The organism is Stenotrophomonas genospecies 5 (assembly GCF_054473825.1).
Genome location: NZ_JBTMUW010000004.1, coordinates 276,236 through 326,688, shown reverse-complemented (window position 1 = coordinate 326,688; position 50,453 = coordinate 276,236). Strand labels below are relative to the sequence as shown.

Here is a 50,453-nt window from a genome sequence, read left to right as displayed (position 1 = left end):
AAAAAGCCCCGACCAGGGCCGGGGCTTTTCATCAAACATGGTGCCGGAAACAGGAGTCGAACCTGCGACCTACGCATTACGAACCCAGCCGACTGAACTTGGCGAGCGATCTAAGCAGCTCGCGACTGACCGGATGATCCCGACTCCGGACGAGCGAACCGGCATGGACCGTTGCCGCCGGGACGATGGGGGCGCTCTCGGGGGCTCAGCTGTGAGAACGATGCGCTTGGTGAGGGGGGATGACATTGGGCGGAGCGTCCGCAAATGGCGATAGAACCAACTTAGGACAGGATGCAAGGCGGTGTTTGGATGAGGATCGTCCACAGTGCACAGCCCCGCCCCATGTAGCCGCCAATTAAGTCACTACTTAATTTGAAAACCGATGAAATTCGAACAGACCTTCAGGTTCTACGGCACGCATACCAAAATCACCTCGTATCGATACCCATCACCAACTTCGTACACGTGAGCCTGAAGCACTAGGTCACTCCTCCCCTCTTCTTCTGTGTAAAGATCAACCAGAACATTCCAAAAATCTCCATACCAGATGCAGACGGAAGAGTTCCAGGACTCATCTGGCAGCCTTTTCAAGTGTGCGCCATACGCGCGAATGTTCTCTAGCGCGCTTGCCCACACATCTGGGGCCTGAAGGGTTACCTGCGGTAGCGATGGTTCGCCACCTTGAATCAGAGCATCAACGATGGCTGCGAGCGTGGGCCGCCAAGCTTGCGGCACCGCAGTCTCGTTCTCACCATCTTTAGCTATGGTCGTCTCATTCATTGCTAATCTCTCCCGTGCAATTGCTTGTGGCAGTCCAAACGTACTCAGCAACGGCTTGCCGGGCTTGGTCGCGGGCCTGATCAAGTGTCAGAAGCTCAACGACCCCAAGGTACGACGCTTACCGTGCGCCCAGGTCACGATCCAAGCTTTGTGGCCCGAGGGTTGCACTCGCAGAATCAGGCCGCGAACCTGAGCGTCCCTGAGCTCGTAGGGGCGATCTCGGGGTTCTGCTGTGAGAACGATGCGCTTGGTGAGGGCGGATGACATTGGGCGGAGCGTCCGTAAGTGGCGATAGCGCCAAATTAGGACAGGATGCCAGGCGTTGATTGGATGAGGATCGTCCTCATCTAGGCATCTGCAGGCATCAGAGAAGGCACGACACGCGAGAGAACTTCAACGCAGACATCGTCGGAGAAGACCGCATAATGCGCCATATTTCCCGAAGAATGAACGCCACCGCTCGAATTCTCCAACCACGTCAACAACGATGAGCTGGTTGCACGCATCAGGTTATGCCCGGCCACCACTACGCCTGACTCCCAGTATTCCTGGAGACTTCCCTCCTGAGTAATTCGAACGGCCAAGGGCGTTGCGAAAATCAGAATCCACGCCTTCCTTCCCGTGTTCTCGAACAAATCTATAGCCATAGATCCGTCAATCGAATATCTAACTTCCCCGACATCCCACGAGTGATCCCCGTCCATTCCGTCAGGTCGCCACTCTTCAAAATCTGCAGAACGCTGTCCAATCATGGGTTCTTCCCATATCTAAACTCATCAGTGGTTCGACCGTCCTGGCGCCGAATCTCCAGCGTCGGCCGTCCATCCTTGGAGTAGTTCCTGTCAATCACTCGACTTCCATCCTCCAATTGCCCAACACGAGTTCCGTTTGCCTTTGTGTCGACATCCTTGGGACCCAGCGCGTCAAAATCCTTTGCTTTCTGATCTGATTCGGCTCCTCTATCCCATACCCGGGTGCCTCGGGTAGTGACATTTTCAATAGTCGATTCACCACGTAGTCCAGCTACGCTATCGGGCGCCTGCTTTCCCCCTTCCCCCTCCGTGGAGTCGGTCGGATCAGCCCCTTCACTCCGCTGGGTGGAATCAATTGCATTTGAGACTAATCTCCCCCCGTACGCTATCGTCAGAATTGCAGGAAGCGCCAGAGCATCAGCGATGGTGTTCACCTCACCAGAACATCAATTCTCGTTACAAGTGACTGCACGTCCATCCGGATCTGTGAACTTGTACGGATTGCCGTTCGCATACCGATAGCGATTGACCGGAATTCTTCGATGCGGGCATCGGCTATGAGGTTGCCCCACCCCTTCTTGATGTCCGTCACGTCGAAGACCTTGCCCGCACGGCGCTCGCCCGCTTGTCTAGCCCAACGCTGCAGGACTTCCATGGCTTCGACGTTTAGCGGGATGTGACGCTGCCTACCGGACTTGGCGTTCTCGGCTCGAATGGTCAGCATCTTGGCTTCCCAGTTGATGTCCGCCCATGTCATCGATAGCAGTTCACCCCGCCGCATGCCGGTATTGATGGCTGTAAGGACCACCGGAGTCAGGTGATCGACATAGCCGTCCATCGGCAAGTCAGGCAGAACCGCTTGCCGGTACTTACGTCGGGCCGCATTCGCGTTCGCCCTCCCCTCAACCCCAGCTAGATCGCGCGCTGCCAGCGAGGCCCGGAGCATCGCCTCCTCATCAGGGGACAGGAACCGAACCACCTTGCGGCTAGCTGCTGATCGCTGACGCATGCCCATGAGGGGGTTAGTCTCGATCAGCTTCCACTCAACGGCCCGAGACAAGGCAGACCGCAGGCAAGCAAAGTCGCGCGCTGCGGTAGCCTTGGTGACTGCATCGGGGCCAGTGACACGACCGCGCCACCATCGCTCCATTGTGGGCACGTCAATTTCGATGATCTGACGACGCAGCAGCCACGGGAACACTGATCGGATGCGGTCCGGGTACTGACGACCACCCTTGAGCTCAGCTATCGCCCAAGGCTCGAAATGCTCGTTGAGCAGTGTTTCGAGCGTGCAGCTAGTGGGCTTGGACTTTGCGAGTGCCGGCAATCCGGACTGAACGTATTCAGCGACCGCTTGCCGGGCTTGGTCGCGGGCCTGGTCGAGCGTCAAGTGCTCGACCGAACCTAAGGTACGACGTTTACCGTGCGCCCAGGTCACGATCCAAGCCTTATGCCCTGAAGGCTGCACACGCAGGATCAGGCCGCGAACCTGAGCGTCCCTGACCTCGCAGGGGCGATCCCGGGGTTCAGCCCTGAGAACGATGCGTTTGGTGAGGGCGGATGACATCGGGCGGGTTGTCCGTGAGTGGCGATAGAGCCAACTTAGGACAGGATGCGAGGGGATGTTTGGATGAGGATCGTCCGCTGACGATGCCTAATGTCTGCGACGACAGAGCACAAACTTGCTCCGAACACTGAACGAAAAAACCTACTGCCCTACGCCGTCGGTTCGCGCATCCTGACTGTCGACGCGGGGACCCTCGGCGAAGTTCAAAAACTGAAGCACGATCTCCTCCAGGTTGAGCACTCCACCGCAAGCGATATAGCGCCCATCCGAAATCTCGGACTGAATCCAATCTACTTCCGAACGATCAATGCGCGTTCTGGGCAGCGAATATTCACTCAACTCCGTGTCAACCAGGTCGACAGTGAGAATCCACCCTGGGTTATCCAAAGTGTCTATCTTGATACCGTAGGAATGCTCCCAATCTTCGTCACAGTGATTCGAGTACCATTTTTGCAAAAGCGCAATCGCAGTGTCCATAAATAATCTCAGTTCCGCTTTGGCAGCTCTTCTGGGAGCGCCGGACGCACCCCCTTTTGCCCTGCCTCTTTCACATGAGGTGTGGCAATGATGGATCCATCAGGATTGGTATGAGCCTTTCCGGTTACGTCGACACGCTTTACCTCTTGGAAGCCGGACGGATTGTTCGGATTTGGCTGGTAAGTGGCAGTATTGCTGATATTGCCATCCTCACCACGCTTTAGGACAGAGTGTGCGCCCTCTGCATTGGCGTCCGGTCGCAATTTGTTTGTGTTCCGGCCAGATGGCGCGCCAACTGTAACAGTCCCAGTCCGGGGTGGCTGCATACGCAGGGGCGGCGCTCGAATGCCACCAGCATGGGACTGCCCGCCCTTGACGATACCGGAACCAATGGCATAGCCAGTTTGCTCAGCCCAATTGGCATGCAACGGAAATCCGTGCTCGTATCGGGAGGCGTTAAGTGTTCCGTTCTCAAAGCCGGTCTGGAAGTCACTCCAACTCTGCCTCCCGTCCGGATCAGTGAACTTGTACGGATTGCCGTTTGCATACCGATATCGATTGAACTGCCCCACCGGCTGTTCATAGGCCGTCACCGGATCCACCGACAGGAACACACCCAACTGCGGATCCATGTACCGCTGCTGCATGTAGCTCAGCCCGGTGGCCGAGTCGCTCACATGCCCGGTATACCCCGGGCCATCCGTGACCTGACCACCGACCACAGCACCGTAAGGCTCGTAGTCATAGCGCTTGATCACGTTGCCGTTGGCATCGCTCTCGGCCACGACCGAGCCCAGCGCGTCCGTGTGGATGTACGTCACCGTCGTCTGGGCAATTGCGGCTGGCGACACGCCAAGGCCGAGCAGCAGCACGCAGCACAGCCAGGCGCCCAATGCCCCCGATTTCCGAAATCGCTCTTCAAATCCCCTGAAGCGGGCCGACAGACCGCCTGCAGTTCCTCCGAACCTGCGCATCCTTCCAATCCCTGAAAGAGCCTTGAAGCAAGGCTGGGTATTCATAGCACAGGAATGACCGGCTGCGGTTGCCACGTCAGGAACAGTGCGAGGAGCCAAGCGCTCGGGAAGCCGGAGGGACGAGTAGGCCGCGAGACTCGGAAATCGCGGCTGCCCGCCATGGGTTGGCAATGCCGGGAACTCGCATTCCGCCGGGCATGGCCCGGCGCCACCAGACACAAAAAAGCCCCGACCAGGGCCGGGGCTTTTCATCAAACATGGTGCCGGAAACAGGAGTCGAACCTGCGACCTACGCATTACGAATGCGCCGCTCTACCAACTGAGCTATTCCGGCCGAGCACGCGATTTTACGGGCTCCCCTGCCCGGTGGTCAATCCACCCTCGGTCAGCCTGCCTCCACCCGGTTCGCGCACGCCCGCCCGGCTGCGAAATCCGCCAGGTTGCCCAGCGTGATCGCCGAGATCTCCTGCAGGGCCTCCACGGTGAAGAAGCCCTGATGGCCGGTCACCAGTACGTTGGGGAAGGTCATCAGGCGCTGGAACGCTTCATCGTCGATGATTTCCCCGGAGAGATCCTGGAAGAACAGCGCGCTTTCCTGCTCGTAGACGTCGATGGCCAGGTGGCCCAGCCGGCGTGATTTCAGCGCGCGGATGACCGCATGGGTGTCGACCAGACCGCCACGCGAGGTGTTGACCAGCATGGCACCCGCCTTCATCTGCGCCAGCGACGCATCGTTGATCAGGTGATGGGTATCCGCCGTCAATGGGCAGTGCAGCGACACGATGTCGGCGCGGGACAGCAGCTCGGCCAGAGCCACGTTTTCTCCCAGCCCGGCGAAGGATGCCGATGGATAGGGATCATGGCCCAGCACCGTGCAGCCCAGGCCCTTGAAGATGCGCGCCGTCGCCACACCGATCTTGCCGGTGCCGACGATGCCGACGGTGCGGCCATGCAGGGTGTGCCCAAGCAGGCCATCGAGCATGAAGTTGCCTTCGCGCACGCGGTTGTAGGCGCGATGTGTCTGCCGGTTGAGGGTCATCACCAGGGCCAGTGCATGCTCGGCGACGGCCTCAGGTGAGTAGGCCGGCACGCGCGCGACGAACAGGCCCAGCGACGTCGCAGCGGCGAGATCGACGTTGTTGAAGCCGGCGCACCGCAGCAGCACGGCGCGCACGCCCTGAGCGTGCAGGGCCTGCAGCACAGGGGCATCAAGACGATCATTGACGAACACGCAGACGGCGTCGCAGCCCTGTGCCAGCGTGGCGGTATGCAGGTCGAGCGAGGCATCGAAGTAGACGAACGCGAAATCCTGTTCTGCGGCGCCGCGCTGATTGGCCTCGTCAAGAAAGCGGCGATCATAGGGCCGGGCGCTGAAGACTGCGATCTGCATGGAGGGGCCTGGGTGGAATTCCATGCCGAACCATACCGCAGCAGCGTGCGTCCTGGGATGGCACCGGCGATGCGGGCATCGCCGGTGCCGCCGGCCACTCAGAACCGGTAACCGAGCCCCAGCTGCACACCATTCTGCAGCTGGCCGTCGCGGCGCTCGCCCACATAGTCGACCATCACCGACAGCCGCTCGCTGGCCCGGCTGGTCACACCCAGGTTCCAGCTCAGCACCTGCTCGCCCACCGTCTGGCTGTTGCTGCCGAACACCAGATCCGGCGCCGCCGCAAAGCCGGTGCTGTAGCGGGCCTGCGTATCCCCCAGCTCCTTCTGCCACACCACCCGCGCCCGCGGGGTGATGCGCTCGCCGTTGTTGCCCTCGAAGGTCTTGAACAGCTGCAGGCCCGCACCGACCCGGATGCTCTCCAGGCTGCCGCCACGCCCGGCCAGCGCCGCCACACCCTGCCCTTCGTTGAACCGCGTCGCGGAGGTGCGCGCGTAGTCCACCACCGGCAGCAGCGGCTGGATCACCACGCCCTTGCCGCGGGTGAAGGAGAACGCATGTTCCACCCGCGCAGAGATCGCATCGTTGCGGTACTTCGCACGCAGCGGGTCCTGCAGGCCCTCGATGCCGGCGATGCTGCGCCGGGTGTCGTGGCGCAGGTCGGTGTAGCGCACCGCCGCGGACAGATAACCGCGCGCGTAGATCGCGTCCAGGTAACCGCCCACATCCAGCGCACGCACGTCGCCGGTGAAGCGGGAGGCGCCACGGGCCTTGGTCGACATGTCCGCGGCCGCCACGCTCACGCCCAGGCCGACACGGTCATCGGCCAGGCGCGTATCGGCACCGACCACGATGCCGCCCACGGTATGGCTCATCCCGGCCACGCCGGCATCGGCATCGATGCGGCCATGGCTGGCGAAGCCGCGTGCCCACAGTCCGTGGCCACGCTGGCCATCGCCATTGCCCCCCGCACCTGCTGCCGTCGGCTCGACCAGATGCATTGCCAGCTGGTTGAACAGGGTGCCATGGCGCATGCCCGGCTGTGCCGACATCGACTGCGCGACCTGCGCGGCCAGGCCATCGGCATCGCCACCGGCACTGCGCATCGCCGCCTGATGCTGCTGGACCACGTTGCCGATGCTGCCCAGCAGGGCGTTGTCGGCCAGGCGCAGGGTGGCGTGCGCGTCGCCACGCAGCGCACCGGCGTGCTGCGCGACCACGTCGCGGTCGGCGAACTGCAGTACGCCCAGCAGCGGCTTCAGGCCACTGTCCTGGCGATCGGATGCAGCTCCCAGCACACGCCCCAGGTCATCACCGGACGGGCCGTTGGCGAACAGATCCCACTGGTCGAAGCCCGGGTTGGCGGTCAGCCACAGACCATCGGCCGTCTGCCTGACATTGAAACTCAACAGCGAGTTGTGGCGCGGACGGAACACCTCACCGCCGCTGATGCTGGCGCTGTAGCCAGGGTCGCCCAGCCGCACGACCTCCTGGAAGCCGTCCTGGTAGATCGGGCCTTCAACCAGATCGCGACGGAAGTCCTTGCTGTAATAGCCCTGCGCCACGTTCAGTTCAAGGAAAGCGCCCTTGGAGATCACCAGCGCGCCATCGAGCACTTTGTTGGTGGACGGGTCGAAGAAATTACCCACGCGCACGCGACCACCGGCACTGCCGCCGCTCTCGGTCACGTCGAACAGCACTTTGCCGCCGGGCATGATGTTGACGTAGCCATGGGTGACCAGATCACCTCCGCGCGGCATCAGCGTGCCGAACACGCGCAGGCGGTTGAAGCCATCCTCGCGCCAGGACGGGCCGGTGCCACCCAGCAATGCAGTGCTGTCCATCGCGGTGCCCGCCACGTCGCCGTGGCCGACCAGCATGCCCGCACCGAGCACACGCACTTCCGGGGCACGCAGGGCGCCACCTTCCAGGGCGATGGTGCCATTGTCGACCAGCATGAAGTCCGCACCGGTGGTTGCGGACGAGCGCCAGACAGCGCCATTGGCAATCCGGATCACGCCCATCGAATTGTCCAGCGTGGACGCGTCCAGATCGCCCAGCCGAAGCTTGGACAGCAGCAGGGCCTGCACGCCGGGATCGCTCAGATAATCCTGCACCGAACCAGCGCCGATGCCCTGCGGACCCGTGCTGGAAAGGTTGTAGATGGTCAGTGCGTAGGAAAAGTACGCCGACGGTCGATCGGTGCTCCAGCGCGCGAAATCATCATCGACGAACGTCTGCAGCTGGCGTCCCGTCCGCAGGTAGCCCGGATTGATGTCACCGGTGACGTCCGCAGTGACATTCAACGTATCGCCCGGATCACGATAGCCGGTTGCGGTGATGATCCGGTTGCTGTGAATGTCCTGCCCAGGGAACGACTCCAGCGCGCTGCCGCTGCCATCCGGATCGAACGTGACCGACGTACCGGGGGTGCGCGCAGGATCGCGGAACACCAGCAGGCCGTTGGGCTTGACCACTTCGTACATCGCCTTGTGCAGCAGCCCAGCATCCATGCCGCCGCCATAGTTGCCGGTGTAGATCTGGGTCATGCGCGGCGACGGCTCGTAGATCACATTGCTGCCGTTGTTGGCCGCATGGATCTCCACCGAATCGACAATCGGCAGATCCCCGGCAAGATAACGCTCCACGCCACCGGACTGCATGATCGAGCAGGACGAGATGCAATGGCCCGACACGATGGTGTTCAGGCCGGACGTGCGGATCACCCCCTGCAGCCACTCGCCGGCGATCAGCGCGCCACCGTTGGAGGTACGCAGCACCACCTCCCGGATCGGCCGCCCCTCGGCCTGCGCCTTGGCCAGCAGCGCCGGCAGCGAAACGACGTCGGCGAAGGTGACGCCACCGCTGAGGAAGATGCGGTCTCCCTGCACGTGATAGTTCATTGCCATGGCGTCATCAGCCTTGACCATGACGCCAACACCAATCAGGCCGGCCAGGGCCAGACTCAACTTGGACTGCTTCATACCGTTCTCTCTCCCCCCGCAACACGCGGACGGGAAGCTAAACGTCAGAGCGGGAGGCCCTCCCCCGCTGCATGCCATGGAAAAGAATGAACGGATTCAGATCAAGTTGGCAGTCAAAACTGTGGCTGAGTTCGCGCTCTTGAACGCTTTTACAGGAGAAATACAGCCTCCGGCAAAGTTAAAAACGCAGAAAGGGCGGTAACACCCCCAGTGGCCATCCGAGTGAAAGGTGAACGAATTCATGATCGACACGTGCAGGCCGGCGGCTCTTCCCCATCCGGTCATCGTCGCGTAAAACTCGGTGACGCCCCCCTCATCGTTGCCCGAGGCCAGCCCTGTCCGCTTCGTCCCCCCTGATCCATCGCGCACCGGATCCGCCTGGGCCTCCGGACGCCTTCATCACGTTCGTAAGGGAAGAGCGCGCGCCGTTGTGCACTTTCCTGCGTACCCGTGGGGTGGGCCCGGAGGATGCGGAGGACATCGCCCAGGACTGCATGGAACGGTTGATCCGCTATCGCGCGCACGGCACCGAGGAACTGCGCCTGCTGCTGTATCGTATCGCCCGCAACCGCCTGGCAGACCGCGGCCGCTCGACGCAGGCGAGACCGCATCTGTCGCTGGCCGAGCGCGATGGCAGCGACGAGCCCTCCAGCACGTCAGCCGACCCGCTGCGCCAGGCCGAATCCGGGCAGATGCTCGCCCTGCTCCGGCAGGCCCTGTTCAAACTGCCGGAGCGCGCGCGCGAGGTGTACCTGCTCAACCGGATCACCGGGATGAGCTACACGCAGATCGCGCAGCACTGTGGCATCACCGCCAAGACCGTGGAAAAACACATCGCCCGTGCACTGCAGGGCCTGCGCCAGGAGCTGGGGCCACACCCGCTGCACAACGACAGGGACAACGAATGATCAGCACCCGGCACACGGAAGAGGCGGGAGTGTTCGAGCGCGCCAGCGCCTGGGTGGCGCGCCTGGAGGCACACGACTGCACGCCCGAGGAACGCGAGCGCTTCGAAGACTGGCTGGCGGAGGACACCCGCCACGTCAAGGCGTGGGTACAGGCCGAAACGCTCTATCAGCAGAGTGCGGGCCTGGCCCAGGATCCCTGGCTGCGCACGGCGGCGGCGCGCGCCGCGCATCCGGCCCGGCGCCGCTGGCTGCCCGGCGTCGCTGCTGCGGCGGCGCTCTGTCTGGCCATCGGCATGGGCTGGATGGTCGCCACCGATGGCAATCCCACGCCCCGCATCTATGCCAACGACAGCCTTGCTCCCCGCCAACAGACGCTGGCCGATGGCAGCTCCGCCATCCTGGACGCAGGGACCACGTTGACCGTGCGCATGGGCTGGCGCCATCGGGAACTGGTCCTGGAGCAGGGTCGGCTGCAACTGCAGGTGGCACCGTCGCGCAAGGACCTGCGTGTGCAGGCGGGCAGCAGTTCGATCCGCGATATCGGAACCACCTTCCAGGTGGAGCGCCTGCGCGACGGCCATGTCGAGGTCGCTCTGCTGGAAGGCGCAGTGGAGGTCACCAGCGGCAGCGCGCAGCACACGCTGGCCCCGGGCCAGCAGCTGCAGGTACTGCCCTCCGGACGGATCCAGCCGGGCCCTGCGCTCGCCTCGACCGAAGCGGCTGAGGCCTGGCTGCAGGGACGGCTGGTGTTCGATGCCACTCCCCTGGCGACCGTGGTCGAACGCATGAACCGCTACGGCCGCACGCAGATGGTGATCGCCGATCCGGAGATCGCCAGTCTCGCGGTCAGCGGCACCTTCCGTGCAGGCGACGCAGAGGAACTGCTGTCTGCGCTGGAGCTGGGATGGTCGGTTGCCGGCCAGGCGCGCCCGGATGGCGCGCTGGAACTGCGGCGTACCTACTGAGGAGAAAGGCGGTGATGGCAGGACCGGGCGCGCTGCAGTGGGGGCTGCTCCGGGGGCTGCTGTGGGTCATGTTCGGCGCTGCCAGCGCCGCGCCGGCCTACGCCGGCCAGCAACCCGCCAATGTCGACTACCACATCGCACCCGGCCCGCTGGCATCGGCACTGCAGCAATGGGCACGCCAGAGCGGCATCGCCCTGGTATTCGACGCCCGCGAGCTGACGGGCCTGCACACCCCCGGCGCCGACGGCCGACAGGCACCGGCGATCGCTCTCAAGCAGCTGGTCTCCGGGATGCCGGTGAACATCCTGCGCACACCCTCGGGGGCGTTCGTCATCCGCCGCGTCGCTGCTTCTGCCGCGCCCCCTGCACGTGCCCCGACCGTGACGTCGCCCAAGCCGCCGCCGCCCGTCGCACTGGCCCCCGCGCAGGTGGAACTGGCACCGGTACACGTCACCGGCAGCCGCCTGCCGCGCACCTCCGTGCAGACGACGCTGCCGATGACGATCATCGATCGCGAAGACATCCTGCGCAGTGGTTACGGCAGCCTGTTCGACCTGTTGCGACACCTTCCCGGCATGAACGGCCACCCGGCGATGACCACGTCGCGCGGCGGCGATTCGCAGTATCTGCCGGTGGGCGCTGCAGCCACCACCAGCCTGGATGGCATGGGGCCGCGTGCGACCCTGTTCCTGGTCAACGGCCGGCGGCTGCCACGCTATCCGATGGTGTCGCTGGAACAGGGCGGGCTCACCGATCTGGGCGGCATTCCCCTGAGTTTCATCGAACGCATCGAGCTGGTGCGCGGAGGCGCGTCGGCCATCTATGGTGCCGACGCGATGTCCGGCGTGGTCAACATCATCCTGCGCGAACAGGCCGAAGGCCCGGAGGCGACGGTGCAATCGGGCATCAGCAGCCGCGGCGACGCGCAGCAGAATCGCCTGCAGATCGCCAACGGCGGCGTACGCGAAGGTGGGGACCGCTGGTTCGCCGGCCTGGACCTGCATCGCATCGAGCACGTGGCCGGCGATCGCCGTGCGTGGCATGCGGAAACGTCGTTGTATCCGATCGGCGCGTTCTACGACGGCGCGTACATCCCCGCCGAACTCTGCGAAGGTCCCTTGATGCAGCGTGAGGATGGCTGCTGGTTCGACAGCGCGCGGCCGCGCTCGCTGCAGCCCGCGTCGGATACTGCCTCGGCCTACCTGCGTTACCGGCACGAGCGTGGCGAAGGACGCTACGCCTATCTGGAAGCACGTGGCAGTCACAATCGGCAGCGTTTCGACCTGGGGCCGACCGCCGTTGCCATCGGCCTGTACGGCATCACGTTCAACAGCGTGCTGCGCGAGGCCGGAAGCGTGCGCCCGCACGTGCGCGCCAGCGATGCCGACATCACCCTGGGTATCGGTCGCGAGCAGCAGTCACGCAGTTGGGATGCGGGCATCAGCGCGCAACGCAGCCAGGTCACCCTGGTCACGCCGGGCACCGTGCGCACCGAACCGCTGCTGCACGCCGCCGAGACACTGGACTACCTTCCCGGCTTTACCTCGCTGCGTGCGGACAAAGCGCAACAGCTGTTCCCGTCGATCCGCAATCGTGGACGCACTGACCAGTGGCAGGGCTGGTGGGGCATGCAGCGGCAACTGATGCAGTTGCCTGGAGGGCCGGCCCAGCTGGCCACCGGCGTCGATCTGCGCTACGAAGCATGGGCCTCGTTACCCGATCCGTTGTTGATCCAGGGCGATCTGGCACTGGGCCTGCCCCAGCAGCAGCGACGCCTGTCACGTCGCAGCGGAGCCACCTATGCCGAGGTCGGCCTGCCGCTCAGCCGCTCGCTGCGCATGGACGTGGCCGCACGCTGGGACCGCGATGGCGATTACCTGGCGTTCTCGCCACGCGCGGGACTGCGCTGGAGTCCAACGCCCCACTGGTCGTTCCTGCTGACCAGCGGACAAGGCTACCGTGCGCCCAGCCTGTTCGAGCAGCGACGCCCCCCTGGCTACTTCGGCCTGGTCGCGCTGCCGGCCTCGCCGGGCCTGCCGCCCTGCGCACAGCCCGCGATCGACGGCAGCTGCCTGGTCAACGTGGAGGTCGCCGAGAACGACGCGCTGAAGGCGGAGCGTTCACGCAGCCATTCGCTGGCAGCCACGTGGACGCCCAACGACGTGTTCTCGCTGTCACTGACCCACAACATCGTCGAGCTGCGCAACGAGATCCTTGCCCTGCGGCCCACCGACGCGGCATGGAACCGCAGCACGTGGGAGCTGGATGACGAAGGGCGGCTGAGCAGTCTTCGCCTGTCATTCGACAACATCGGCCGCACGACGTCGCGCAATTGGGTAATGCGCGGCGAATACCGCGTCGACACCGATGACACCGGCCAGTGGCTTTTCTCACTGGACGCGCTGAAACAGCAGGCGCTGCGCCGCGAACGAGGGCAGGATGGCAGCGTGGATCTTCGCGGCCATGCCACGCCGGCAATGGCCGCGATCCTCACCGTGCAATGGCAGAACACGTCATGGGACGTGGCATTGCGCGGCAACCAGGTGGGACGCACGCGCGCCTGGCTGCCCGGTGCGGAATGCCCCGATGACCAGCGCGAGATGAACCATTGCATGAATCCACGGCAGCTGCGCTGGAACCTGCACATGGCGCGCAGGGTGGGGCCGCGGGTGATCGCCGCGCTGGACGTGCACAACGTGCTTGACCGGCAGCCGGTGAACTATCTGGTCGGCAACGGCGGACAGTTGCCGGGTTTGGATGATCCGCTGGGCCGCTATTTCCTGCTGACCCTGCAGTTCCGTTGAGGCCGCTGGCATCCACACGCGGGTGACACGGGCGGCACGCTAGGGTGGGCCCACGCCCACCGTGAGGTACGTCATGCGTCCTTCGATCCGCCCGGTCGTCTGCGTACTGGCTCTGTTGCTCAGTGCCGGCGCGGCATGCGCCGGCTCACCCGCATCGACCCCTGCGCCACCGGACCAGGCCTGGCAGCCGCTTTTCCAGCAGGTCCAGCGCGCGCATCTGTTCCCCGACCAGAAGACCTTTGCCGATGCTGTGCCGCGACAGTCGCCGGCTGCACTGCTGGCTGACTGGCAGCGCGCGCAGCGAGAGCCTGGCTACACGCTGCAGGCCTTCGTCGACAGGGCCTTCGACCTGCCCGGTGGACCTGCGCCCTACGTCTCACCCGCCGGCCAGAGCCTGCGCGCGCATATCGAAAGCCTGTGGCCCGTGCTGACCCGGCAGTCCACGGCGGTCGATCCCCATGGCTCGCTGCTGCCGCTGCCGCACGCGTATGTGGTGCCCGGTGGACGCTTCCGCGAGGTGTATTACTGGGACAGCTACTTCACGATGCTGGGACTGGCCTCCAGTGGCCGCTGGCCCCAGGTCCGCGCGATGGTCGACAACTTCGCGTGGCAGCTCGACCAGTACGGGCACATTCCCAACGGCAACCGCAGTTACTACCTGAGCCGCTCGCAGCCGCCGTTCTTCAGTCTGATGGTGACCCTGCTGGCCGCGCACGAAGGCGATCAGGCGTACCGCCGCTATCTGACACAGCTGCGCACCGAGCACGACTTCTGGATGCGGGGCGCCGATGGCCTTGCGCCCGGCCAGGCACGCGAGCGCGTGGTGCGCATGCCCAATGGCGACCTGCTCAACCGCTACTGGGATGCTCGCGCGGTGCCACGCAGCGAATCGTGGACGGACGATCTGGCGACGGCGGCACAGGCACCGCAGCGGGCACCCTCGCAGGTGTACCGCGACCTTCGCGCCGGCGCCGAATCCGGCTGGGATTTCAGCTCGCGATGGATGGACGACCCCAGTGCACTGTCCAGCATCCAGACCACGTCGATCGTTCCAGTCGACCTGAACAGTCTGCTGTACCACCTCGAGCAGACCATCGCCCGGGCCAGCCGCGTGGCCGGCGACCGCGCATCGGCCCGCGACTACTCGGCCCGGGCCGAGGCCCGACGCAGTGCCATCAATCGCCTGCTGTGGGATGCGGCGCAGGGCTGGTATGCCGATCACGATCTGCGCAGCGGACAGCTGCGCCCTGCCCTGACCGCTGCCGCGCTGTATCCGTTGTGGTTGAAGATCGCCACCGATGAGCAGGCGCGACGCAGCGCCGACGCAGCCGAAGCACAATTGATGCGTGAGGGCGGCCTGCTGACCACCACCCTCGTCAGCGGCCAGCAGTGGGACGCGCCGAACGGGTGGGCACCGCTGCAGTGGGTGGCCGTCGATGGCCTGCAGCACTACGGTCAGGAGCGCCTGGCGCGGCAGCTGGGAGTGCGCTTCCTGCGCACCGTGCAGTCCGTCTACGATCGGCAAGGCAAGCTGGTGGAGAAGTACGTGGTCGATGGCTCCGCGGGCGGAGGGGGTGGCGGCGAGTATCCGCTGCAGGATGGCTTCGGCTGGAGCAACGGGGTGACACTGGCACTGCTGGATCGCCTGTGCCCGCGGCAGCGGACCTGCGAGAACGCGGGCGACGTCGAGTAGCTAGCGCACCGATCGTGCGATCGCGTACTGCGCCGCGTAGTAGGTGGACAGCACCAGCAGGCTTGCCAGCGGCAGGCCACCGGCGAAGCGGTCCCAGGCCAGCAGTGAATCGCTGGCGATGAACAGCAGGGCACCGGCCGCTGCCCAGCGTGCGCTGCCCGCTTCGACAGCGTCCGGTCGCGGGCGGGTCCACTGCCGCGCCAGCGCCAGGATCGCCATGCACGCCAGTACCACCACATAGGCCAGCACAGGGATGCGCATCGGCGCCGGCAGATGCGGCCATAGACCGGACACGTTGAGCGCGGCGAACACACCCAGAAGTCCCCCTGCGGCGACCAGGCCGCGACCCGCGCGCAGACCATCGCGGAAGGCGACGATGTAGCAGAGGTGGGCCAGCAGGAACGCCAGCAGGCCGGGGACGAAGGCATCCATCGGCAGCATCAGCGCGATGTCGCCTGCGCACGAGAGCAGCATGCCCGCCAGCACCGCGCGACGGTACGACGGCGATCCAGCAGGATGCACCTGCCATACCATCGCCGCGATCAGCAGGGTCGCTGCCGGCTTTGCCAGCCAGTGCAGCCAGCGGCCTTCGCCGGGCAGGAATGCACCGACGATGGCCAGCACCGCCAGCAGCAGGACCGCACTGCCGCCCAGGCGTGGTCTCATCGCGGCTTCCACAGCTCGGCCAGCTGATCCGGGCGGCCGGGAATGCGCTCCAGCACCGGATACTGCAGGCCACCGTGATAGTCGATCCGGATCGGCACGATGCGGTCGAACTGCCTGACCAGCAGCGTGATCGGCGCCTTGTTGGTGGCGGCAACGGCAACCGCGTCCTTCAACCGCTCGCTGCTGTACTCGCGGTCACCGATGGCGATCACCTTCATGCCCGGCGCCAGGCCTGCGTTGAAGGCGGGACTGTCCCAGATCACGTCGCCGACCACACCGCTGTCCATCACCGTCGCACCGAGCGAGTACGCCAGCAGCGCCGCCTTGGCGCGTTTTTCCTGTGCCTTGTAGGCATCGTTCGGCGCGTCGCGGTAGACCAGCTTCCAGCCGGCCAGTTCCAGACCGCCGGTCAGCGATCCGTGGCCGTCCAGGCGCTGCCGCAGGAAGCCGGCCCAGTCGTACGGAGCAATGGCGTTCAAGGTCGCCACCACGTCGTCGAACGTATACGGATTGACGTCCCAGTCACCGTTGCCTACGCCAAAGAAGGCACGGGCAAAATCATCCAGGCTGCGCCGGTTTCCGGTCAGCGCGCGCAGCCTGCCATCCACTTCCAGCCACAGCATCTGGCCGCCGGAGTAATAGTCCTCGCTCATCTGGTAATTGCGATACGGCAGTGTGCGCCGCTGGGCGATGGTCGGGTCGTTGGTGGTGTCCTGCAGTGGCCGCCAGGCCAGTCCCGGGCGACCGCGATCATAGGTCGCCGCAACATTGGCCAGCATGTCGCGCGCCTGATCGGTGGACCACAACCCCGAGCGGGCGGCCAGCACCTGGCCCCAGAACTGGGTCTGGCCTTCGTACACCCACAGCAGGCTGTCACCCATCGGAACGTTGAAGTTGTCGGTTGCCAGGTCCGCGCCACGGCGATACTTGCCGTTCCAGGAATGCGTGTACTCGTGCGGCAGCAGGTCACGCATCCATGCCGAGTCATCCCACTCGGTGAAGTAGCCCGGCGCAGCGCTGTTCTCGCTGGAGCGATGATGCTCCAGCCCGATGCCGCCCAGTCGGTCGGTCAATGCCAGCAGGAACTCGTAATGGTCGTAGTGGCGCGCGCCGTACAAGCGGTCAGCCTGCTGCACCAGGGCGCGGTGCGCCTTGATCTGTGCCTCGGTCGGCTTCAGCGATTTCGCTTCATCGGCGAACACGTTCAGGTGCACCGGCGCCTTGGCGCCCGGGTCCAGATCGATGCGCTGGTAATGCTCACCGGCGAACAGCGGCGAATCGACCAGATGGTCGAAAGTGATCGGCTTGAACACCACCGTGTCACCGTCGCGCCGGACTGTTTCGAGCGCGGTGGCATAGCTCCAGCCCTTCGGCAGGGTCACGCTGGCCTGGGCCTGCAGATGGCGGGCATCGACCCCGGCCGGATACAGCGCGTTGGCGTTCCATTGCAGGTTGAGCATTTCCGGCGTCATCACCACGCGGCCCTGGTTGCCGCCCTGCGAGGACAGGAAATCGAACTGCGCCACGATCTCGCTGACGCCCTCCGGCACATCGACCTTGAACGCATAGACGTTGTACTGGTCCCGCTGCCAGGCCAGCGGCCTGCCATTGGCCGTGACGCGCAGGCCAGCGAGCTTGTCGATCGGGCCGGTGGGCGAATGATTGCCGGGAATCCACTGCGGGTACAGCAGGGTCATCGGGCCGGGCTTTGCCGGCACGGTGGCGGTCACCTTGAAGATGCGCCGGGCCAGATCGCGCGCGTCCACGTCGATGCGCAGCAGGCCGTGCGCAGCGGCATCGGCCGGCGGCGGGCTCTGCGCCAGCGCGGGTGTGGCCGCCAGCGCGAACAGCACGGACATCACCAGGGCACGGGTCTTCATCGGGCGGCTTCCAACAGCGGAGAATCCTCCGATGCTAGGCCTGTGTGGTGCGCGGCCCCATGGCCAAAGGTCATGGGCGGGCTGCCCATCCGCGCATGCCCAAAAGCGTGCGAACCAAGGTTCGCACCCACCTTGTGCTGGTTTGCACCCACCAGAGCGGTTTCAGTAGATCCACGCCGTGCGTGGACGAGGCCTTTCCCGGTCAGTCGATCAGGCGCAGGCGCAGTTCCTTCGGCAGCGCGAACACCATCGATTCCGGCTCGCCATCAAGCTCGGACACACTGCCGGCGCCCAGTTCGGCCAGGCGCGCAAGCACGCCATCGACCAGCACCTGCGGTGCCGACGCACCGGCGGTGACGCCGACGTGCTGCTTGCCCTGCACCCAGGCCGGGTTGATCTCATGGGCGCCGTCGATCAGGTAGCTCTCGACGCCTTCGCGCCGTGCCAGCTCGCTCAGCCGGTTGGAATTGGAGCTGTTCGGGGACCCGACCACCAGCACCAGATCGCAGCGCTTGGCCAGGTCACGTACCGCGTCCTGCCGGTTCTGCGTGGCGTAGCAGATATCGTCGTTCTTCGGCCCCTGCATGGCCGGGAAGCGCTCGCGCAGGGCGTCGATGATGCCGCGCGTATCGTCCACGGACAGCGTGGTCTGGGTGGTGTAGGCGAAGTTCTCGGGCTGGTTGATCTGCAGCGTGGCGACCTGCTCCACATCCTCCACCAGGTAGATCTGGCCGGTACCGGCTTCCTGGTTCCACTGCCCCATCGTGCCTTCCACTTCCGGATGGCCCGCGTGGCCGATCAGCACCACGTCGCGGCCCGCACGGCAATGGCGCGCCACTTCGAAGTGGACCTTGGTGACCAGCGGACAGGTAGCATCGAATACCTTCAGGCCACGACGCTCCGCTTCCAGGCGCACTGCCTGCGATACACCGTGGGCACTGAAGATGACGGTGTTGTTGTCCGGCACCTCGTCCAGTTCCTCGACGAAGATCGCACCGCGCTGCTTCAGATCATCGACCACGAAGCGGTTGTGCACCACCTCATGACGGACGTAGATGGGCGCGCCGAGCGTTTCGATCGCGCGCTTCACGATCTCGATCGCACGATCGACACCGGCACAGAAACCACGCGGGTTGGCGAGCAGCACATCCATCAGTTCAATCTCCCGGCAGCGGCCGGCTTACGGTTTCGGAGTGGCATTATCCGCCTTTTTGGCGGACCTGCCGTCGAACAGGCCGGTCAGGGCGATGCCGATGGCACCGACCACGATGGCCGAGTCGGCGATGTTGAACGCCGGCCAGGTATAGCTGCCAACGTACCACTGGATGAAATCGACGACATGACCGTGCACCTGGCGGTCGATCACGTTGCCGATCGCCCCGCCGATGATCAGCGCATAGGGAACGGCGGCCTTCCAGTTGCCACGGGCGGTGCCACGCAGCCACCATGCCATCAGGCCGCTGATGGCGATCGCCAGCGCCGTGAAGAAATACTTCTGCCAGCCACCGGCGTCGCTGAGGAAACTGAATGCGGCACCGGTGTTGTAGGTGCGATACCAGTTCCAGAAGCCATCGATGACCACCACCGGCTGGAACTCCGGCAGGCTCGACAGGACCCAGGCCTTGGACCACTGGTCCAGGCCGATGATGGCCGCCGACAGCAGCAGCCAGACCAGAGCGTTGGGATGCGGACGGGCGGCGCTCATCAGAACCAGCTCCGAACTTCGCCAGCGCCGTCGATGTTGCTCACGCAACGGCCGCACAGTTCCGGGTGATCGGCATGACTGCCGACGTCGGCGCGGTGATGCCAGCAGCGCACACACTTGGCCTTGGTGGTCGGCTGGGCACTGACGAACACCTCGTCGGTGGTTGCCGGACGCACGTGCACGTCACCGCTGATGAACAGGAAGCGCAGTTCGTCGGCCAGCGGCTGCCAGCGCGCCGCCTGCTCTTCGCTGGCGGCCACGGTGATCTCGGCCTCCAGGGCGGCGCCGATCGCGCCGTTGGCACGCATCGGCTCGAGCACCTTGGCCACCTGCTCGCGCACGGCCAGCAGCTGGTCGAAATCGGCAGCGTTGAGCTGGGCATCCGCCGGCAGCGGCGCCAGGCCCTCGTACCAGGTGGTGAACAGCACGTGGCCGGTGCGCGTGCCCGGCAGGTAGCCCCACAGCTCGTCGGCGGTGAAGGTCAGGATCGGTGCCACCCAGCGGGTGAACGCCTCGGCGATGTGATACATCGCGCTCTGCGCCGAACGGCGACCGTGCGAGTCGGTCGGCATCGTGTACAGGCGGTCCTTGGTGACGTCCAGGTACAGCGAGCCCAGGTCCACGCTGCAGAAGTTCAACAGCAGCTGCACGATCTCGGCCATGTTGTAGCCGTCGTAGGCCGCCTTGATCTTCTCCTGCAGTTCCCACGCGCGATGCACGATCCAGCGGTCCAGCGCGACCATCTGGTCGAGCGGGCGCAGGTCCCGGGCCGGATCGAAACCGTCCAGGTTGCCGAGCAGGAAGCGCGCGGTGTTGCGCAGGCGACGGTAGGCGTCGGCATTGCGCTTGAGGATCTCCTGCGACAGCGACATCTCGTTGCTGTAGTCGGCCGAGGCGATCCACAGGCGCAGGATGTCCGCGCCCAGCTTGTTCATGATGTCCTGCGGCTCGATGCCGTTGCCCAGCGACTTGGACATCTTGCGACCGTGCTCGTCCACGGTGAAACCATGGGTGAGGCACTGCTTGTAGGGCGCGCGCCTGTCGATTGCCACGCCGGTCAGCAACGACGACTGGAACCAGCCGCGGTGCTGGTCCGAGCCTTCCAGGTACAGGTCGGCCGGCTTGCCGAAGCCACGCGCGGCCAGCACGCCTTCATGGGTGACACCCGAGTCGAACCAGACGTCGAGGATGTCGGTGACCTTCTCGTAGTCGGCCGCTTCGGCGCCCAGCAGTTCGGTTGCATCCAGCGAGTACCACACGTCGATGCCCTCGGCTTCGACACGGTCGGCAACCTGCTGCATCAGCTCCACCGAGCGCGGGTGGATCTCGCCGGTCTGGCGATGGGTGAACAGTGCGATCGGCACGCCCCAGGTGCGCTGGCGCGAGATCGTCCAGTCCGGACGGCCATCGACCATGCTCTGGATGCGCGCCTTGCCCCAGGCCGGGAACCAGCCGACGGTGTCGATCGCGGCCAGCGCATCGCTGCGCAGGTTGGCCTTGTCCATCGAGATGAACCACTGCGGGGTGGCACGGAACACCACCGGCGTCTTGTGGCGCCAGCAGTGCGGATAGCTGTGGCGGATCGGGTGGAAGGCCAGCAGCGTGCCGTTGTCGCGCAGCACGCCGATGATGGCCTCCTGCGCCTTCCACAGGTGCTGGCCGGCCAGTACCACGTCACCGGCCGGCGGCGTCGATTCCAGGTACACGCCACGGCCATCGATCGGCGTCACCTGGCCGGCGTTGTACGTGTCGAGCAGGCCGTACTTCTGGCTGACCACGTAGTCTTCCTGGCCATGTCCGGGAGCGGTGTGCACCGCACCGGTACCGTCTTCGTCGGACACATGGTCGCCGTTGAGCAGCGGGATCGCGCGCCCGGCATAGAACGGATGCGACAGCAGCTGGTTTTCCAGTGCAGCGCCCGTGGTTTCGCCGTGCAGTACCACCTCCTCGACGCCGTAGCGCTGCAGCGCACGTCCAGCCAGCGCAGCGGCAAGCACCAGCCAGCGGCGCTTGCCGTTGTGCGCCGGACCTTCGGCCAGCACGTAATGGATGTCCGCACCCAACGACACGGCCAGCGACGCCGGCAGCGTCCACGGCGTGGTGGTCCAGATCGGCACCGCCACGTCCACATCGGCCGGCACGCTCACGCCGAATGCCTGGCCGATGGCCTGCGGATCGCGCGCGGGGTATGCCACGTCGATCGCCGGCGATTCCTTTTCCTGGTATTCGATCTCGGCTTCGGCCAGCGCCGAACCGCAGTCGAAGCACCAGTACACCGGCTTGGCACCCCGCACCAGGTGGCCATTGGCCACCACCTTGGCCAGTGCGCGGATCTCGTTGGCCTCGAAGTCGAAGCTCAGGGTCTTGTACGGGTTGTCCCAGTCACCGGTCACGCCCAGACGCTTGAAGTCCACGCGCTGGATGTCGATCTGCTCCTCGGCGAACTCACGGCACTTCTGCCGGAATTCAACCGCATCGAGCTTCACGCCGACCTTGCCCCACTTCTTTTCCACCGCGATCTCGATCGGCAGGCCGTGGCAGTCCCAGCCGGGCACGTAGGGCGCATCGAAACCGGCCAGGTAACGCGACTTGACGATGATGTCCTTCAGGATCTTGTTGACCGCGTGGCCCAGGTGGATGCGGCCGTTGGCATACGGCGGGCCGTCGTGCAGCACGAACAACGGGCGGCCGGCGGCGTTGTCGCGCAACTGCTGGTAGAGCCCCTGCTCCTCCCACCGCGCCAGAATGCCCGGCTCGCGCTTGGGCAGGTCGCCGCGCATCGGGAAATCGGTGGCTGGCAGGTTCAGGGTGGTCTTGTAGTCCTGGCTCACGCAGTGGCTCGCAATCTATGTTCGGAAAGGATGGCGCGCGCCTGCTCGGCGTCGCGGTGCATCTGGTCGGTCAGTGCCGCCAGATCATTGAACTTCTCTTCGTCACGCAGCTTGGCGACGAATTCAACGTCGATGTGGCGACCGTACAGGTCACCCTGGAAATCGAACAGGTGGGCTTCCAGCAGCGGCTCCACGCCCTCCACCGTCGGCCGCGTGCCGAAGCTGGACACCGACGGCCAGGGCTGGTCGAACACACCGTGCACCCAGGTCGCGTAGATGCCCGACAACGCCGGGGTCTTGGGGAAACGCAGGTTGGCGGTCGGGAAGCCCAGCGTGCGGCCGAGCTGGCGACCACGCACCACGCGCCCGCTGATCGCGTAGGGGCGACCGAGCAGATCGCCGGCCCGGGCGAAATCGCCGGACTGCAGCAGCTGGCGGATGCGGGTACTGGAAATGCGCTCGCCGTGCAGGTCGACCGCCTCGATCTCGCCCGCGCTGAAGCCCAGCTCGCCACCCAGCTTCTGCAGCAGGGCCAGATCACCGCGGCGACGGTTGCCGAAGCAGAACTCCGGCCCGATCCACACTTCGCGGGCATTCAGTCGCCGCACCAGCAGCTGGCGGACGAAGGTTTCGGCCGGCATCGCCGCCATCGCTGCATCGAAGCGCAGCAGCCCCACCGCGTCCACCCCCAGCTCGCGCAGCATCTCGACCTTGCTGCGTGCCAGCGTCAAGCGCGGTGGTGGTGTGCCCTGGGCGAAGAACTCACGGGGCAACGGTTCGAACGCCACGGCCACCGCAGCCACGCCCAAGGCGCGCGCGCGCGCAACGGCATGCCGCACCAGTGCACGATGCCCCAGATGGAGGCCGTCGAATGCACCGATGCAGACCACGCTTCCGTTGGGGAGCAGCTCCCCGCCCTCGACGCTTCTGAACAGCCTGCTCATCAACTCCCGTTCCGGCCCACCCGGGGCCGCCGCTTCAATGGTGTAACCCTGAAGTATAGCCGCCGCAGGCGACGATCAATGCCCGCGCAGGTCGCGCGGGCGGAAGCCCATGGCCAGCATCGCCAACAGATAGGTCAGGCCACCGCCCCCCACCAGCAGGATCAGGCCGCCGATCCGGTGCCATTTGTCCATCCCGGTGAAGGCCGGCATCCAGTACAGCAGGGCCAGCAGCACGCCGACCATGCACGCGCACGCCACCAGCAGCCGCACGAGGTAGCTGCCCCAGCCCGGCAGGCGCTGGTAGACATCGGTCTTGCCCAGCCAGTACCACAGCAGGCCCAGGTTCAGGTAACTGGACAACGCACTGGCAATGCCCAGCGCCAGATGCAGGCCGGGCTGCTTGCCGATGGCCGTCATTACACCCTGCGCCTTCAGCGCGTCCGGCACCATCACCTGATACAGCACGGCCAGCAGGACGAAGTTGAACACCATGTTGGCCACCAGCGCGGCCACGCCGGCACGTACCGGGGTGCGGGTATCCTGGCGGGCATAGAAGGCCGGCAGGACCACCTTCAACAGGGCGAACGCGGGCAGGCCGAAGCTCAGGCCATACACCGACAGCGCGGTCATGCGGGTATCGAAGGCGGTGAACTGGCGGTACTGGAACAGCGTGGCGATCAGCGGTTCAGCCAGCAGCACCAGGCCCAGCATGGCCGGCACCGAGATCAGCAGGGTCATGCGCAGGCCCCAGTCGAGCGAGCGCGAGAAGCCCTCGCGGTCGGTGCTGACGTGGTGGCGGGCCAACGCCGGCAGGATCACCGTGCCCAGGGCCACGCCGAACACCCCCAGCGGCAACTCCAGGAAGCGGTCGGCCAGGGACAGCCAGGACTGCGAGCCATCCGTCAGCTTGGCGGCGATCAGGGTGTCCAGCAGCAGGTTGATCTGCGCCACCGAGGAACCGAACAGGGTCGGCACCATCAGGGTCAGCACCTTGCGCACACCCGGGTGGTTCCAGCCCCAGCGCGGCAGGGTCAGCAGATTGATGCCCTTGAGCGAGGGCAGCTGGAACAGCAGCTGCAGGATACCGGCCGCCAGCACGGCCCAGCCCAGCGCCAGGATCTGCTTTTCCGGGGTGCCGCCGAGTTGCGGCGCCAACCACAGCGCGCCGGCGATCATGCACAGGTTGAGGATGACCGGGGTCAGCGCCGGCATCGCGAAGCGCTGGAAGCTGTTCAGCGCCCCGCCGGCCAGCGCGGTGAGCGAGACGAACAACAGGAACGGGAAGGTCAGGCGGAACAGATCGACCAGCAGGGTCTGTTTGACCGGGTCGGTATCAGCGCCACTTGAGAACGCCACCGCCAGCTGGGGAGCGAAGATCAACGCCAGCGCGGTGACCACCAGCAGCGTCCCGCCCAAGGTGCCCGCCACGCGTGACATCAGTTCGCGCAGTTCGGTGTGGCTGCGGGTCTCCTTCACCTCGGTGAACACCGGCACGAAGGCGGTGGCGAAGGAGCCTTCGGCGAACAGGCGGCGCAGGAAATTGGGTACCCTGAACGCCACCCAGAACGCATCGGTAACCGCATTGGTGCCGAACGTGGTGGTGATCACCTGGTCCCGGACAAGTCCGAGCACCCGCGAGACCATGGTCATGCTGCTGAACGACAGCAGGCCCCGCAACATCTTCGGTGAACTCACTCAACGTCCCTCTTGACAATCGACTTGACGTACATTTCCCGCGCCATCATACTAGCCAGCTTGCTGTTCCCATAACACCGATTTTTTCAGGAAACCACCACCGTGGCCAATATCAAGTCCGCCAAGAAGCGCGCCAAGCAGACCGTCGTGCGCAACGCGCGCAACGTGGCTCAGCGCTCGATGCTGCGCACCGCTGTCAAGAAAGTGATCAAGGCGCTGGACGCCAACGATGCCGCCGGCGCCGAAGCCGCCTTCGCCGTTGCCCAGCCGATCCTGGATCGCTTCAGCGCGCGTGGCCTGATCCACAAGAACAAGGCTGCTCGCCACAAGAGCCGCCTGAACGACCGCATCAAGGCCCTCAAGGCCGCCTGATCCGGTTGCCGCCGGGGCTGCCGTCCCGGCGACACGCAAAAGCCCGGCTCCGGCCGGGTTTTTTGTTGCCTGCACTCCGGGCCCTGCCCGCTTTCCGTAGAGCCGAGCCCATGCTCGGCTGCTGCCTGCATCGCAACCAACAAAAAACCCGGCCGAAGCCGGGCTTTTCTGGCGGGAGCCACAACGCCCTTACTGCGCGTTGCGGGCCTCCAGCTCCTCTTCCTTCTGCCGATCGAAGAAGGCCATGATCCGGCTCATGATCGGGAAGGTACCTTCGCGCCCCAGGGCGGACACCAGGAACCAGGGCTCCTTCCAGCCCAGCTCGGCCACGATCTGTTCGGCCGCCGCCTTGGCCTCGTCCTCGAACATCAGGTCAGCCTTGTTCAGCACCAGCCAGCGCGGCTTTTGCAGCAGCTCCGGATCGTGCTTTTCCAGCTCGCGCTCGATCGCGCGCACCTGCTCGACCGGGGAGATGCCCTCCACGCCCCCCTCCATCGGCGAGATGTCCACCAGGTGCAGCAGCAGGCGGGTGCGCTGCAGGTGGCGCAGGAACTGCGCGCCCAGGCCGGCACCGTCGGCCGCACCCTCGATCAGGCCCGGAATGTCGGCAATCACGAAGCTGCGGTAGTTCTCGACCTTCACCACGCCCAGATTCGGGTACAGCGTGGTGAACGGGTAGTCGGCCACCTTCGGCGTCGCCGCCGAGACAGCGCGGATCAGGGTGCTCTTGCCGGCATTGGGGAAGCCCAGCAGGCCGACGTCGGCCAGCAGCTTCAGTTCCAGCTTCAGCGTGCGCTCTTCGCCCGGCTCGCCCGGCAGCGCCTGGCGCGGCGAACGGTTGGTCGAGCTCTTGAAGTGCATGTTGCCCAGGCCGCCCCTGCCGCCCTTGGCCACCAGCAGGCGGTCGTTGTGCTGGGTCAGGTCGCCGATGATTTCATCGGTGGCGACGTTGATGACCACGGTGCCGACCGGCACGGTGATGGTCAGATCTTCGCCACCCTTGCCGTAGGCCTGCCGGCCCATGCCGTTCTCGCCGCGCTGCGCCCTGAAGATGCGGTCATGGCGGAAGTCGACCAGGGTGTTCAGGTTTTCGTCGGCGCGGATGTACACGCTGCCGCCCGCACCGCCGTCGCCGCCGTCCGGGCCGCCGAGCGGAATGAACTTCTCGCGACGGAAGCCAATGCAGCCGTTGCCGCCGTTGCCGGCGAACACTTCGATTTCTGCTTCGTCTACCAGTTTCATTGTTTCGATGCCTGCGATGGGCGCGGCCAACCTGCCGTCGCCTTGAATGTAATGCCAGCCGATGGCGGGCAACCCGGCGCAGCCGGTCTTGCTTTTACTCTAACGAAAAGCCCCGCCGAAGCGGGGCTCTTCATGCAGCATTCCCATGCCGGGGCACGGGTGCCGGCGGATGCCTGGATCAGGCTTCGGCCGAGACGATGCTGACGGTGCGACGCTTCTTCGGACCCTTGACCGAGAACTCCACCTTGCCGTCCACGAGGGCGAACAGGGTGTGGTCACGGCCCAGGCCGACGCCGGAACCCGGGTGGAACTGGGTGCCGCGCTGGCGCACGATGATGTTGCCTGCTTCGATGGCCTGGCCGCCGAAGATCTTGACGCCGAGGTACTTCGGGTTGGAGTCGCGACCGTTGCGCGAGGAGCCTACGCCCTTTTTATGTGCCATGACTGCTTCTCCTGATGCTTAGCCGGCGATGCCGGTGATCTCGATTTCGGTGTAGTACTGACGGTGACCCTGGCGCTTCATGTGGTGCTTGCGGCGACGGAACTTGATGATCCGGACCTTGTCAGCACGACCCTGGGACAGAACCTTGGCGGTGACGGCGGCGCCCTTCAGCGCATCGCCCAGCTTCACGCCATCGCTGTCGCCCAGCATCAGGATGTTGTCGAACTTGATCTCGCTGCCGACTTCGACTTCGAGCTTTTCAACGCGGAGCTTTTCGCCCTGCGCCACGCGGTATTGCTTACCGCCGGTGACCAGTACTGCGTACATGACCAGGCCTTCCTCTGTAGTTATTGTGGTCTGAGCTGCCGCCATCGAGGGCGGACAGGAGCGGAATTGTACGCAGATCAACGGCCGCGGGTCAAGTCAACCCCTGAACGGCCTGGGGGGCCCGGCCGGAACGGGGTCAGATCCCTTTTCACGTTGTGAAAAGGGATCTGACCCCCACCTGTCGGCCTGTCTCAGAAGATGAGACACCGGGCTGGCATTGTCGCCCATTGCCCCCATCTGGTCACCTCGGTAGGCTGACCGATTGCCGTTCCCTGCTGGCCCGGCACCCAGCCAACGCCCCCACAACCGGATTCCCCATGGCGATGGATTTCATCCGCATCCGCGGCGCGCGGACGCACAACCTGAAGAACCTCGACCTCGACCTGCCCCGCGACAAGCTGATCGTGATCACCGGCCTGTCCGGCTCGGGCAAGTCGTCGCTGGCTTTCGACACGATCTACGCCGAAGGCCAGCGTCGCTACGTCGAGTCGCTGTCGGCATACGCGCGGCAGTTCCTGAGCGTGATGGAGAAGCCGGACCTGGACCACATCGAGGGCCTGTCTCCGGCGATCTCGATCGAGCAGAAGTCGACGTCGCACAACCCGCGCTCGACGGTCGGCACGATCACCGAGATCTACGACTACCTGCGCCTGCTGTACGCCCGCGTCGGCACGCCGCGCTGCCCCGACCACGGCTATCCGCTGGAAGCGCAGACGGTCAGCCAGATGGTCGACCAGGTGCTGACGCTGGACCCGGAACAGCGCTACATGCTGCTGGCCCCGGTGATCCGCGATCGCAAGGGCGAACACGCGCAGGTATTCGACCAGCTGCGCGCACAGGGCTTCGTGCGCGTGCGCGTGGATGGCGAGCTGCATGAGATCGACGCGGTGCCGCCGCTGGCGCTGCGCCAGAAGCACACCATCGAGGCGGTGATCGACCGCTTCCGCCCGCGCGAGGACATCAAGCAGCGCCTGGCCGAGAGCTTCGAGACCGCGCTGAAACTCGGCGACGGCATGGCCTCGGTGCAGAGCCTGGACAACACCGCCAGCGCGCCGGCCCTGTTCTCCTCCAAATACTCCTGCCCGGTCTGCGATTACTCGCTGCCGGAGCTGGAACCGCGCCTGTTCTCGTTCAACGCGCCGATGGGCGCCTGCCCCGGTTGTGATGGCCTGGGCATGGCCGAATTCTTCGATCCCTCGCGCGTGGTCGTGCATCCCGAGCTGTCCCTGGCCGCCGGCGCAGTGCGTGGCTGGGACCGTCGCAATGCGTACTATTTCCAGCTGATCGCCTCGCTGGCACGTCACTACAAGTTCGACGTCGATGCCGCCTGGAACTCGCTGCCGGCCAAGGTGCAGCAGGCGGTGCTGTATGGCAGCGGCGAGGACGCAATCACGTTCACCTACTTCACCGAAGCCGGCGGCCGCACCCAGCGCAAGCACCGCTTCGAGGGCATCATTCCCAACCTGGAACGCCGCTACAAGGAAACCGAGTCGGCGGCCGTGCAGGAGGAGCTCGGCAAGTACATCAGCGAGCGCGCCTGCCCCGAGTGCAACGGTGCCCGCCTGAACAAGGCTGCGCGCAACGTGTTCGTGGCCGACCGGCCGCTGCCGGACCTGGTGGTGCTGCCGATCGACGAAGCCCTGAAGTTCTTCAGCGAACTGAGCCTGCCGGGCTGGCGCGGCGAGATCGCCTCGAAGATCGTCAAGGAGATCGGCGAACGCCTGGGCTTCCTGGTCGACGTGGGCCTGGACTACCTCACTCTGGAGCGCAAGGCCGATACCCTCTCCGGTGGCGAGGCACAGCGCATCCGCCTGGCCAGCCAGATCGGTGCCGGCCTGGTCGGCGTGATGTACGTGCTCGACGAGCCGTCGATCGGCCTGCACCAGCGCGACAACGAACGCCTGCTGGGCACCCTCACCCGCCTGCGCGACCTCGGCAACACGGTGATCGTGGTCGAGCATGACGAAGATGCGATCCGCCTGGCCGACTACGTGCTGGACATCGGCCCGGGCGCGGGCGTGCACGGTGGCGAGATCGTCGGCCAGGGCACCCTGCAGGACATCCTGGATGCACCCCGTTCGCTGACGGGCCAGTACCTGTCCGGCAAGCGCTCGATCGAGATTCCGGCGCGCCGGCACCGGCCGAATCCGAAGATGACCCTGCATCTGCGCGGCGCCAGCGGCAACAACCTGAAGGGGGTGGACCTGTCGATTCCCTCGGGCCTGCTGACCTGCGTGACCGGCGTGTCCGGCTCGGGCAAGTCGACGCTGATCAATGACACCCTGTTCTCGCTGGCCGCCAACGAGATCAACGGCTCCTCGCACCCGGTCGCCCCGTACAAGGAGATCGATGGCCTGGACCTGTTCGACAAGGTCGTGGACATCGACCAGTCGCCGATCGGCCGCACCCCGCGCTCGAACCCGGCCACCTACACCGGCCTGTTCACCCCGCTGCGCGAGCTGTTCGCACAGGTGCCCGAAGCGCGTGCGCGTGGTTATTCACCGGGTCGTTTCAGCTTCAACGTGCGCGGCGGACGCTGCGAGGCGTGCCAGGGTGATGGCCTGATCAAGGTCGAGATGCACTTCCTGCCGGACGTGTACGTGCCCTGCGATGTCTGCCACGGCAAGCGCTACAACCGCGAAACGCTGGAGATCCTGTACAAGGGCTTCAACATCAACGACGTGCTGGAAATGACCGTCGAAGATGCGCTGAAGCTGTTCGAGCCCGTGCCGTCGATCGCGCGCAAGCTGGAAACGCTGGTGGATGTCGGCCTGAGCTACATCAAGCTGGGGCAGAGCGCGACCACGCTGTCCGGTGGTGAAGCGCAGCGCGTGAAGCTGTCCAAGGAGCTGTCGCGCCGCGATACCGGCCGCACCCTGTACATCCTCGATGAACCGACCACCGGCCTGCACTTCCACGACATCGAAGCGCTGCTGGGCGTGCTGCACAAGCTGCGCGACGAAGGCAACACGGTGGTGGTGATCGAGCACAACCTCGATGTGATCAAGACCGCCGACTGGATCGTCGACCTGGGGCCGGAAGGCGGCCACCGGGGTGGCACCATCCTGGTCACCGGCACGCCGGAAGACGTGGCCGCCTGCCCGCAGTCGTACACCGGGCAGTTCCTGGCACGCATGCTGCCGTCCACCAGTGCGCGCCCGGAGCAGCCGGCCGCCGTGGCCAACAAGCCCGACGCCCGGCCGCCGCGCAAGGTGAAGCCGGAGAAGGTGGCGAAGAAGGCCGTGGCCGCCAAGAGCACCGGCAAGGCCAGCAAGAGCACGACCAAGAAGAAGGACGCCTGATGAGCAGCGAACACAAGATCCTGGCCCGCATCCCGATCAGCGTGCGCTGGCGCGACATGGACAGCATGGGCCATGTGAACAACGCCAAGTACATCTCCTACCTGGAGGAAGCGCGCGTGCGCTGGATGCTGGGCGTGGAAGGCGTGTCGATGACCGACCGCATCGCGCCGGTGGTGGCCGCGACCAACGTCAACTACCGGCTGCCGATCGTGTGGCCCAACGACATCCTGGTCGAACTGTTCGTCGAGCGCCTGGGCAACAGCAGCGTCACCATCGGCCATCGCATCGTCGACCAGCAGGACGAGTCGAAGCTGTACTCCGATGGCAACGTGGTGGTGGTCTGGATGGATACCCAGACCGGCAAAAGCGCGCCGCTGCCGGACGCGATCCGCAGCGCATCGAGCTGATGCACTGCGGGTGGGTGCCGGCCCGGGTCGGCCCCACCCCGCCGGGCATGGCCCGGCGCTACCGACGCCGGTCCGACCCTGATGCCCGGCGGAACGGGCGCTGCATCATGGAGCGGCCTTGCGTACCGTCAGCGTTGCGCTGGCGGTGCCACCGCCCTCCAGCTGCAACTGCAGCGGCACGACCTGCCCTTCCTTCAAAGCTCCCTCGCCTTCCATCAGCATCAGGTGCAGGCCACCGGGCTTGAGCTCGGTGCGCGCCCCGGCTGCAATCGGCAGCCGTTCGACTTCGCGCATCCGGCTAACACCGTCGACCACGGTGGTCTCGTGCAGTGACACGTCGCCGAAGGCCCTGCTGCCCGCGCCCACCACCGTCACCGGCGCTGCGCAGCGGTTCACGATCGTCCCGTAACCCGCCGTCATCGGCATGGCCGGGTTCGGCGGCAGGCGCACCCAGCCCTGCTCCACCGTCACACAACGTGATTCCGCCGCCGCTGATGCGGACGCACACAGAAGCAACAGTACGCCAACGAATGGTTTGGTTATCATCGCCCACGTTCCTTCTTCGCAACGAGACCGCAGCATGACGACGCTCATCGAGGTGATCAACCATGGTCCCATCCGCGAACTGCGCCTGGCGCGGCCGCCGGTCAATGCGCTGGACACCGACCTGTGCCGACAGCTGATCCACGCCGTCGAGCAGGCCATGGCCGACGATGCGCACGGCATCGTGCTGTCCGGCAGCGAGCGCGTGTTCACCGGCGGCATGGACGTGCCGCACCTGCTCTCCCACGGCGATGACAAGCACAAGCTGCTGGATACCTGGAATGCCTTCTTCGGCGCGGTACGTACGCTGGCCGAGAGCCGCATCCCGGTGGTCGCCGCGATCACCGGCCACGCCCCTGCCGGCGGTTGCGTGCTCGCCCTGTGCTGCGATTACCGGGTGATGGCGCGCAGCGCCGACCCGGCACGCCCGTATGCCATCGGACTGAACGAGGTGCAGGTCGGCCTGATCGCACCGGAAGGCATCCAGCGCCTGCTGCGCCGTACCGTCGGCGTGCACCGCGCGGGGGTGCTGCTCACCACCGGTGCCCTGGTGCCGGCCGAGCAGGCGCTGCAGATCGGCCTGGTCGACGAACTGGCCGAGGGCGATCTGGTGGTCGCCCGCGCCGTGGCCTGGCTGCAGAACCTGCTCAGGCAGCCGCGGCAGCCGATGCTGCTGACCCGCGCCGTGTCCCGCAATGACCTGCACGAAGCACTGCACCCGGACCTGATCCAGCTGGACCGGTTCGTAGAGGCCTGGTTCGCCCCGGACGCACAGAATGCCCTGCAGGCGCTGGTGGCGCGGCTGGGCAAGTAACGGTCTCCGCGCTCTGGGGTCAGCCCCCTTCTGCAATGCGAAAGGGATCCGACCCCGGACCGGTATAATCAAGGCCTCTTCATTGTTGTGGCCGCCCCCTTGAACGACACGCCCGAACCCGTCGTCTCCGAGCTGATCGACCTGCTCACCCTGGAGCGGCTGGAGGACAACCTGTTCCGCGGACAAAGCCGCGACATCGGCACCAAGTACGTGTTCGGCGGGCAGGTGCTGGGCCAGGCGCTGGCCGCCGCCCAGGCCACGGTCGACAACGGGCGCCATGTGCATTCGCTGCACGCGTATTTCCTGCGGGCCGGCAACATCGACCATCCGATCGTCTACGACGTGGACCGCACCCGCGATGGCGGCAGCTTCTCCGTGCGCCGGGTGACCGCGATCCAGCATGGCAAGGTGATCTTCTTCTGTGCTGCCTCGTTCCAGCAGGCGGAGACCGGTGCCGAGCATCAGCACAAGATGCCCGAAGTGCCTCAACCGGAAGACATCGAGCCGAACCGCCCGTTGCCGGCCGAAGTGCTGGAGCGGCTGCCGATCAAAGTGCAGCGCTGGCTCTCGCGCGGTGGCCCGTTCGAGTTCCGCCACGTCTATCCCCGCGACGAACTGAATCCGCCCAAGCGCCCGCCCTATCACCAGGTCTGGATGCGGTTGAGCGAACCGGTCGGCGATGCCCCCGAGCTGCACCAGGCGCTGCTGGCCTACGCGTCCGACTTCCATCTGCTGGGCACGGCGACCTTCCCGCACGGCATCAGCTACTACCATCCGCACGTGCAGATGGCCTCGCTCGACCACGCGATCTGGTTCCACCGCCCGTTCCGCGCCGACGACTGGCTGCTCTATTCGCTGGACAGCCCCAGTGCGCAGGATTCGCGCGGCCTCGCCCGCGGCCAGTTCTTCACCCGCAATGGCGTGCTGGTGGCCAGCACGGCGCAGGAGGGCCTGATCCGCGTGGTTCCCGACCAGACTGCAGCGGCCGCCGTGCCGGCCAAGGACTGATCCGATGCGTCAGATCTTCAGCAGCCAGCGTGTGGAAACCGTCGAGGGCGTGGCCGAGCTCCTGCGCAGCCATGGCATCGAAGTGAAGGTGACCAATGGTCGCTCGTACAAGACCCGGCGGCGCGGCCAGTTCAGCTATACCGACCTGGGCAATACGCAGGGCTATCCAGCGGTCTGGATCGTGCGCGCCGACGACCAGCCACGTGCGCGCGACATTCTGCGCGATGCACGCCTGCTCGATACCACCCGCCGCGACCATCCCACGGCCGAGTTCGCGTTCCGCGACACGCCGGATGCCGGCAGCGGGGGGCGCAGCTGGGCCTGGCGGATCCGCATCGCACTGCTGGTGGTGATCGCTGGCGTGGCGCTGGTGATCGGCCTGCGCCACCGCGGTGGCCCGGCCCCCGCAGCACCCGCCCCCGCCCCACAGGCCCAGCCGCAGCAGACGCAGCCGGCCCCGCAGGCGCCGCAGGAAGAGGAAGAAGTCCGCGTCCGCATCCATCCGTCGACGTAACGACACCGGTAGCGCCGGGCCATGCCCGGCGAGCGCAGCGGACAGAAAAGCCGCCGGGCATGGCCCGGCGCTACCGGGGCGCGAACCGGTCACATTCGGCACGCGGCCCCGTCATGGGACACAATCCCTGCAGGAGCCGCTGCCATGACGACGTTCGCCGCCAGCATCGACCAGACCCTGGAACGTGAACTGCCAGCCGCCAGCAGCGGCTGCCAGCAGGCGTACGGGCGCATCGTGCTCGCCTGCCAGAACACCGTGACCGCCATCGCCCTGGCCATCACCGGCGATCGCCAGGCCAGCGAGGACATCGCGCAGGAAGCGTTCGTGAAGGGCTGGCAGCAGCTGCACCAGCTGCGCAGTTCCACCAGCTTCCTGCCCTGGCTGCGGCAGATCACCCGCAACCTCGCGCGCGACTGGCTGCGTGCACAGCGCGGCAGGCCCCTGAGCGGCGAGGCCGCCGAAGTTGCGCTGGGCATGGCGGCCGACCCCTCGCCGACTGCCGCCGACCGCCTGCAGCGACTGGAAGAGGAGGTTGCCGCCGAGGACATCATCTCGGCGCTGCCCACCGACAGCCGCGAAGTCCTGCTGCTTTACTACCGGGAAGGTCAGCGCTCGCAGCAGGTGGCGGACCTGCTGGGCCTGAGTGATGCGGCGGTGCGCAAGCGCCTGTCGCGGGCCCGCGCGCAGGTCCGCGAGGGACTGTTGCAGCGCTTCGGCGAATTCGCGCGCAGCAGCGCACCCAGCGCCGCCTTCGCAACCACCGTGGTCTCGATGGTGCTGATTGCTGCGCCCGGCACGGCCAGTGCCGCGATCCTGCTCGGCACCGGTGTGGGCATTGGCGGCAGCAAGCTGGGGTTGGGCGGCGCCAGCGCAGCCGGCGGTACCGCGATGGGATCGCTGACAGCGGCGCTGGGGCACCTGCATCTGGTCCCGGCCCACAACTGGGCAGCGATCGCCGGTGCCGTGCTGGGCGGCGTGCTCGGCAGCTACCTGGGCGGTCGCTTCCTGCTGTCCTACGCCGAAACGGAACCGGAGCGGGCCCAGGTCCGGCGCTTCGTCCATCTCAACACCTGGACCGTGATGGCCTGCTGCCTGTCCATACTGCTGGTCGTGCTGCTGCAGACGCCGGTATGGGTACACCTGGTGGTCATGGCCATCGGCCTGGGCGCGGTCAACTACCAGTGCCTGGGACCGCTGCAGCGCCTGATGCGGCCCTTGATCGTGCGCGACGCAGCGCGGCGCGGGCGGCAGGGCATCAACTGGAAGTACGAAGCGATGTACGGCCGCAGCGCCATCATCGCGATGAACCTGCTGGTGATCGCCCTGGTGGCCTATACGCTGCTCGACAGCGGTCGCCTGTAACGGACGACGCCGGCAGTCTGCCGGCGTCGTCGTTGAACGTTGCGCCGTGATCAGCGCTGCGGCTTCGGTGCGGCGCCGTCACGCGGGCCCCCGTGGCGCGGGCCGCCATGCATCGGGCCCTTCGCCGCATCGAATTCGGCCTTGCTCAACTGGCCGTCCTTGTTGGTGTCGGCAGCGGCGAACCAGGCGTCGCGATGCTGCTTCATGCGCAGCTCGCGATCAGCCTTGTCCAGATAGCCGTCCTTGTTGAGATCGAGCTGGTCGAAACGTGCCGCCAGGCGCGGATCGGCCTTGGCCTCTTCGCGGCTGATGCGGCCGTCCTTGTCGGTGTCCAGCCTGGCCCAGCGCTCGCCGCCATGGCCGCCACGACGACCATGCTGCCAGCGCGGCATTTCATCGCGCGACAGCCTGCCGTCCTTGTTGCGGTCCAGTTCGTCGAACTTGGCCGCCAGACGTGGGTTGGCAGCGGCCTCGCTGCGGTCGATGACACCGTCACCGTTGGTGTCCAGCTTGGCCTGACGCTGTGCCGGTGCGGTCGGGGGAGTCGCCGCCAGCGCGACACCGGAGGCGGACGTGGCAAGCAGCAGGGCCAGCAGCAGGGGGGTACGGATCATGAGGTCACTCCTGGGGATGAGGTTGCGTCGGGGTGATCACTTCACCCTCGAATGACAACAACGCCCGGCCGCGACGGCGGTTGACGCAACCGCCAGTTCCGTTCATCCGGCGGACAGTCGCGTTCATTGCGACACGCTGGGGCTATGCTGTGGCCATGGCGATCCACGGTGACAGAGACGACGAACTGCGGCTGTTCCAGACCGGCGAGCACCCCTGCGGGTACTGGCCGGACCGGGTGGCGCGCGACCTGGTGATGGATCCCCACGACCGTCGCCTGGGCGGCCTGTATCCACTCGCACTCAGCTGGGGCTTCCGCCGCAGCGGCGACCTGGTCTATCGGCCCCACTGCGCGCAGTGCCATGCCTGCGTGGCGGTACGGATTCCGGTGGCCCGGTTCGCGCCGGACCGCAGCCAGCGTCGCTGCGCCACCCGCAACGCCGACCTGGAGGTGCGGATCACCGCCGCCACTGCGCGCGAGGATCTGTTTGCCCTCTACCACCGCTATCTGGTGCACCGCCACGCCAACGGCGGCATGGACGATCATGGCCCGCACGAGTTCGAGCAGTTCCTGATCGGCAGCTGGTCGCACACCCGCTTCCTGGAGATGCGCCTGCCGGGCCACGATGGCCGGCCCAGCCAGCTGCTCGGAGTGGCCGTCACCGATGTCACCGAGCACGGCCTTTCGGCGGTCTATACCTTCTTCGATCCAGACCACGCAGCGCGGGGACTGGGCACGTTCGCCATCCTGCAGCAGATCGAATGGGCGCGTCGCGAAGGACTGCCGCACGTCTATCTGGGCTACTGGATCCGTGAACACCAGAAAATGGACTACAAGCGCCGCTTCCGTCCGCTGGAGGCCTACGATGGCCGTCGCTGGCACGATTTCGACCGCGATCTGGACGGCCGCTGACAAACCGCTGACACCGGGCGGGGTGCACAATAGGCGGCATGAACGCCCAACCTCTGATCCTTGCCCTGGCCCTGCTGTGTGGCGCTGCGGCCCCTGCTCTTGCCAGGACCCCTGCGATGACCGAAACACCGTCCGCATCGCTGCGCCTGGCCACCTACAACACGTCGCTGTACTCCGATGAGGCCGGCGGCCTGATCAGGGAGCTTGAAGGCGACAGCGCGCATGCGCGCAAGATTGCCGCCGTGCTGCAGCAGGTGCGCCCGGACCTGGTGCTGCTGAACGAATTCGATTTCGACGACGCCCATCGCGCCGCCGACCTGTTCCAGAAGCGCTACCTGGAAGTGGCGCAGCCGGGCGGCGGCGCGCCGCTGCACTTCGCCTACCGCTACCTGGCCCCGGTCAACACCGGCGTGCCCAGTGGCCTGGACCTGGACAACAACGGCGTGGTCGGCGGCGAAGGTCGCAGCCGTGGCAACGATGCCTGGGGCTACGGCCTGCACCCGGGCCAGTACGGCATGCTGGTGCTGTCGCGCTACCCGATCGATGAAGCCAGGGTACGCAGCTTCCAGCTGCTGAAGTGGAGCACGATGCCGGGCGCGATCCGTCCGGTCGATCCGCGCAGCGGGCAGAGCTTCTACAGCGACGCCGTGTGGTCGCAGCTGCGCCTGTCGTCGAAGTCACACTGGGATGTACCGGTGCAGACCCCGGCAGGCGTGGTGCATGCGCTGGTCTCGCACCCGACGCCGCCGGTGTTCGACGGCCCGGAAAAGCGCAACGCGGCGCGCAACCACGACGAACTGCGCCTGTGGCAGGAGTATCTCACCGCGGGTGACAAGCCCTGGCTGTGCGACGACAAGGGCCAGTGCGGAGGTCTGGCGCAGGATGCACGCTTCGTGATCCTCGGCGATCTCAACAACGACCCGGTCGACGGCGATGGCCGCCACGAGGCGATCGTCGAACTGATCGAGAACGCACGCGTATTGCGCTACCCCACCCCGCGCAGCGCGGGGGCTGAGGAAACCAGCCTCGCCTATGCCGCCAAGGGCATCGTGCGCAAGGGTGCGCCCTTCCACGCCACCGGCGACTTTGGTCCGAAGTCCGGCACCCTGCGACTGGATTACGTACTGCCTTCCACCGGGTTCGAGTACGTAGGCAGCGGCGTGTTCTGGCCAGCCAGCAACAGCCCTGAAGCGAAGATTGCCGACGGCAGCGACCATCACCTGGTGTGGGTGGATGTGAAGTGACCCCAGGCGCCAGGCGCGCTGCTCTGCCTTGAAGATAGCCGCCGGGCGCGGCCCGGCGCTACCGGCTTACGGGCGCAGTTCGACGCCGATGGCGTCGGCGGCATCACGGGCGATCGAGCGCGCCTCGTCGATGGTGTCGGCGCGCGCCAGGGTGACGCCGACACGGCGCTGACCGTGCACGCTCGGCTTGCCGAACAGGCGCACGGCCGTATCCGGCACCTGCAGTGCGGCAGCGACGTTGTTGAAGTACGGCACGCCTTCGCCCTGCGCCAGCAATGCACAGGATGCCGACGGACCACTCTGGCGGATCACCGGAACCGGCAGGCCCAGGATGGCGCGTGCGTGCAGCGCGAACTCGCTCAGTTCCTGCGATACCAGCGTCACCAGGCCAGTGTCGTGCGGGCGCGGGGACACTTCGCTGAACCACACTTCATCGCCCTTCACGAACAGCTCCACGCCGAACAGGCCCCAGCCCCCCAGGTCATCGGTGATCGCACGCGAGATCTCCTCCGCGCGCGCCAGCGCCTTGTCCGACATCGGCTGCGGCTGCCAGCTCTCGCGGTAATCGCCGTCCTTCTGCAGATGACCGATCGGCGCGCAGAACGAGGTGCCTGCCGCGTGGCGCACGGTCAGCAGAGTGATCTCGTAGTCGAAATCGATGAATCCCTCGACGATGCAGCGGCCGGCGCCCGCGCGGCCGCCGGTCTGCGCATACTCCCAGGCCGGCGCGATGTCCGCTTCGCTGCGCAGCGTGCTCTGTCCCTTGCCCGAGGAGGACATCACCGGCTTGACCACGCACGGCAGGCCGATGGCGGCCACGGCGGCGCGGTACTCCGCCTCGGTATCGACAAAGCGGTAGGGCGAGGTTGGCAGGCCCAGCGTCTCGGCGGCCAGGCGGCGGATGCCCTCACGGTCCATGGTCAGGCGTGCGGCACGCGCGGTGGGGATCACCCGCAGGCCCTGCTCCTGTTCCAGCTGTACCAGCGTCTCGGTGTGGATCGCCTCGATCTCCGGCACCACCAGATGAGGCTGTTCCTGGGCGATCAGCGCACGCAGCGCCATCGCATCCAGCATGTCGATCACGTGCGAACGATGCGCGACCTGCATGGCGGGCGCATCGGCGTAGCGGTCGGCGGCGATCACCTCCACGCCCAGCCGCTGCAGCTCGATGGCCACTTCCTTGCCGAGTTCGCCCGAGCCCAGCAGCAGCACACGGGTGGCGGAGGGCGAGAGGGGGGTTCCGAGCTTGGCCATGGAGGGGTCCGGCAGTGATGTGAAGGCGGGTGGGCATTCTAGCCGGTCCAGCGGCGGTTCCCGACGAACGGTAGTCGCCATCTGATATCAATTTGATATCGTCGCCTCGAACCCTCAAGGACGTACTGCCATGAAAGAGAAGTCGCTGTCCTCCCTCAACGGCCTGGGCACTCTGGCGGGCGCATTGCTCGTCGCCGTCTTCGGCGGTGTGCTGTTCGTGCTGGGCATCGCCGCCAAGGCGTCGACCGGCTCCCCCAACCTGCTGATGATGCTGGTTGGCGCGCTGGTCGCGGTGGTGGCGCTGTTCGCGCTGGCGGGCCTGTACACCGTGCAGCCGAACCAGGCCGCGGTGGTGAGCCTGTTCGGCAAGTACGTCGGCACCGTGAAAGACAATGGCCTGCGCTGGAACAACCCCTTCTACAGCAAGCGCCACGTCAGCCAGCGCGTGCGCAATTTCGAAAGCGGCAAGCTGAAGGTCAACGAGCTCGATGGCAGCCCGATCGAGATCGCCGCAGTGATCGTCTGGCAGGTGGTCGATGCCTCCGAAGCGGTCTACAACGTGGACGACTACGAGAGCTTCGTGCACATCCAGTCCGAATCGGCGCTGCGCGCGATGGCCACCAGCTATCCCTACGACCAGCATGAAGAGGGCCAGCTGGCGCTGCGCAGCCACGCCAGCGAGATCTCCCAGCACCTGAAGAACGAGTTGGCCGAGCGCCTGGCCGACGCCGGCGTGCAGGTGATCGACGCACGCATCAGCCACCTGGCCTATGCTGCCGAAATCGCCCAGGCCATGCTGCAGCGCCAGCAGGCCAACGCGGTGATCGCGGCACGCACGCGCATCGTTGCCGGTGCGGTCGGCATGGTCGAGATGGCCCTGGGCGAACTGCAGAAGAACGGCGTGGTGCAGCTGGACGAGGAACGCAAGGCGCACATGGTCAGCAACCTGTTGACCGTGCTGTGTTCGGACCGGGGCACGCAGCCGATCGTCAACGCCGGTTCGCTGTACTGAATCACCCTCGCAACGGGGCGCCCCACCGCCCCGCCAGGAGCATCCATGAGCGAGAAGAAAGCCTATCCACTGCGCATCAACGCCGACGTCCTGGCCGCGGCGCAGCGCTGGGCCGACGACGAACTGCGCAGCCTCAACGCGCAGATCGAGTACCTGCTGCGCGACGCGCTGCGCAAGGCCGGCAGGCTGCCGCATCCCAAGCCACCTCAGGAGGAGAAGGAATGAGCAAGCGCTGGACGTACCAGACCCTGGAAGTGCCCTCGACGCTGATGGGCAGCATGAAGACCGAAGCCGTGCAGGAGGCGTTGAACAAGCAGGGCCAGCTTGGCTGGGAGCTGGTCAACATCGTGATCCCCGCGCCGATGAGCGCAGCGGTGCTGGTCTTCAAGAAGGAGCTCTGACCATGCAGACCCGCCGTTCGCTGTTCGCTCTGTCACTGGCGCTGCTGAGCGGTGGCGCATTCGCCGCCGAACCGCAGCAGGTTGCCGCCCGGTTGCTGGACCACCTGCAGGCCGGCCGCATCGCCGATGCGGAGGCGATGCTGACCCCGCAGATGGCCCGTGCCGTTCCCGCCGAGAAGCTCGACAGCGTGTGGCGGTCCCTGGGCGAACTGCAGCAGCGCGGCCAGGCCCGCAGCAGCGAGCAGCAGGGCCTGCACCTGGTGGAAGTTCCGCTGCAGTTCACCGGTGGCGCGGTGATCGCGCAGGTGGCCGTGGATGCACAGGACAAGGTCGCCGGCCTGCTGCTGCGCCCCGCCCCCGCGGCCAAGGCACCGCCGCCGCCGGCCGATGCGACCTACAGCGAAGTTGATTTCAGTGTGCCGCAGACACGCGGTGCGCTGCCCGGCACGCTGGCGCTGCCCAAGGGCAAAGGCCCGTTCCCGGCAGTGGTGCTGGTGCACGGCTCGGGCCCGCAGGACCGTGACGAAACCATCGGCGGCAACCGTCCCTTCCTCGATATCGCCCGTGGCCTCGCCGCGCACGGAATCGCGGTACTGCGCTACGACAAGCGCACTCTCGCCCGGCCCCAGGATTTCCAGAGCGGCACCTTCACTGTCGATGACGAATCCACCGACGATGCGGTGGCGGCACTGGAGGCCGTCGCCAGCGACCCGCGCATCGACGGCCGCCGCGTGTTCGTGCTCGGCCACAGCCAGGGCGGCATGCTTGCGCCACGCATCGCCAGCCGCTGGCCACAGGCGCGTGGCGCCATCCTGTGGGCCGCTCCCGCGCGCACGCTGCTGGACCTGCTGCCGGAACAGAACCGCTACCTGCTGAGCCTGGACGGCGACATCAGCGCGGCCGGTCAGGCGCTACTGGACAAACTGGACAGCCAGATCGCCGCAGCACGTGGCAGCACGCCGGTACCCGCCAGCGAACTGCCACTCGGCGTTCCGCAGTCCTTCTGGAAGAGCATCGAAGCCGTAGATGCGCGCGCCGATGCACAGCGGCTGCGCGCACCGCTGCTGATGCTGCATGGCGGGCGCGATTTCCAGGTTCCCGATGCCGACTGGGCACTCTGGCAGAAGGCCCTCGCCCGGCGCGACGATGTGCAGTGGCGGACCTATCCGGCGCTGAACCACATCGGCATCGCTGGCAGCGGCCCGAGTTCGTTGAAGGAGTACACCCGGCCCGGCCATGTCGATGCGGGGTTGATCGATGACATCGCCCGATGGGTGGAGGCACAACGATGAGCCCCAATGAAGCCCGTCCGTTCGAGCTGGCTGGCAGTTCACCCCTGCGCGTGCTGTGGGTGCTGTTGCCGGTGCTGGCCGTGCTGGTCATCAGCGTGTACGTGCAGTTCAGCCGCACGCGTGCGCCTGCACCATGGATGGAAGTCACCCTGTCGCCGCCGTTCTTCCTGATGAACGGCAGCGCGGCATGGAGCATCGCCGTGCTGGTGCTGATCGGCGTGGGCCTGGGTACTTCGTTCTTCCGCCGCCGCGTGGAGCTGGTGGGTGGCGTGCTGGATGTGCGTTCGACGCTGTACCGACGGCGTACACCGGTGCGCGACATGCTGCTGGACCAGGCCGAGGTGGTGGACCTGGCGCAGGACCGCCGCTATGGCATCCGCTTCAAGACCAACGGCTACTCGATGCCCGGCTTCTATTCCGGGCATATGCGGCTGCAGGGCGGCGGCAAGGGCTTTGCCCTGGTCACCGACCGTCACCGCACGCTGGCGATCCCGGTGCGCGGCGGCAGCACCCTGCTGCTGAGCATGGAACGCCCACAGGCATTGCTTGACGCCCTGCGCAAGGTGGCCGCAGCCGCGCCACAGCAGTAAGCTGCGGACATGCATCGCCGACCGCTGCTGCTGCTGAACACCGAGGCCATCGAACTGTGGCCGGCCGATCTGCTGCGCGCGCGCAGCAACCTCGATGCACGCCTGCTGGCGCGGGCCCGCTGGGTGCTGCGGCGCAAGCGCGATGGCCGCTATCTGGCCGCCGTGCTGACGCAGGGCGTTCATTCGCTGGTGCCGCGTCTGCCGCACGAGCCTGGCGTGGAGGAGGCGCTGGCACTGCTGGATGCCCGCGCGTCACGCCCTTTCGCTGCGGCACTGGAGCAGCGATGGCTGCCCCTGGCGGGCTTGCAGCAACGCCTGCAGCACCTTGGCCTGGATGCACAGGGTTACGCGGATGACACCGGGCTGCCGCTGGAAGCCGAGCCGTGCCTGCTGCATTTCGCCGGCCGCGATCGCTTTTCGCGGCCCCTGTGGTTGCGCCGCGACGCGGCGCAGGGGTGGCGGCGGATGCGCCTGCACGCGGCCCGCGATGGCGTTGCCCTGGATGCCATTTCCGGCTTCCGCAGCCATGCGTACCAGTTGGGAATCTTCGAGCGGAAGCGCGGCCGCGGCCTGAGCGTGGCGGAGATCCTGAAGGTCAACGCCGCGCCGGGCTTCAGCGAACACCACAGCGGGCACGCACTGGATATCGGCACCCCGGGCGATGCACCTGCAGAGGAATCGTTCGAGCGTACCGATGCGTTCGCGTGGCTTCAGGCCCACGCCCGCGGGCATGGATTCCACCTGAGCTACCCGCGCGGCAACCCGCACGGGATCGTCTACGAGCCCTGGCACTGGTGCTGGAGACCGGCCAACGGCTGAGCCCCTCCCCGCACTGCCCTCACCGCCGCAGGGCGTCGATCGCCAGCAGCACCCATCCCACCATCAGGCTGGTGCCGCCCACAGGCGCCAGCCGGGTAGGCCACTGCCAGAGCGCGCTGCCCACCAGGCTGCCGGAGAACAGCACGACGCCCAGCAGCAGCACGTACAGCGCCAGATGTGCGATCACGCCCTGCGCGCGCCGTCCCACCGCAACCAGCACGGCACCATGGGCGAACGCATACAGCGCCGCCATGTTCAGATGCTGCTGCGCCTGCGGATCGGACACGCCATGCGAGGCATAGGCCGACAGGCCGATCGAAGCGGCCGCCAACAGCGCACCGATGCAGGCCAGCAGCGAGGGCTTACGCGCACGTCGTTCCAGATTGAACATGACTGCTCCTTGCGCGGCGCCCGCCCGGCGGCGGACGCGGGATGAAAAAAAACGCGCCGCAGGAAGCGGCGCGTTTTCGTGTCCAACACTACATGGGTCAGCCAGCGCTTACTTGACGGCCCAGTAGATGTCGTAGGTGCCTTCCTGGGTGAACGACTTGTCCACGCCGTCCTTCCACGATTCGTACGGACGGTCGATGACTTCGTTGCCCGAGGTCACTGCCCACGCACGCAGGCCGTTGCGGGCCACGTCCAGGCCGGCCATGTGACCGGTGTAGGCCGCATGCGCCGAACGATGCGGGGCGACATGCAGGTACTTTACCGGGGCACCACCGTCGATCTTGACGGTCAGCTCCTCACCGGTGGCACCTTCGGTACCCTTCTTCTTCACCGGCTGTGCGATGTCGAAGGCGTACTTCTCGGCACCGAAATCGGTGGTGATGATGCGGAACGGACCGGCGGCTTCAAGGCCATTGGCCTCCATCACGCGCTTGATCCACTCCTGGTTGTCCTTGATGGACTTGGTGATGGTGTCCTGGCCGCGGTCGACGTTGCCGGCGTTGACGACCAGCAGGTCTTCGGCCGGCACCTGCACGATACCCAGATCGGTCAGCGGCGCTTCCGGAGTGCGGTAGTCGACGTTCGGCACGGTGGCCAGCATGTTCGCCATGCGCGACAGGCCCAGCTTGATGTCGTCGCCGATCTGGCGGCTGACATACAGGCCGGCGTAGCGACCGAACAGGTCGAAGCCGTACTTCACCGAGTAGTCCTGGGTGATCTTCACGTTGCGACCGCCCTTGCCGGTCGGCTCCAGATTGAAGGTGGTGACCTTGTCGTGACCCTTGGTCGGGTCTTCGATGGCGATCACAACACGCTTGTTCTCTTCGGCCTCGGTCACCTTCCAGGAACCGTTGCCCAGGTCCTTGGAGGAGAAGTCGAGGGTGGCACCGACGCCGGAGGCCGGGCCGGACAGCTTCAGTTCAACGGCGGGATCGCGCAGTACCAGCGGGTTCCAGTCCTTGAAGCGGCGCAGGCTGCTGACCGTGTCGTACACGATCGTCATCTTGCGGTTGGTCTCGATGCTTTCGGTGATGTGGCGCTCGCCCGGCAGACATACGCCAATGATGACGAACAGGCCAGCCACGATCCCCAAGGCGATCAGGAACTCGATAATACGGGTCATTCAGGAGTCTCCGGGGCCGATCCCACGGCCGGGTTGATTGAAGCGAAGCGCCAATCCTAGCAGGCTTCGCGGGCATTGTTTATCGCGATTGGCGCACCGGTTTCCCTGCCGGCTGCGTATTTGTATGGACAAAGGATTGGCAGGGTAGCGCATCCGGCCGCCCCGCATGTAGGGGGCAACCCGCCCCGGGGCCCGGGAATGCCGGCCAAACCTTTGCCGCAAAAGGCTTTTCGTCAGACCAGCTGCAGTTCGAACGCCTTCAGGACGGCCCGCGTACGGTCGCGCACGCCCAGCTTGGACAGGATGTTGGACACATGGTTCTTGATGGTGCCCTCGGCCACGCCCAGCGAATTGGCGATCTCCTTGTTGGAGAAGCCGCTGGCCATCAGCCGCAGGATCTCCGTCTCGCGGTCGGTCAGCGGGTCCGGCCGGTCCAGGCTGACAAAATCATTGCGCATGTGTTCCAGCCCGGACAGCAGCCGCTGGGTCACCGCCGGCTGCACCAGCGATCCGCCGTCAGCCACGGTGCGGATGGCGCCCACCAGCTGGTCCAGGGTCACGTCCTTGAGCAGATACCCCTTGGCGCCGGCCTTGAGGCCCGCCAGCACCAGCTGGTCGTCGTCGAAGGTGGTCAGGATGATGGTCGGCGGCAGCTGTTCCAGCCGCGACAGGACCTGCAGCGCCTCCAGCCCGGACATCACCGGCATGCGCATGTCCATCAGGACCACATCCGGACGGACCTGGGGCACCAGTTCGACCGCCTGCCGGCCGTCGCCGGCCTCGGCCACCACCTCGATGCCGTCGTCCAGCGCCAGCAGCGAGCGGATTCCCTGCCGCACCAGGGTTTGGTCGTCGACCAGGCAGACGCGAATCATCAACGCACTCCTTCAGGAACCTTGGTAAGGGCGGCCACCAGCACGGTTGCCGGCACCGTCGCACGCAGGCAGAAGCCTTCGCCGGGGCGGGTTTCCACCTGCAGCTGGCCACCGCATTGTTGCAGGCGCTCGCGCATCCCGCGCAAGCCATTGCCCACATTGACCATTTCCGCACCGACACCGTCGTCGCGCGCCTCGACCACCACCCGGTCCGGCGCCTCACGGTACACCCGGATCCACAGATGGCGGGCCCCGGAGTGGCGCACCGTGTTGGTGATGATCTCCTGGGTGCAGCGCAGCAGCACGTGGGCCCGCTGCGGGTCCTCCACGTTCAGGGGGTCCTCGATGTCCAGCTGGATGTCCAGCGAGGGCACATTCTCGGTCAGCGGACGCAGCGCGGCAGCCAGGTCGATGGCGCTGGTCTCGCGCAGCTGGCTGACCACTTCGCGCACATTGCCCAGCAGCAGCTTGGCCAGCGTGTGCGAGCGTTTCACGTGGTCCAGCGCCTTGCCTTCGGCGAGATGACCGGCCACTTCCAGGTTCAGGGTCAGCGCGGTCAACTGATGCCCCAGCAGGTCATGCAGCTCGCGCGAGATGCGGGTGCGCTCGTTGACCCGTGCGCTCTCGGCCAGCAGGGCGCGGGTTGCCCTCAGCTCCGCATTCAGCCGGCGCTGCTCGTCGCGGGCGTCGGTCTGCTGCCGTGCGACCAGGCTGGTCACGAACATGAACATGGAGAAGCCGCCATACAGCAGCGACTGCATGAGTGCCTCGAACAACGGCATGTCGAGGATCAGATAGTAGACCGGCAGCACCGCCAGCTGGCTGAGCAGCAACCAGATCACGCCACTGCGCACGGGCAGCATCCACGGGATCACCCCGGCGGCCACCATCATCAGGATGCTGCCCAGGCCCGAACCGCTCAGGTAGCTGACGCCCAGGGCCGAGCCGGTCAGTACCACCAGCACCACCCGGTCGTACCAGGCGGCCTGGCTGCTGTCGCGCAGGCCACGGGTCAGCCAGAAGTAGCCGGCGCCGAAGAACAGGTAGGCGGCAAACAGCCACAGGGACCAGCTGTCGATACCGCTGCCGCCGTGCCGCAGCATCGACTCGTATTGGGAATACACCACGGGCAGGCCGACCATGACCCAGGTGAACAGGCCGGCCAGGCGCAGGACTCGGATTTGGCTGAGATATCCCAACATGGAGGCATCTTAGGCTGAACCAGCGCTCCTGCCCCCGGGCAGAAGTCATGGCGACGGGCGTGCCCCCGCCAGCCACCCATGCAATAATCGTGCGCAGGGTCCGTTGCAGGACCAACCGCGTTACCCCACGGAGTCACAATGTCGATTGTCATCCGCGACGTGCGCGAGCACGAGCTCGATTCCGTCCTGGCTTTGAACAACAACGCTGGCCTGGCCATCCTTCCGCTGGATGCCGCACGCCTGCGCCTGTTCTATGAAACCGCTGAATACTTCCGCGTCGCCGAGCGCGACGGCAACCTGGCCGGGTTCCTGATCGGCTTCGGCAGCGACAGCCAGCACGACAGCAGCAACTTCGCCTGGTTCAAGCAGCAGCTGGACACCCCGTTCTTCTATATCGACCGCATCGTGGTCGCCAGCCGCCGCCGCGGTGGTGGCGTCGGCAGGGCGTTCTACGCCGATGCGCAGAGCTTCGCCGAGCTGCGCTACCCGCAGATGACCTGCGAAGTCTTCCTCGACCATGGTGCCGATGCCGCCCTGCTGTTCCACGGCAGCTTCGGCTTCCGCGAGCTGGGCCAGAACACCATGCCGCAGGTCGATGTGCGCGCCAGCATGCTGGCCAAGGAACTGTGCAGCTACCCGTGGGTACAGGAGACCTACGGCGGCAAGCTGCCGGATGTGGCATGGACACGCGACCGGCAGCTGCCGGCGCAGGCACAGCGGCCGACGGGGACCTGAGCGTGGCGGTGAATTTCGATTACGAACAGGCAGGTGAACTGAAGATCGGCCAGGTCGGCATCGCCAACCTGCGCGTGCGGACCCTCGATGTCGAACGACTCGTGCAGGAAATGCGCGAACGGGTGACCCGCGCCCCGAAACTGTTCGGCCGTGCCGCGGTGATCCTGGACTTCGGCGGCCTCAGCCAGGTACCGGACGTGGCCACCGCGCAGGCGCTGGTCGATGGCCTGCGCAGCGCCGGCGTGCTGCCGGTGGCGCTGGCCTATGGCACCAGTGCGGTCGACCAGCTCTCGCAGCAGCTCGGCCTGCCGCTGCTGGCCAAGTTCCGCGCCCAGTACGAGCGTGTCGAGACCGAGCCGGCCCCGCCGCCTGCACCTGCGCCGGAGCCGCGCCGCGCCGCCCGCGCTGAACCGAAGCCGGCCCCGGCCGCTCCGGTGGCCAGGGTGGCCGAGGGCTCGGCACCGCAACCGGGCCGCATGCAGCTCGGCAACGTACGTTCCGGCCAGCAGCTGTACGCGGAGAACTGCGACCTGACGGTCATGGCGACTGTCGGCGCCGGTGCCGAGGTCATCGCCGACGGCAGCATCCATATCTACGGCACCCTGCGCGGCCGCGCGCTGGCAGGTGCCCAGGGCAACACCGCGGCACGCATCTTCTGCCGTGATTTCCATGCGGAACTGGTGGCCATTGCCGGCCACTACAAGGTACTGGACGATGTCCCGGACAACCTGCGCGGCAAGGCCGTGCAGGTGTGGCTGGAACAGGACCAGGTCAAGATCGCTGCGCTGGACTGACGCAGCCCCAACATCATGCAGAACCAGGAGAAGTCCTTTGGCTGAAATCATCGTAGTCACCTCCGGCAAGGGCGGCGTCGGCAAGACCACTACCAGCGCGAGCCTGGCCTGCGGCCTGGCACGGCGCGGCAAGAAGGTGGCGGTGATCGACTTCGACGTCGGCCTGCGCAACCTCGACCTGATCATGGGCTGCGAACGCCGCGTGGTGTACGACTTCGTCAACGTCGTGCACGGCGAAGCCACCCTCAAGCAGGCCCTGATCAAGGACAAGCGCTTCGACAACCTGTACGTGCTGGCTGCCTCGCAGACCCGCGACAAGGACGCGCTGACCCAGGAGGGCGTGGGCAAGGTGCTGAAGGACCTGGCCGCCGACGGTTTCGACTTCGTGATCTGCGACTCCCCGGCCGGTATCGAGAAGGGTGCCTTCCTGGCGATGTACTTCGCCGACCGCGCGGTGGTGGTGGTGAACCCGGAAGTGTCCTCGGTGCGCGACTCCGACCGCATCATCGGCCTGCTGGATTCGAAGACGCACAAGGCCGAATCCGGCCAGGACGTGCCGGCCTTCCTGCTGCTGACCCGCTACAGCCCGTCGCGCGTGGAAACCGGCGAGATGCTGAGCATCGTCGACGTGGAGGAAGTGCTGGGCCTGAAGGCGATCGGCGTGATCCCCGAATCGGGTGACGTGCTGAACGCCTCCAACAAGGGCGAGCCGGTGATCCTCGACGGCGAATCGATTGCTGGCCAGGCGTATGACGATGCGGTGAGCCGCATCCTGGGCGAGGAGCGGCCGATGCGCTTCACCACCGTGGAGAAGAAGGGCTTCTTCAGCAAGCTGTTCGGAGGGTAAGCATGGGCCTGTTTGATTTCCTCAAAGCGAAGAAGACCACCGCCGAAACCGCCAAGAACCGCCTGCAGATCATCATCGCGCAGGAGCGCAGCCATCGCGGTGGCCCGGACTACCTGCCGCTGCTGCAGCGCGAGCTGCTGGAAGTGATCAAGAAGTACGTCAACATCGACGTCGACGCGGTGAAGGTCGACCTGGTCAAGGATGGCCAGCACGACGTGCTGGACATCTCCGTGGCGCTGCCGGAAGGCCCGGAAAAGCCCTGACCCCCTGCCCCGCCCGTGCCTGCATGGGCGGGGCTGCACGATTCCGCATGACTGACACGACAACCGCCGTGGACATCACCTGCGTGGGCGATATCGCCTTCGCCGATGCACAGCGCCTGCTTGCCGCGCATGGGCTGGAGCTGCACCACGTCGCCGCCGGCGAGCCTATTCCCGGCAGCTACTGGGGTGAACCTGAAGCAGGCATCATCGCCAGCAACGTGTATGTGCGCGACGACACGCCCGTGCATTCGATGCTGCACGAGGCCTGCCATCTGATCGTGCTGCCGCCGGAGCGGCGCGCGCAGGTGCATACCGATGCCACTGATTCGGTCGCAGAGGAAGATGCCACGTGCTACCTGCAGATCGTGCTGGCCGCGCAGCTGCCCGGTGTCGGCAGCGCACGACTGATGGCCGATATGGATGCGTGGGGGTATACGTACCGGTTGGGATCGACGAGAGCGTGGTTCGAGCAGGACGCCGAAGACGCGAAGGCGTGGTTGATCGAACGCGGGTTGCCAGTGGCGTAAGGCCGCGGGCGCGGTTGGCCACGGGCGCGTGGCGACGCGCCGAACTCTGCGGCGCCCCTCTTTTCACTCGGCGCGGTTCGAGCAGGACGCCGAAGACGCGAAGGCGTGGTTGATCGAACGCGGGTTGCCAGTGGCGTAAGGCCGCGGGCGCG

47 protein-coding genes and 1 tRNA gene are annotated in these 50,453 nt (G+C 66.1%); 24 read left to right on the top strand and 24 right to left on the bottom strand.

The annotated features are described in order from the left end of the window. Nucleotides 1-408 precede the first annotated feature (408 nt). From ACX9OW_RS20630 to ACX9OW_RS20600, 7 genes are all read right to left on the bottom strand, one after another. Complete coding sequence (locus tag ACX9OW_RS20630) at nucleotides 409-780, bottom strand: DUF7668 domain-containing protein (protein ID WP_253120517.1); 372 nt, start codon at nucleotides 778-780, stop codon at nucleotides 409-411. Between the two features lie 1,182 nt (nucleotides 781-1,962). Further along, nucleotides 1,963-3,099, bottom strand: coding sequence for an integrase family protein (locus ACX9OW_RS20625; RefSeq protein WP_263177818.1), 1,137 nt, complete (start codon nucleotides 3,097-3,099; stop codon nucleotides 1,963-1,965). A gap of 141 nt (nucleotides 3,100-3,240) precedes the next feature. Then, entirely contained in the window at nucleotides 3,241-3,576 is a 336-nt protein-coding gene (locus ACX9OW_RS20620; protein WP_053520415.1) for an immunity 53 family protein, read from the bottom strand. Nucleotides 3,577-3,584: 8 nt separating this feature from the next. Then, on the bottom strand, nucleotides 3,585-4,550 hold the full coding sequence (locus tag ACX9OW_RS20615; RefSeq protein WP_459062763.1) for an RHS repeat-associated core domain-containing protein: 966 nt from the start codon (nucleotides 4,548-4,550) through the stop codon (nucleotides 3,585-3,587). 258 nt (nucleotides 4,551-4,808) lie between these two features. After that, nucleotides 4,809-4,884, bottom strand: a tRNA-Thr gene (locus tag ACX9OW_RS20610). 51 nt (nucleotides 4,885-4,935) lie between these two features. Continuing rightward, entirely contained in the window at nucleotides 4,936-5,940 is a 1,005-nt protein-coding gene (locus ACX9OW_RS20605) for a 2-hydroxyacid dehydrogenase (protein WP_065174624.1), read from the bottom strand. Between the two features lie 98 nt (nucleotides 5,941-6,038). Next, complete coding sequence (locus ACX9OW_RS20600) at nucleotides 6,039-8,924, bottom strand: autotransporter domain-containing protein (protein WP_459062762.1); 2,886 nt, start codon at nucleotides 8,922-8,924, stop codon at nucleotides 6,039-6,041. A gap of 398 nt (nucleotides 8,925-9,322) precedes the next feature. Between ACX9OW_RS20600 and ACX9OW_RS20595 the strand changes: the two genes are divergently transcribed. From ACX9OW_RS20595 to treA, 4 genes are all read left to right on the top strand, one after another. Continuing rightward, the gene (locus ACX9OW_RS20595) at nucleotides 9,323-9,832 is read left to right on the top strand and encodes an RNA polymerase sigma factor (protein ID WP_459062768.1); all 510 of its coding nucleotides are present in this window, start codon (nucleotides 9,323-9,325) and stop codon (nucleotides 9,830-9,832) included. Next, entirely contained in the window at nucleotides 9,829-10,797 is a 969-nt protein-coding gene (locus ACX9OW_RS20590; RefSeq protein WP_459062761.1) for a FecR family protein, read from the top strand. Before ACX9OW_RS20595 ends, ACX9OW_RS20590 begins: the two co-directional genes overlap by 4 nt. Before the next feature lie 14 nt (nucleotides 10,798-10,811). After that, entirely contained in the window at nucleotides 10,812-13,601 is a 2,790-nt protein-coding gene (locus ACX9OW_RS20585; protein WP_459062760.1) for a TonB-dependent receptor plug domain-containing protein, read from the top strand. A 73-nt stretch (nucleotides 13,602-13,674) separates the two neighbouring features. Further along, the gene (treA, locus tag ACX9OW_RS20580) at nucleotides 13,675-15,294 is read left to right on the top strand and encodes an alpha,alpha-trehalase TreA (protein ID WP_193396422.1); all 1,620 of its coding nucleotides are present in this window, start codon (nucleotides 13,675-13,677) and stop codon (nucleotides 15,292-15,294) included. Here treA and ACX9OW_RS20575 read toward each other — a convergent pair whose 3' ends face one another. The 7 genes from ACX9OW_RS20575 to murJ all read right to left on the bottom strand — a co-directional run bounded on the left by ACX9OW_RS20575 (nucleotide 15,295) and on the right by murJ (nucleotide 25,000). Beyond that, nucleotides 15,295-15,960 carry a lysoplasmalogenase gene (locus ACX9OW_RS20575; RefSeq protein WP_459062759.1) on the bottom strand — a complete coding sequence of 222 codons (666 nt, stop codon included), beginning with the start codon at nucleotides 15,958-15,960 and terminating at the stop codon, nucleotides 15,295-15,297. Then, on the bottom strand, nucleotides 15,957-17,840 hold the full coding sequence (locus ACX9OW_RS20570; RefSeq protein ID WP_459062758.1) for a M61 family metallopeptidase: 1,884 nt from the start codon (nucleotides 17,838-17,840) through the stop codon (nucleotides 15,957-15,959). Before ACX9OW_RS20570 ends, ACX9OW_RS20575 begins: the two co-directional genes overlap by 4 nt. Before the next feature lie 202 nt (nucleotides 17,841-18,042). Next, complete coding sequence (gene ispH / locus ACX9OW_RS20565; RefSeq protein WP_065174617.1) at nucleotides 18,043-18,993, bottom strand: 4-hydroxy-3-methylbut-2-enyl diphosphate reductase; 951 nt, start codon at nucleotides 18,991-18,993, stop codon at nucleotides 18,043-18,045. 27 nt (nucleotides 18,994-19,020) lie between these two features. After that, complete coding sequence (gene lspA, locus ACX9OW_RS20560; RefSeq protein WP_065174616.1) at nucleotides 19,021-19,545, bottom strand: signal peptidase II; 525 nt, start codon at nucleotides 19,543-19,545, stop codon at nucleotides 19,021-19,023. Further along, the gene (gene ileS, locus ACX9OW_RS20555) at nucleotides 19,545-22,376 is read right to left on the bottom strand and encodes an isoleucine--tRNA ligase (RefSeq protein ID WP_459062757.1); all 2,832 of its coding nucleotides are present in this window, start codon (nucleotides 22,374-22,376) and stop codon (nucleotides 19,545-19,547) included. The genes lspA and ileS overlap by 1 nt, the downstream gene beginning before the upstream one ends. Further along, nucleotides 22,373-23,320, bottom strand: a complete 948-nt coding sequence (locus ACX9OW_RS20550; protein WP_197600837.1) for a bifunctional riboflavin kinase/FAD synthetase — start codon at nucleotides 23,318-23,320, stop codon at nucleotides 22,373-22,375. The genes ileS and ACX9OW_RS20550 overlap by 4 nt, the downstream gene beginning before the upstream one ends. 75 nt (nucleotides 23,321-23,395) lie before the next feature. Then, nucleotides 23,396-25,000 carry a murein biosynthesis integral membrane protein MurJ gene (gene murJ / locus ACX9OW_RS20545; protein ID WP_053516124.1) on the bottom strand — a complete coding sequence of 535 codons (1,605 nt, stop codon included), beginning with the start codon at nucleotides 24,998-25,000 and terminating at the stop codon, nucleotides 23,396-23,398. Between the two features lie 117 nt (nucleotides 25,001-25,117). Here murJ and rpsT point away from each other — a divergent pair, with 117 nt between their 5' ends. Next, on the top strand, nucleotides 25,118-25,387 hold the full coding sequence (gene rpsT / locus ACX9OW_RS20540; protein WP_005408560.1) for a 30S ribosomal protein S20: 270 nt from the start codon (nucleotides 25,118-25,120) through the stop codon (nucleotides 25,385-25,387). A gap of 189 nt (nucleotides 25,388-25,576) precedes the next feature. Here the strand turns inward: rpsT and cgtA are convergent, their stop codons facing one another. From cgtA to rplU, 3 genes are all read right to left on the bottom strand, one after another. Continuing rightward, complete coding sequence (gene cgtA / locus ACX9OW_RS20535; protein WP_065181115.1) at nucleotides 25,577-26,629, bottom strand: Obg family GTPase CgtA; 1,053 nt, start codon at nucleotides 26,627-26,629, stop codon at nucleotides 25,577-25,579. Nucleotides 26,630-26,807: 178 nt separating this feature from the next. Next, nucleotides 26,808-27,071, bottom strand: coding sequence for a 50S ribosomal protein L27 (gene rpmA / locus ACX9OW_RS20530; protein WP_053516127.1), 264 nt, complete (start codon nucleotides 27,069-27,071; stop codon nucleotides 26,808-26,810). A gap of 18 nt (nucleotides 27,072-27,089) precedes the next feature. Beyond that, nucleotides 27,090-27,398 (bottom strand): 50S ribosomal protein L21, encoded by a 309-nt coding sequence (rplU, locus tag ACX9OW_RS20525; protein ID WP_006424709.1) that lies wholly within the window; start codon nucleotides 27,396-27,398, stop codon nucleotides 27,090-27,092. Nucleotides 27,399-27,715: 317 nt separating this feature from the next. Between rplU and uvrA the strand changes: the two genes are divergently transcribed. Both uvrA and ACX9OW_RS20515 read left to right on the top strand, forming a co-directional pair. Further along, the gene (gene uvrA, locus ACX9OW_RS20520) at nucleotides 27,716-30,700 is read left to right on the top strand and encodes an excinuclease ABC subunit UvrA (RefSeq protein ID WP_459062756.1); all 2,985 of its coding nucleotides are present in this window, start codon (nucleotides 27,716-27,718) and stop codon (nucleotides 30,698-30,700) included. After that, a complete protein-coding gene (locus tag ACX9OW_RS20515) occupies nucleotides 30,700-31,107 on the top strand; it encodes an acyl-CoA thioesterase (protein WP_053516131.1) in 408 nt (135 codons plus the stop codon). Before uvrA ends, ACX9OW_RS20515 begins: the two co-directional genes overlap by 1 nt. 105 nt (nucleotides 31,108-31,212) lie before the next feature. Here the strand turns inward: ACX9OW_RS20515 and ACX9OW_RS20510 are convergent, their stop codons facing one another. Continuing rightward, a complete protein-coding gene (locus ACX9OW_RS20510; protein ID WP_459062767.1) occupies nucleotides 31,213-31,653 on the bottom strand; it encodes a copper chaperone PCu(A)C in 441 nt (146 codons plus the stop codon). Nucleotides 31,654-31,687: 34 nt separating this feature from the next. On the opposite strand from ACX9OW_RS20510, the gene ACX9OW_RS20505 reads away from it, so the two are divergent. From ACX9OW_RS20505 to ACX9OW_RS20490, 4 genes are all read left to right on the top strand, one after another. After that, nucleotides 31,688-32,464 carry an enoyl-CoA hydratase/isomerase family protein gene (locus ACX9OW_RS20505; protein WP_277381500.1) on the top strand — a complete coding sequence of 259 codons (777 nt, stop codon included), beginning with the start codon at nucleotides 31,688-31,690 and terminating at the stop codon, nucleotides 32,462-32,464. An 87-nt stretch (nucleotides 32,465-32,551) separates the two neighbouring features. Next, nucleotides 32,552-33,472 carry an acyl-CoA thioesterase II gene (tesB, locus tag ACX9OW_RS20500; protein WP_414487809.1) on the top strand — a complete coding sequence of 307 codons (921 nt, stop codon included), beginning with the start codon at nucleotides 32,552-32,554 and terminating at the stop codon, nucleotides 33,470-33,472. A 4-nt stretch (nucleotides 33,473-33,476) separates the two neighbouring features. Further along, complete coding sequence (locus ACX9OW_RS20495; RefSeq protein WP_253120401.1) at nucleotides 33,477-33,986, top strand: pathogenicity-like protein; 510 nt, start codon at nucleotides 33,477-33,479, stop codon at nucleotides 33,984-33,986. A 144-nt stretch (nucleotides 33,987-34,130) separates the two neighbouring features. Beyond that, nucleotides 34,131-35,348, top strand: a complete 1,218-nt coding sequence (locus ACX9OW_RS20490) for an RNA polymerase sigma factor (RefSeq protein WP_197600836.1) — start codon at nucleotides 34,131-34,133, stop codon at nucleotides 35,346-35,348. 50 nt (nucleotides 35,349-35,398) lie between these two features. On the opposite strand, the gene ACX9OW_RS20485 is transcribed toward ACX9OW_RS20490, so the two are convergent. Next, entirely contained in the window at nucleotides 35,399-35,962 is a 564-nt protein-coding gene (locus ACX9OW_RS20485; RefSeq protein ID WP_459062755.1) for an EF-hand domain-containing protein, read from the bottom strand. A 155-nt stretch (nucleotides 35,963-36,117) separates the two neighbouring features. Between ACX9OW_RS20485 and ACX9OW_RS20480 the strand changes: the two genes are divergently transcribed. Both ACX9OW_RS20480 and ACX9OW_RS20475 read left to right on the top strand, forming a co-directional pair. After that, entirely contained in the window at nucleotides 36,118-36,873 is a 756-nt protein-coding gene (locus ACX9OW_RS20480) for an arginyltransferase (RefSeq protein WP_053516144.1), read from the top strand. Nucleotides 36,874-36,911: 38 nt separating this feature from the next. Beyond that, on the top strand, nucleotides 36,912-38,117 hold the full coding sequence (locus ACX9OW_RS20475) for an endonuclease/exonuclease/phosphatase family protein (protein ID WP_459062754.1): 1,206 nt from the start codon (nucleotides 36,912-36,914) through the stop codon (nucleotides 38,115-38,117). A 66-nt stretch (nucleotides 38,118-38,183) separates the two neighbouring features. Here ACX9OW_RS20475 and purT read toward each other — a convergent pair whose 3' ends face one another. Then, entirely contained in the window at nucleotides 38,184-39,371 is a 1,188-nt protein-coding gene (gene purT, locus ACX9OW_RS20470) for a formate-dependent phosphoribosylglycinamide formyltransferase (protein ID WP_053516148.1), read from the bottom strand. Between the two features lie 130 nt (nucleotides 39,372-39,501). On the opposite strand from purT, the gene ACX9OW_RS20465 reads away from it, so the two are divergent. Genes ACX9OW_RS20465 through ACX9OW_RS20440 form a run of 6 tightly spaced genes read left to right on the top strand, consistent with a single transcriptional unit; the run spans nucleotide 39,502 to nucleotide 43,485 of the window. Further along, complete coding sequence (locus ACX9OW_RS20465) at nucleotides 39,502-40,383, top strand: SPFH domain-containing protein (protein WP_053516150.1); 882 nt, start codon at nucleotides 39,502-39,504, stop codon at nucleotides 40,381-40,383. A 45-nt stretch (nucleotides 40,384-40,428) separates the two neighbouring features. Further along, nucleotides 40,429-40,608 (top strand): type II toxin-antitoxin system antitoxin, encoded by a 180-nt coding sequence (locus ACX9OW_RS20460; RefSeq protein WP_053516152.1) that lies wholly within the window; start codon nucleotides 40,429-40,431, stop codon nucleotides 40,606-40,608. Continuing rightward, on the top strand, nucleotides 40,605-40,784 hold the full coding sequence (locus tag ACX9OW_RS20455) for a DUF4177 domain-containing protein (protein WP_053516154.1): 180 nt from the start codon (nucleotides 40,605-40,607) through the stop codon (nucleotides 40,782-40,784). The genes ACX9OW_RS20460 and ACX9OW_RS20455 overlap by 4 nt, the downstream gene beginning before the upstream one ends. A gap of 2 nt (nucleotides 40,785-40,786) precedes the next feature. Then, nucleotides 40,787-42,076 carry an alpha/beta hydrolase gene (locus ACX9OW_RS20450; protein WP_197600834.1) on the top strand — a complete coding sequence of 430 codons (1,290 nt, stop codon included), beginning with the start codon at nucleotides 40,787-40,789 and terminating at the stop codon, nucleotides 42,074-42,076. After that, a complete protein-coding gene (locus ACX9OW_RS20445; RefSeq protein ID WP_065182367.1) occupies nucleotides 42,073-42,666 on the top strand; it encodes a PH domain-containing protein in 594 nt (197 codons plus the stop codon). The genes ACX9OW_RS20450 and ACX9OW_RS20445 overlap by 4 nt, the downstream gene beginning before the upstream one ends. Before the next feature lie 9 nt (nucleotides 42,667-42,675). Further along, complete coding sequence (locus ACX9OW_RS20440; RefSeq protein WP_065174599.1) at nucleotides 42,676-43,485, top strand: M15 family metallopeptidase; 810 nt, start codon at nucleotides 42,676-42,678, stop codon at nucleotides 43,483-43,485. 19 nt (nucleotides 43,486-43,504) lie between these two features. Here ACX9OW_RS20440 and ACX9OW_RS20435 read toward each other — a convergent pair whose 3' ends face one another. The 4 genes from ACX9OW_RS20435 to ACX9OW_RS20420 all read right to left on the bottom strand — a co-directional run bounded on the left by ACX9OW_RS20435 (nucleotide 43,505) and on the right by ACX9OW_RS20420 (nucleotide 47,135). Then, on the bottom strand, nucleotides 43,505-43,876 hold the full coding sequence (locus tag ACX9OW_RS20435) for a DUF423 domain-containing protein (protein ID WP_065182368.1): 372 nt from the start codon (nucleotides 43,874-43,876) through the stop codon (nucleotides 43,505-43,507). Nucleotides 43,877-43,984: 108 nt separating this feature from the next. Next, nucleotides 43,985-45,058, bottom strand: coding sequence for a polyketide cyclase (locus ACX9OW_RS20430; protein ID WP_065182369.1), 1,074 nt, complete (start codon nucleotides 45,056-45,058; stop codon nucleotides 43,985-43,987). 233 nt (nucleotides 45,059-45,291) lie between these two features. Next, nucleotides 45,292-45,933 (bottom strand): response regulator, encoded by a 642-nt coding sequence (locus tag ACX9OW_RS20425; protein ID WP_053516165.1) that lies wholly within the window; start codon nucleotides 45,931-45,933, stop codon nucleotides 45,292-45,294. Then, nucleotides 45,933-47,135 carry a sensor histidine kinase gene (locus ACX9OW_RS20420; RefSeq protein WP_053516166.1) on the bottom strand — a complete coding sequence of 401 codons (1,203 nt, stop codon included), beginning with the start codon at nucleotides 47,133-47,135 and terminating at the stop codon, nucleotides 45,933-45,935. Before ACX9OW_RS20420 ends, ACX9OW_RS20425 begins: the two co-directional genes overlap by 1 nt. Before the next feature lie 138 nt (nucleotides 47,136-47,273). Here ACX9OW_RS20420 and ACX9OW_RS20415 point away from each other — a divergent pair, with 138 nt between their 5' ends. Genes ACX9OW_RS20415 through ACX9OW_RS20395 form a run of 5 tightly spaced genes read left to right on the top strand, consistent with a single transcriptional unit; the run spans nucleotide 47,274 to nucleotide 50,301 of the window. Beyond that, a complete protein-coding gene (locus ACX9OW_RS20415; protein WP_053516169.1) occupies nucleotides 47,274-47,870 on the top strand; it encodes a GNAT family N-acetyltransferase in 597 nt (198 codons plus the stop codon). Next, nucleotides 47,816-48,664 (top strand): septum site-determining protein MinC, encoded by an 849-nt coding sequence (minC, locus tag ACX9OW_RS20410; RefSeq protein WP_053516171.1) that lies wholly within the window; start codon nucleotides 47,816-47,818, stop codon nucleotides 48,662-48,664. Before ACX9OW_RS20415 ends, minC begins: the two co-directional genes overlap by 55 nt. Before the next feature lie 37 nt (nucleotides 48,665-48,701). Then, nucleotides 48,702-49,511, top strand: a complete 810-nt coding sequence (gene minD, locus ACX9OW_RS20405; protein ID WP_053516174.1) for a septum site-determining protein MinD — start codon at nucleotides 48,702-48,704, stop codon at nucleotides 49,509-49,511. A gap of 2 nt (nucleotides 49,512-49,513) precedes the next feature. Beyond that, complete coding sequence (minE, locus tag ACX9OW_RS20400; protein ID WP_053516176.1) at nucleotides 49,514-49,774, top strand: cell division topological specificity factor MinE; 261 nt, start codon at nucleotides 49,514-49,516, stop codon at nucleotides 49,772-49,774. A 47-nt stretch (nucleotides 49,775-49,821) separates the two neighbouring features. After that, complete coding sequence (locus ACX9OW_RS20395; protein WP_065182371.1) at nucleotides 49,822-50,301, top strand: hypothetical protein; 480 nt, start codon at nucleotides 49,822-49,824, stop codon at nucleotides 50,299-50,301. The last annotated feature ends 152 nt before the right edge of the window (nucleotides 50,302-50,453 follow it).

What these genes read in the sequence shown, in the direction of transcription:
- ACX9OW_RS20430 (WP_065182369.1), bottom strand. Translation starts at nt 45,058, where the DNA reads ATGACCCGTATTATCGAGTTCCTGATCGCCTTGGGGATCGTGGCTGGC.
- ACX9OW_RS20435 (WP_065182368.1), bottom strand. Translation starts at nt 43,876, where the DNA reads ATGTTCAATCTGGAACGACGTGCGCGTAAGCCCTCGCTGCTGGCCTGC.
- ACX9OW_RS20425 (WP_053516165.1), bottom strand. Translation starts at nt 45,933, where the DNA reads ATGATTCGCGTCTGCCTGGTCGACGACCAAACCCTGGTGCGGCAGGGA.
- ACX9OW_RS20465 (WP_053516150.1), top strand. Translation starts at nt 39,502, where the DNA reads ATGAAAGAGAAGTCGCTGTCCTCCCTCAACGGCCTGGGCACTCTGGCG.
- ACX9OW_RS20490 (WP_197600836.1), top strand. Translation starts at nt 34,131, where the DNA reads ATGACGACGTTCGCCGCCAGCATCGACCAGACCCTGGAACGTGAACTG.
- cgtA (WP_065181115.1), bottom strand. Translation starts at nt 26,629, where the DNA reads ATGAAACTGGTAGACGAAGCAGAAATCGAAGTGTTCGCCGGCAACGGC.
- rpmA (WP_053516127.1), bottom strand. Translation starts at nt 27,071, where the DNA reads ATGGCACATAAAAAGGGCGTAGGCTCCTCGCGCAACGGTCGCGACTCC.
- murJ (WP_053516124.1), bottom strand. Translation starts at nt 25,000, where the DNA reads ATGTTGCGGGGCCTGCTGTCGTTCAGCAGCATGACCATGGTCTCGCGG.
- ACX9OW_RS20485 (WP_459062755.1), bottom strand. Translation starts at nt 35,962, where the DNA reads ATGATCCGTACCCCCCTGCTGCTGGCCCTGCTGCTTGCCACGTCCGCC.
- ACX9OW_RS20480 (WP_053516144.1), top strand. Translation starts at nt 36,118, where the DNA reads ATGGCGATCCACGGTGACAGAGACGACGAACTGCGGCTGTTCCAGACC.
- minE (WP_053516176.1), top strand. Translation starts at nt 49,514, where the DNA reads ATGGGCCTGTTTGATTTCCTCAAAGCGAAGAAGACCACCGCCGAAACC.
- ACX9OW_RS20440 (WP_065174599.1), top strand. Translation starts at nt 42,676, where the DNA reads ATGCATCGCCGACCGCTGCTGCTGCTGAACACCGAGGCCATCGAACTG.
- ACX9OW_RS20615 (WP_459062763.1), bottom strand. Translation starts at nt 4,550, where the DNA reads ATGCGCAGGTTCGGAGGAACTGCAGGCGGTCTGTCGGCCCGCTTCAGG.
- ACX9OW_RS20590 (WP_459062761.1), top strand. Translation starts at nt 9,829, where the DNA reads ATGATCAGCACCCGGCACACGGAAGAGGCGGGAGTGTTCGAGCGCGCC.
- ACX9OW_RS20575 (WP_459062759.1), bottom strand. Translation starts at nt 15,960, where the DNA reads ATGAGACCACGCCTGGGCGGCAGTGCGGTCCTGCTGCTGGCGGTGCTG.
- ACX9OW_RS20585 (WP_459062760.1), top strand. Translation starts at nt 10,812, where the DNA reads ATGGCAGGACCGGGCGCGCTGCAGTGGGGGCTGCTCCGGGGGCTGCTG.
- treA (WP_193396422.1), top strand. Translation starts at nt 13,675, where the DNA reads ATGCGTCCTTCGATCCGCCCGGTCGTCTGCGTACTGGCTCTGTTGCTC.
- rplU (WP_006424709.1), bottom strand. Translation starts at nt 27,398, where the DNA reads ATGTACGCAGTACTGGTCACCGGCGGTAAGCAATACCGCGTGGCGCAG.
- ACX9OW_RS20515 (WP_053516131.1), top strand. Translation starts at nt 30,700, where the DNA reads ATGAGCAGCGAACACAAGATCCTGGCCCGCATCCCGATCAGCGTGCGC.
- ACX9OW_RS20445 (WP_065182367.1), top strand. Translation starts at nt 42,073, where the DNA reads ATGAGCCCCAATGAAGCCCGTCCGTTCGAGCTGGCTGGCAGTTCACCC.
- ACX9OW_RS20510 (WP_459062767.1), bottom strand. Translation starts at nt 31,653, where the DNA reads ATGATAACCAAACCATTCGTTGGCGTACTGTTGCTTCTGTGTGCGTCC.
- ACX9OW_RS20460 (WP_053516152.1), top strand. Translation starts at nt 40,429, where the DNA reads ATGAGCGAGAAGAAAGCCTATCCACTGCGCATCAACGCCGACGTCCTG.
- ACX9OW_RS20550 (WP_197600837.1), bottom strand. Translation starts at nt 23,320, where the DNA reads ATGAGCAGGCTGTTCAGAAGCGTCGAGGGCGGGGAGCTGCTCCCCAAC.
- ACX9OW_RS20505 (WP_277381500.1), top strand. Translation starts at nt 31,688, where the DNA reads ATGACGACGCTCATCGAGGTGATCAACCATGGTCCCATCCGCGAACTG.
- ACX9OW_RS20620 (WP_053520415.1), bottom strand. Translation starts at nt 3,576, where the DNA reads ATGGACACTGCGATTGCGCTTTTGCAAAAATGGTACTCGAATCACTGT.
- ACX9OW_RS20450 (WP_197600834.1), top strand. Translation starts at nt 40,787, where the DNA reads ATGCAGACCCGCCGTTCGCTGTTCGCTCTGTCACTGGCGCTGCTGAGC.
- purT (WP_053516148.1), bottom strand. Translation starts at nt 39,371, where the DNA reads ATGGCCAAGCTCGGAACCCCCCTCTCGCCCTCCGCCACCCGTGTGCTG.
- ACX9OW_RS20630 (WP_253120517.1), bottom strand. Translation starts at nt 780, where the DNA reads ATGAATGAGACGACCATAGCTAAAGATGGTGAGAACGAGACTGCGGTG.
- ispH (WP_065174617.1), bottom strand. Translation starts at nt 18,993, where the DNA reads ATGGATGTGCTGCTCGCCAACCCGCGTGGTTTCTGTGCCGGTGTCGAT.
- ACX9OW_RS20455 (WP_053516154.1), top strand. Translation starts at nt 40,605, where the DNA reads ATGAGCAAGCGCTGGACGTACCAGACCCTGGAAGTGCCCTCGACGCTG.
- lspA (WP_065174616.1), bottom strand. Translation starts at nt 19,545, where the DNA reads ATGAGCGCCGCCCGTCCGCATCCCAACGCTCTGGTCTGGCTGCTGCTG.
- ACX9OW_RS20625 (WP_263177818.1), bottom strand. Translation starts at nt 3,099, where the DNA reads ATGTCATCCGCCCTCACCAAACGCATCGTTCTCAGGGCTGAACCCCGG.
- ACX9OW_RS20605 (WP_065174624.1), bottom strand. Translation starts at nt 5,940, where the DNA reads ATGCAGATCGCAGTCTTCAGCGCCCGGCCCTATGATCGCCGCTTTCTT.
- ACX9OW_RS20395 (WP_065182371.1), top strand. Translation starts at nt 49,822, where the DNA reads ATGACTGACACGACAACCGCCGTGGACATCACCTGCGTGGGCGATATC.
- ACX9OW_RS20495 (WP_253120401.1), top strand. Translation starts at nt 33,477, where the DNA reads ATGCGTCAGATCTTCAGCAGCCAGCGTGTGGAAACCGTCGAGGGCGTG.
- ACX9OW_RS20475 (WP_459062754.1), top strand. Translation starts at nt 36,912, where the DNA reads ATGAACGCCCAACCTCTGATCCTTGCCCTGGCCCTGCTGTGTGGCGCT.
- ACX9OW_RS20420 (WP_053516166.1), bottom strand. Translation starts at nt 47,135, where the DNA reads ATGTTGGGATATCTCAGCCAAATCCGAGTCCTGCGCCTGGCCGGCCTG.
- uvrA (WP_459062756.1), top strand. Translation starts at nt 27,716, where the DNA reads ATGGCGATGGATTTCATCCGCATCCGCGGCGCGCGGACGCACAACCTG.
- ACX9OW_RS20415 (WP_053516169.1), top strand. Translation starts at nt 47,274, where the DNA reads ATGTCGATTGTCATCCGCGACGTGCGCGAGCACGAGCTCGATTCCGTC.
- minC (WP_053516171.1), top strand. Translation starts at nt 47,816, where the DNA reads ATGGACACGCGACCGGCAGCTGCCGGCGCAGGCACAGCGGCCGACGGG.
- ACX9OW_RS20600 (WP_459062762.1), bottom strand. Translation starts at nt 8,924, where the DNA reads ATGAAGCAGTCCAAGTTGAGTCTGGCCCTGGCCGGCCTGATTGGTGTT.
- ACX9OW_RS20570 (WP_459062758.1), bottom strand. Translation starts at nt 17,840, where the DNA reads ATGAAGACCCGTGCCCTGGTGATGTCCGTGCTGTTCGCGCTGGCGGCC.